Genomic DNA, 54,534 nt, shown 5'->3' with positions numbered 1-54,534 from the left:
CCAGCCAGGACCTGACGACCACTCCGCGCCAGCGGATCGTGTTGCGCCGGGAGATGATGCGCCAGTCCGACGGCTCCCCCGTCGAGGCCCGGCTCCTCGCGTCGTACGGGTACGACGCCGTCGACACCTGCGCCGGCGACTCCACCTGCAAGCTGGCCTGCCCCGTCGGGATCGACACCGGGGCGCTCATGAAGGAGTTCCGGCACGAGCGGCACTCGCCGCGCGAGGAGCGCGTCGCCGCCCTGGCCGCCCGGAACTTCCGCGCGGTGGAGGCCTCCGCGCGGCTCGCGGTCGGCGCCGCGGACCGGATCGGCGACCGGGTCCTGGAATCGGTGACGGGTCTCGCCCGCCGGGCCGTGCGCCCCGACCTCGTCCCGGCCTGGCTGCCGGAGATCCCGGGCGCCGCGGCCCGCCGGCTCCCCCGCACCCACCGTCCCGCGGCGGTCGCCGTGTACTACCCGGCCTGTGTGAACCGGATCTTCGGAGACCCGGACGGGCACGCGGGACCCTCGCTCCCGGAGGCCGTCGTGGCGGTGTCCGCGCGAGCCGGGCGCCCGGTGTGGATCCCCGACGACGTCGCCGGGACGTGCTGCGCGACGATCTGGCACTCCAAGGGGTACGAGCGGGGCGACGAGGTGATGGCGAACCGGATCGTCGAGGCCGCCTGGGGCTGGACGGCCGGCGGGAAGCTCCCGCTCGTGGTCGACGCCTCGTCGTGCACCCTCGGGATCGCGCACGAGGTGGTGCCGTACCTCACCCGGGACAACCGCGAGCTGCACGCCGAACTGACCGTCCTCGACTCGCTGGTGTGGGCGGCCGACGAGCTGCTCCCCCGACTGGACGTGCGGCGCCGCGTCGCCTCGGCCGTGGTCCATCCGACCTGCTCCATGCGGCACCTGGGCGACGAGGACCGGCTCACCGAGCTGGCCGGCGCCTGCGCGGAGGAGGTCGTCGTGCCCGCCGACGCGGGCTGCTGCGCCTTCGCCGGCGACCGGGGCATGCTGCACCCGGAGCTGACGGCCTCGGCGACGGCCCGGGAGGCGGCCGAGGTCACGGCCCGGCCCTTCGACGCGCACCTCTCGGCCAACCGCATGTGCGAGATCGGGATGGACCGGGCGACGGGCCGGAGCTACGGATCGGTGCTCCTCGCCCTGGAGCGCGCCACCCGCCCCTGACGGTCCCGGGCGGGACGCGCGCCCCCCGCCCTGCCGGTCCCCCGAGCGGAATCACGCCATCCGCCCCTGACTATCCGTCAATCCGGCGCACCCCCCGCTGCGGACAGGCCTCCTCACCCCTACGGTGAGGAGGCCTTCGTATGTTCGGGTGATCATCCGCCGCCGGTGCGGCCGGCCGGGCGAACCGGAACAGTACAGTCCAACCACCCGTCAGCAGGGAGGTTCCATGGACGACCAGACACCGCGCCCGCCGAGCCGCCGCACGGTCCTCAGGACCGGCGCGGGAGCGGCCGGTGCCGGGCTCGGCATCGCCGCCACGAGCGGAGGGACCGCCCGGGCCGCCGAGGAATCCGCCCCCGCGCGGGCACCTCGGGAGACGGCCGTGCCGAAGCGCCGGGGCGCCACCATGGCGGGGGTTCCCTTCGAGCGGCGCACCACGGTCCGGATCGCCCTGGTCGGGCTCGGCAACCGCGGCGCCGGCATGATCGGCAACTTCCTCGCCCTCCCCTGGGTCCGGGTGGTCGCCGTCTGCGACCCGGTGCGGACGAAGGCCGAGCGGGCCTCCGCGGCGGTCGTCGCCGCCGGACAGCCCGCCCCCGCCCTGTACACCCACGGCGAGGACGACTACGAGAACCTCTGCACCCGCACCGACGTCGACTTCGTGTACGTGGCGACCCCCTGGGACACCCACTTCGCGATCGCCCGGACCGCGATGCTGAACGGCAAGCACGTCGGCGTGGAGTGCCCGGCCGCCATGGAGCTCGCCGAGCTGTGGGAGCTGGTCGACCTGTCGGAGCAGACCCGCCGCCACTGCATGCAGCTGGAGAACTGCTGCTACGGGCGGAACGAGATGCGGGTGCTGCGGATGGCGCACGCCGGGAAGTTCGGGGAGCTGCTGCACGGCGCGGGGGCGTACAACCACGACCTGCGCGGCCTGCTGTTCGACCCGAAGTACTACGAGGGACCCTGGCGCCGCCTGTGGCACACGCGGTTGCGCGGTGACCTCTACCCGAACCACGGCTTCGGTCCGGTCGCGAACTACATGGACGTCAACCGGGGCGACCGGGTGGTCAGCATCAGCAGCTTCGGGACTCCGGCGCTCGGGCTCGCCGAGTACCGCGCGGCGCACATGCCGGCCGGCGACCCGAGCTGGAAGGAGACGTACGTCGAGAGCGACCGGACGATCAGCATGGTCCGGACCGCCAGGGGCCGGCTGATCCGCCTGGAGCACGACGTCTCCACCCCGCACCCGTACAGCAGGATCAACAGCCTGGGCGGGACGCGCGGGGTCTTCGAGGACTACCCGGCGCGGATCTATCTGGAGCCGGACCACAAGGACGACGTGTGGGGCGACTTCTCGGCGTACGCGGCCGAGTTCGACCACTGGCTGTGGAAGGACCACGCGAACCCGCCGGGCGCCCACGGCGGCATGGACTACATCATGGTCTACCGCCTGATGCAGTGTCTCCAGCTCGGTCTGCCGCCGGACTTCGACGTGTACGACGCCGCCACCTGGACGGCCCCGGTTCCGCTCAGCCACGCCTCGATCAAGGCGGACGGCGCGGCACAGGAGATCCCCGACTTCACGCGCGGCGAGTGGCAGCGGGCCCGCTCGGGCGTGGACTCGGCGAAGCCCGCCTGACCTCGGTCCCCGGGTGCCCGGCCCCCGCGCAGGCGCGGGGGCCGGGCACCCGGGCCGTTCAGCAGCGCCGCAGGTCCTTCGTGAGCGTGCCCTGGACGGTCGTCAGGCTCCGGTCGTAGCAGCCGCCGGAACCGTACAGCCGGTGGCGCGTGTGCGTGGTGCCGACCGCGTGCCGCTGCTCGCGGGGTACGCCGGTGGTGTACGTGGCGTCCCCGGTGTACGTGTCGTCGAGGCGCGACCAGGAGAGCCGCCGTCCGTCGCGCAGGGCGACGGTGTCGGCGCGGTCCCCGAGGGTGAGGACCGTCCGCAGCCGGTCCCCGGCGCCGATCGTGGTCTCGCCGTCCATGGTGTACGAGCGGTCGGTGCGGGTGACGTCCCGGCCGCTGGTCACGGTCTCGCGGTCGGTCCAGCGGGCGGTGAGCGCGTCCGGGTTCTCGTCCTGGCCCCAGCGGTGGACGAGGTCGGCGGTGACGGTCCGGCTCACGGTGGTGTCGACCCTCCCGTGCGAGGTGTTCAGGTGCCCGGCGACGGTGAGCCGGTGGTGCGCCCGGGTGTCGACCCGGTGCGTCGGACCGGCGGTGTGGACGGAGGAGTCGTACGGGGCGGTCTCCTCGTGGCGGTCGAGCCCGCCGGTGACGACCCGGCTGCCCGCGTCCTGCCAGAGCAGCACGTTGGCGGGGACCGACCAGCCGCCGAGGCCGGACGGGACCCCGGCGACCGAGACCTCCACGCGGTGGGCGTTCCCGTCGTTGAGGAGGGCCGCGAAGGGCGTCAGGTCGTAGACCACCGGCTGGACGTCGAAGGCGCGCGGCCCGGGAGTGACGTACCAGAGGAAGGGGTTGGACCAGCCGCCCGTCCAGACCGTCGGGAAGGGCGCGGCGATGCCCGCGAGCCGGCCGTCGACGGAGATCCTGACCTCGCGGTGGGGCCCGTCGGCGGCCCGGCAGGAGTAGGGCGCGGTGTCCGGGACGGAGAGGTACCAGTACTCCTCGCAGCCGCCGCCCGATCCGGTGGCGTAGACCTCGGCGAGGACGCGTTCGGTGTTGCGCGGGGTGGTGAGGGTGGCGTCGGTGAGCGGCAGGACCCGGTCGGGGGTGCCGGCGGCGGGCTTCACCGGGCCCCGGGCGGTGTGGAAGGTGAGGGTGACGCGGACGTCGATGACTCCGGTGTACGTCTCGTTCACGACGTTGCCGATGAGCATCTCGACGGGCTGCGGGCGGCTGAGGGTGTCGCGGTAGCGGGTGACGTCCTTCTCGACCGACCAGGCGATGCCGTCGGGCGAGGGCTGCGGCGTGGAGGTGCGGAGGATCTCCACACCGCCCACCGCGAGGTGGCCGAGCCGGTCGTACTGACGGCCCTTCACCGTGCCCTCCAGGCGCAGGACGACCTTGTTCCAGCGGGTGCCGCACTCCTTCGGCGGGGCGTAGTCGCCCCGGTAGGGGGTGAAGTCGCGGAACCGCGCGGTGGCGAGGGTGACCTCGCAGCTGGGGGTGCCGGGGGTGGCGACGGGCGGGGCGGCGGTGACCGGGTCGTGCCAGTCGCTGGTGAACTCGGCGGGCGGCGTCGGACCGTTCGGACCGTCGGCGGCGGCCGGGTGGGCGGTGAGGAGCGCTCCGGCGGCGAGCAGCAGAGCACCGATCACGCGCGTGATCGTGAGTGATCCCATGGGGCGGAAGTGAAGCGCGGTCGTCCCTGGCGGTCCAGAGGACGATGAGCGGACATGGCGCGAACTGTTCCCCGGTGGGGAAATTCGATTGCCGCCGCGCGGCGGAATCGCGAACCTTGCACGGTTTCCCCCTCGTCCTCGGGCCCCGTCGTCGCACCCCACCGGCGCGCGGTCCTCCCGACAGACCCGGAGATCCTGGGCAGCCATGCAGATTCGAGATCTTCCCTACGCCGACCCCGGGGTCCCCGATGTCCGTTCGGGCCCCCGGTTCCTCCTCTGGCTCGGCCGTCGACAGCTCGGCGGACAGGTCAGGTCCCTCCTGTGGGGACTGCTGCACCACCTCGGCATCGCCGGACTGCCGCTCGGCGTCGGTCTGGCCGTCCAGGCGGTCGTGGACCGCGACGGCGGGCGGCTCGCGCTCGCCGGGGCCCTGCTCCTGGGCCTCGGTTCCGCCATCGCCGCGGGTGACGTGATGCTGCACCGCACCGCCGTCACCAACTGGATCACCGCCGCCGCGCGGGTGCAGCAGCTCCTGGCCCGCAAGACCGCGGAACTCGGTTCCGTCCTGACCCGGCGGGTCGCGGCGGGCGAGGTCGTCGCCGTCTCGACGGGCGACGTCGAGCGCATCGGATGGTTCGTCGAGGCGCTGTCCCGGTTCGCCGCGGCGGCCGTCACGCTGCTGGTCGTCTGTGTCGGGCTCGTCGTCTACCAGCCGGCCCTGGGGATCGTGGTCGCCGCCGGCGTCCCGGTGCTCGCGCTCGCCGTGCTGCCGCTGCTGCCCCGGGCCACCCGCCGGGCGGACGTCCAGCGCGAGAAGGCCGGCCGGGCCACCGAGCTGGCCTCGGACACGGTCGCCGGGCTCCGGGTGCTGCGCGGCATCGGCGGCGAAGAGCTCTTCCTCGGCCGCTACCGGGCCGCGTCCCAGGAGGTCCGCCGGGCCGCCGTGCACAGCGCGAGGATGTGGGCGCTGATCGCCGCGATCCAGGTCGTGCTGCCGGGCCTGCTGCTCATCGCCGTGGTGGCGTACGGCACGAGGCTCGCCCTCGACGGGCGAATCGAGGTCGGCGAACTGGTCACGGTCTACAGCGCGGTGGCCCTGACCCATCACGCCCTGCGGAACTTCGAGGAGATCGCCCAGGCCTACTCCTTCTCGCGCCCCTCCGCGCAGCGCGCCGCACGGGTCCTGGCCCTGGCCCGCGCCACGGTCCCGGCCCCGGACGCCCCGGAGCGGACGGAGCCCGGGGCGGGCGGCGACCTGTACGACCCGCTGACCGGGCTGAGCGCCCCCGCCGGCGTCCTCACCGCCGTGGTCTGCGGCGATCCCGACGCGGCCGGGCGGCTCGCGGACCGGCTCGGCGGGCACCCGGCCGAGCCGGAGGCCGGCCACATCTCGGTGCTCCTCGGCGGGGTCCCGCTCGACGAGCTGCCGCTGGCGGGCGCCCGGACCGCCGTCCTCGTCCAGGACAAGGAGCCGGTGCTCCTCTCGGGCACGCTCCGCGAGCTGCTCGACGTGCCCGCGTCGGGGGCGGTCCGCGCCGAGGAGGCGCTCGCCGCCGCCCGGTGCGACGACGTCCTCGACGCCCTGGCGCAGGCCTCGGTCGGCACCGGCGGCGACCCGATGCGCACCCGCATCACCGAGCGCGGCCGGTCGCTCTCCGGCGGCCAGCGGCAGCGGCTCGCGCTGGCCCGGTCGCTGGTCGCCGACCCGGAGGTGCTCGTCCTCGACGAGCCGACGTCCGCGGTCGACGCGCACACCGAGGCCGCCGTCGCCGCCGGGCTCGCGGAGCTGCGCCGGGGCAGGACCACCGTGGTCCTCGCCTCCTCGCCGCTGCTCCTGGACCGCGCCGACCGGGTCGTCCTCGTCGACGGGGGCCGGGCCGTCGCCGTCGGCACCCATCGCGAGCTGCTCGCGGGCGAGCCCCGCTACCGCGCGGTGGTCACCCGCGAGACGGACGAGGAGCTCGCCACGGCCGGCGGCGGTGCCGTCGTCGTACGCGAAGCACGGGAAGGGGAATCGGCATGATCGGCCTGGCACCACCGGCGTACGACCCGGCGGCCCCGAAGACGGCGACGACGCTGCCCGTCGCCGGGTCCGCCACCGTCCGCGGCTACGTCCGCGCGCTGCTGCGGCGGCACCGCCGGGCGTTCGCGCTGCTCATCGGGGTGAACGCGGTCGCCGTCATCGCCTCGATGGCCGGCCCGTACCTGCTCGGGTCGGTGGTGGACGGTCTCGCGGACGGGGCCCGCGACCTCCACCTGGAGCGCACGGTCGCGCTGTTCGCGGGCGCGCTGCTCGTCCAGACCGTGTTCACCCGGCTGGTCCGGCTGCGCGGGGCGATGCTCGGCGAGAGATGCTCGCGGACCTGCGCGAGGACTTCCTGGTGCGCGCGGTCGGCCTGCCGCCGGGCGTCCTGGAGCGGGCCGGGACGGGTGATCTGCTCTCCCGGATCACCACGGACGTCGACCGGCTCGCGAACGCGATGCGCGAGGCCGTGCCCCAGCTGGCGGTCGGCGTCGTCTGGGCGGGGCTGCTGCTCGGCGGGCTCGCGCTGACCGCGCCGCCGCTCGCGCTCGCCGCCCTGCTCGCGGCGCCGGTGCTGATCGTGGGCGGCCGGTGGTACTTCAAGCGGGCGCCGTCGGCGTACCGCTCGGAGTCGGCGGGGTACGCGGCGGTGGCCGCGGCGCTCGCCGAGACCGTCGACGCGGGCCGTACGGTCGAGGCGCACCGCCTCGGCGCGCGGCGGATCGCGCTGTCGGACCGGCGGATCTCCGAGTGGGTCGCGTGGGAGCGGTACACGCTCTTCCTGCGGTCGGTGCTCTTCCCCGTCGTCAACCTCACCCATACGACGGTGCTGTGCGCGGTCCTCCTGCTGGGCGGGGTGTTCGTGCTCCGGGGCTGGATCGACGTGGGGCAGCTGACGACGGGCGCGCTGCTGTCGCAGATGCTCGTGGACCCGATCGGGATCGTGCTGCGCTGGTACGACGAGCTCCAGGTCGCGCAGGTGTCGCTGGCCCGCCTCGTCGGCGTCCGTGACATCGAGCCGGACGCGGGAGACCGGGAGGTGCGGCCGGAGGGCCGGGCGGTGCGGGCCGACGAGGTCCGCTTCGGCTACCGGGAGGGCTCCGACGTGCTGCACGAGGTGTCGCTGGACGTGGCGCCGGGCACCCGGCTCGCCCTGGTCGGCCCGTCCGGCGCGGGCAAGTCCACCCTGGGCCGGCTCCTCGCGGGGATCTACGCCCCGAGGACGGGCTCGGTCACCCTGGGCGCCGCCGAGCTGGCCCGGATGCCCGCCGAGCGGGTCCGCGAGCACGTGGCCCTGGTCAACCAGGAGCACCACGTCTTCGTGGGCTCGCTCCGCGACAACCTGCTCCTCGCCAGGAGCGGGGCCACCGACGCCGACCTGTGGGCGGCGCTCGCGGCCGTCGACGCGGAGGACTGGGCCCGGGGGCTCGACGCCGGGCTGGCCACCGAGGTCGGTTCGGGCGGCCGGGCGCTGACCCCGGCGCAGGCCCAGCAGATCGCGCTGGCCCGGCTCGTCCTCGCGGACCCGCACACCCTGGTCCTGGACGAGGCGACGTCCCTGCTCGACCCGCGCGCGGCCCGGCACCTGGAGCGCTCGCTGGGCCGGGTCCTGGAGGGCCGCACGGTCGTGGCCATCGCGCACCGGCTGCACACCGCGCACGACGCCGATCTGATCGCGGTGGTCGAGGCGGGCCGGATCAGCGAGCTCGGCAGCCACGAGGAGCTGGTGGCGGCGGACGGCGCCTACGCGGCCCTGTGGCGCTCCTGGCACGGCTGACGCACGACGCAGGGGCCCGCGGAACCGGTGGCGCACCGGTTCCGCGGGCCCCTCCGGGGCCGGCGGCCTAGGTCTAGAAGAAGCCGAGGGCCGAGGCCCCGCCGACCCCGCCCAGGAGCATGAAGGCGGGCATCAGGACCTTGAGCTCGACCCAGCTGCCGGCCCGGAAGCGCATGCCCTTGGGCGGGCCCACGGGGTACCAGCGCTTGCGGCCGACGGGGAGGGGCCACAGGATCGGGCAGCCCGAGACGGTCAGGGCGTCGCCGATGTCGTGCACGAGGGCGCCGAGGACGATCGGCAGGCCCAGCCACAGGTACTCCTGACCCGGCTCCGTGAAGAACCAGTCGGCGCCGTTGCCGGGCTGATCGAGGACGCCCGCGAGGATCCAGGCGCTGGTGGCGCCGAGGAGCCAGACCAGGATGTCGCTGGACACCCGGGCGGCCCGCCAGAGCAGGCCCTCCACGGCGAGGACCAGATGGACGAAGAGGATCGCGAGGACGGCCCAGCGGCCGCCGGTGACGGCCGCGACGGACGCCCCCGCGCCTATCAGGACGGCCCAGAGCCAGGTGTGGGTGAGGGTGCGGTGCCCGCCGGACCTGCGGGGGTCGGCGGTGGAGCGGGTGGCCTTGTAGACGGCGTACGACAGCTTGTCGACGATCTCGCAGAGGCCCTTGGAGACGGGCCCGAAGGCGCGGGAGATGGTCGCCGACTTGTGGTCGAGGTCGGGCGCCAGGGCCGCGCCCGCGCAGATGAGCGCGCCGACCACGAGAACCGGCCAGGGCATCGGGCGGTCGTAGGCGGCGGCCGCCGCCCCGACGCCCAGCCAGGCCGCCGCTCCGGACAGCGAGTGCGCCGGTCCCATCATGGTTGGCCCGCCCCGTTTCTCCCCTGCCGGCGCCGAGTTGACGACCGGTCGACGGACGAGCCTACCGTCCGTGATCATGACAGGCGACGGCCGGTTCCCTCATCCGAGCGGAATGCGGGCAAGATGGGGGGCGTGACCCTTATCGATCAGCTGCCGCCGACCGCCGACCCCGACGCCCTCTTCGAGGCCTTCTCCGCCTGGGCCGAGGACCGGGGTATCACGCTCTACCCGGCCCAGGAAGAGGCGCTGATCGAGGTCGTCTCCGGGGCGAACGTGATCCTTTCCACGCCCACCGGATCGGGAAAGTCGCTGGTCGCGGCGGGGGCGCACTTCACGGCGCTCGCGAACGACCAGGTCACCTTCTACACCGCGCCGATCAAGGCGCTGGTGTCGGAGAAGTTCTTCGATCTGTGCAAGCTCTTCGGCACCGAGAACGTCGGCATGCTGACCGGCGACGCCTCCGTGAACGCGGACGCCCCGGTGATCTGCTGCACCGCGGAGGTCCTCGCCTCGATCGCGCTGCGGGACGGCAAGTACGCCGACATCGGCCAGGTCGTCATGGACGAGTTCCACTTCTACGCCGAGCAGGACCGCGGCTGGGCCTGGCAGATCCCGCTGCTCGAACTCCCCCAGGCGCAGTTCGTCCTCATGTCGGCGACGCTCGGCGACGTGTCGATGTTCGAGAAGGACCTGACCCGGCGCACGGGCAAGCCCACCTCGGTGGTCCGCTCGGCGACCCGGCCGGTGCCGCTGTCGTACGAGTACCGGCTCACGCCCATCACGGACACCCTGACCGAGCTCCTGGAGACCAAGCAGGCGCCCGTCTACATCGTGCACTTCACGCAGGCGCAGGCCGTCGAGCGCGCGCAGTCGCTGATGAGCATCAACATGTGCACGCGCGAGGAGAAGGACCGGATCGCCGAGCTCATCGGCAACTTCCGCTTCACCACCAAGTTCGGCCAGAACCTCTCGCGGTACGTCCGGCACGGCATCGGCGTGCACCACGCGGGCATGCTGCCGAAGTACCGGCGGCTCGTGGAGAAGCTCGCGCAGGCGGGTCTCCTGAAGGTGATCTGCGGCACGGACACCCTCGGCGTCGGCGTGAACGTGCCGATCCGCACCGTGCTCTTCACCGCCCTGACCAAGTACGACGGCAACCGGGTGCGGACCCTGCGCGCCCGTGAGTTCCACCAGATCGCGGGCCGGGCCGGCCGGGCCGGCTTCGACACGGCCGGCTTCGTGGTGGCGCAGGCCCCCGAGCACGTCATCGAGAACGAGAAGGCGCTCGCGAAGGCCGGCGACGACCCGAAGAAGCGCCGCAAGGTGGTCCGCAAGAAGGCGCCCGAGGGCTTCGTCGCCTGGAGCGACACCACCTTCGAGAGGCTGATCGACGCCGAGCCGGAGCCGCTGACCTCCCGCTTCAAGGTCACCAACATCATGCTGCTGTCGGTGATCGCCCGTCCGGGCAACGCCTTCGAGGCGATGCGCAAGCTCCTGGAGGACAACCACGAGCCGCGCAAGGCGCAGCTGCGGCACATCCGCCGGGCCATCGCGATCTACCGTTCGCTGCTCGACGGCGGTGTGGTGGAGCAGCTGGACGAGCCCGACGCCGAGGGGCGCACGATCCGGCTGACGGTCGACCTCCAGCAGGACTTCGCGCTGAACCAGCCGCTGTCGACGTTCGCGCTCGCCGCCTTCGACCTGCTGGACCCGGAGTCCCCCTCGTACGCCCTGGACATGGTGTCGGTGGTCGAGTCGACGCTGGACGACCCGCGTCAGATCCTCGCCGCCATGCAGAACAAGGCGCGCGGGGAGGCCGTCGGGCAGATGAAGCGCGACGGCGTCGAGTACGAGGAGCGGATGGAGCGGCTCCAGGAGATCTCGTACCCGAAGCCGCTGGAGGAGCTGCTCTGGCACGCGTACGACGTCTACCGGAAGTCGCACCCGTGGGTCGGCGACCACCCGGTCTCGCCGAAGTCGGTCATCCGTGACATGTACGAACGGGCCATGACGTTCACGGAGTTCACCTCCTGGTACGAGCTGGCGCGGACCGAGGGCATCGTCCTGCGCTACCTCGCGAGCGCGTACAAGGCGCTGGACCACACGATCCCGGACGACCTGAAGACCGAGGACCTGGAGGACCTGATCGCCTGGCTGGGCGAGATGGTGCGGCAGGTGGACTCCTCGCTCCTCGACGAGTGGGAGCAGCTGGCGAACCCGGAGGTCCAGACGGCCGAGGAGGCCCAGGAGAAGGCCGACCAGGTCAAGCCGGTCACGGCGAACGCCCGCGCCTTCCGGGTCCTGGTGCGCAACGCGATGTTCCGCCGGGTGGAGCTGGCCGCCCTCGACAACGTCGACGCGCTGGGCGAGCTGGACGCCGAGTCCGGCTGGGACGCGGACGCGTGGGGCGAGGCGATGGACGGGTACTGGGACGAGTACGACGACCTGGGTACGGGTCCGGACGCGCGCGGCCCGAAGCTGCTCCGGATCGAGGAGGACGCCGCGCACGGGGTGTGGCGGGTCCGGCAGACCTTCGCCGACCCGAACGGCGACCATGGCTGGGGCATCAGCGCGGAGGTGGACCTGGCGGCCTCCGACGAGGAGGGCCGGGCGGTGCTCCGTGTGACGTCCGTCGGCGAGCTGTAGAGGAGCTGTGGTGACGAATCCCGCCGAGAGGCTCGTGGATCTGCTCGACCTGGAGCGGATCGAGGTGGACATCTTCCGCGGGCGCAGCCCGCAGGAGTCGCTGCAACGGGTCTTCGGCGGGCAGGTCGCCGGGCAGGCCCTGGTGGCGGCCGGCCGCACCACGGAGGGCGACCGGCCGGTGCACTCGCTGCACGCGTACTTCCTGCGGCCGGGCCGGCCGGGGGTGCCGATCGTGTACCAGGTGGAGCGGGTGCGCGACGGGCGGTCGTTCACGACCCGTCGGGTCACGGCGATCCAGGAGGGCCGGACGATCTTCAATCTGACGGCCTCCTTCCACCGGCCGGAGGAGGGCGCCTTCGAGCACCAGCTGCCGCCCCGGCACCTGACCGACCCGGAGACCCTGCCGAAGCTCGCCGACGAGGTCCGCGAGCACCTGGGCGGCCTGCCGGAGGCGCTGGACCGGATGGCGCGCCGCATGCCCTTCGACATCCGGTACGTGGACCGGCTGCGGTGGACCCCGGAGGAGATCCGGGGCGCGGACCCCAGGAGCGCGGTGTGGATGCGGGCGGTGGGCCCGCTGGGCGACGACCCGCTGGTCCACACCTGCGCCCTGACGTACGCCTCGGACATGACGCTCCTGGACGCGGTGCGGATCCCCGTCGAACCGCTGTGGGGTCCGCGGAGCTTCGACCTGGCCTCGCTGGACCACGCGATGTGGTTCCACCGGCCGTTCCGGGCGGACGAGTGGTTCCTGTACGACCAGGAGTCCCCGATCGCCACGGGCGGCCGGGGACTCGCGCGGGGCCGGATCTACGACCGCGAGGGCCGGATGCTGGTGTCGGTGGTCCAGGAGGGCCTGTTCCGGAAGCTGTGACCGGCGGCGGCCCGCCGGGTCACTCGTACTCGGTGCCGCCCTTGCGGGTGAGGTAGGCGGGGCTGACCGCCTTGGCGATGGCCCGGCCGCCGGTGACCGGGCTGTACCGCTCGGTCACCGGCCGGATGACGACGCCCTCCCGCAGGTGCGCCGAGCGGCCGGAGACGGTCTCCCGGCCACTGGCGTGCGCGAGGACGGTGTCCAGGTCGTACGGCCCGGTGTGGAGCCGTGGGACGAGCGGGACCTCGCCGGCGTCGAGCACGGTCTCCGGGTCGAACCAGCGGACCTGTCCGTCGATCTCGGCCGAGACGTCGAAGAGGGCGTAGCCGACGGTCTCGGAGCGGGCGTCGGCGCCGTAGGCGAGGTCCTGCACGCCGGAGCCGTACACCTCGCCGAAGAGGCCCACCCGGCGGGCGCCGAGCCGCTCGGCGACCCGCGCGGCGACGGCGCCGAGGCCGTGGCCGCGGACGGCGCGCCAGTACAGGTTGCGCGGGTCCTCCCGGAGGGCGAGGCCCTTCGCGCCGAACCCCTTCGAGGAGACCTGCACGCGTCCGTCCTCGGCGTGGAAGGTCAGCAGGCAGGCGGTTCCGTGGAGCTTCTCCGTCAGGACGACCGGCTCTCCGGGCGCGAAGACGTCGGGGTACCGCTGGAGGTTCTCGATGTCGACCCAGGCGAGCAGTTCCGGCGCGGGCTCCACGTCACCGCTCATGGTCGGCGGTATCGGCGGCACCCACTTGGTGATCCCGAGCGTCTGTGCGAAGTCCGTCCGCTCGGCCGCGGCGCGGGCCAGGTCGGTGCCGGCGAGCGCGCCGGGACGGCAGACGATCCCCTGCGACAGCTCGCCGCGCAGCCGCACGGCCTTCACGCGGTCCGCGTTCCCTCCGGCGAGCCGCCCGGTGAGCCCCAGCTCCTCGACCAGCGCGAGGGGCAGCACGGCCTGTTCGGGGATGTAGAGGGCGGCGTCGCCCGTCCGGTAGGCGCCCTTGGCGACGACGGCCCGGTAGAGCCCGATCTGGGCGAGCTCCAGGGCGTCGGCGTTCGGGTGCGGGTGGACGGTGAGGACTTCGGCGGTGACGCGCAGGGTGGACATGGGTCAGGACTCCGGTCGTTCGGGTTTCGGTCGCATCGCGGCCCACTCTGACGTGCCGGGAATCCGATGGGCCAACGGTTTCGGTCGCTGGTAGCGTCGCGAGCTCCGTGCGTGCGGAGGCCCGGTGGTCAACCGTCCAGGCCCGGCAGCGTGTCCTGGGACACCTCGTGGCGGCGCGTGCGGATGTCGGGGGCCGGAGGATGGAGCTTGGCGTCGCAGGTGGGGCCCAGGCCCGTGCGCCGGGAGTCCGCGCCCGTGAGGGGGCGACCGCAGAGCCGGCAGGACACCCGGCGCGGTCCCGGCTCCGGCGTGGAATCGATCGCGATTGCCAGTGGTTCGTCTCCCATGCTGAGATCAAACCCTATTCCGACGAGGAGCAGTCCATGAGCCTGTACGACATCCCCCTGAAGACCCTGACCGGCGAGCCGGTCTCCCTTGCCGACTACCGCGACCGGGCCGTGCTCGTGGTGAACGTGGCCTCGAAGTGCGGCCTCACCCCCCAGTACGCGGGCCTGGAGCGGCTTCAGAAGACGTACGGCGAGCGCGGCTTCACGGTGCTCGGCGTGCCCTGCAACCAGTTCGCCGGCCAGGAGCCGGGCAGCGCGGACGAGATCGCGACCTTCTGCTCGGCCACGTACGGCGTCTCCTTCCCGCTCCTGGAGAAGACGGACGTCAACGGCGACGGCCGCCACCCGCTCTACGCGGAGCTGGTCAAGGTCGCCGACGCCGAGGGCGAGGCCGGTGACGTGCAGTGGAACTTCGAGAAGTTCCTCATCGGGCGCGACGGCGAGGTCACCCGCTTCCGCCCCCGCACCGAGCCCGAGGCCCCCGAGGTCGTCGCCGCGATCGAGGCCCAGCTTGTCTGACCCAGGGGTGGTCGGACGGCTGCGGGCCGCCGGGTGCGTCTTCGCCGAGGAAGAGGCGGAGATGCTCACGGCGACCGCGGCCGGGCCAGCCGAGCTCGACCTGATGGTCGAGCGGCGGGCCTCGGGCCTGCCCCTGGAGCACGTCCTGGGGTGGGCCGACTTCGCCGGGCTGCGCGTCGAGGTCGACGGCGGGGTCTTCGTACCGAGACGGCGTACGGAGTTCCTGGTCGGCCGGGCGGTCGAGCTGGCCCGGCCGGGCGCCGTCTGCGTCGACCTGTGCTGCGGCTCCGGCGCGGCCGGGGCCGTGCTGCTCGCCGAGGTCGAGGGCGTGGAGGTGCACGCCTCGGACATCGAGCCGGCGGCGGTGCGCTGCGCCCGGCGGAACGTGGAGCCCCGGGGCGGCCGGGTGTACGAGGGGGACCTCTTCGCACCGCTGCCCCGGAAGCTGCGGGGGCGGGTCGGGGTCCTGGTCGCGAACGTGCCGTACGTGCCGACCGGGGAGATCGGGCTGCTGCCGCCGGAGGCCCGCGACCACGAACCGCACGTCACGCTCGACGGCGGCACGGACGGGCTCGACGTCATGCGGCGGGTCGCCGCCGAGGCTCCGGAGTGGCTGGCGCCGGGCGGGCACCTGCTGGTGGAGACGAGCGAGCGGCAGGCGGACACGGCCCTCGCGGTGATGTCCGCGGCCGGTCTGACACCGCGCGTCGACAGGTCCGAGGAGTGGTGGGCGACGATCGTCGTCGCGACCGCGCCCTGAGGCGGGTGGAGCGGCCCGGCCCGGGCCGCTCCCCGTCCCTCAGCGCGGCAGCAGACGGCAGCGGGCCGGGCCGGTCGCGTAGAGGGTGATCGCGGAGCCGACGGGCACCTCGGTGTCGACGGCTTCGAGGCCGTGCTTCTGGAGGATCATCGCCAGCGCGATCACCGATTCCAGCATGGAGAAGTGCTGCCCGATGCAGGCGCGCGGGCCGCCGCCGAAGGGGTACCAGGCGTACCGGGGGCGCGCCGCCTCCGCCTCGGGCGTGAAGCGGTCGGGGTCGAAGCGCTCCGGGTCGTCCCAGTAGTCGGGGTGCCGGTGGGTGACCCAGGAGGCGACGACGACGTCCGCGCCGGCCGGGATCGCGACGCCGTCGACCACGGTGTCGGCGACGGCGCGGCGCCCGATGGCCGGGGCGGCGGGGTAGAGCCGCATGGTCTCCTTCAGGACCCGGGTGACGTAGGGCAGCGCGTCCAGGTCCGCCGCGCCGGGGGTGCGGCCGCCGAGGACCCGGTCGACCTCCTCGTGGGCCCGCTTCAGCACCTCCGGGTGCCGTGCCAGCAGGTGGAGGGCGAAGCCCAGGGACGTGGCGGTGGTCTCGTGCCCGGCCAGCAGGAAGATGAGCACCTGCTCGCGCAGCTCGGTGGCGTCGAAGCTGCCGTCCTCGGCGCTGTCGGCCTCGACGAGCAGGGTGAGCAGGTCGTCGCCGTCGGCGGAGGTCCGGCCGGAGGCGCGCCGCTCGGCGATGATGCGGTCGCAGACCTCGTACAGCGCCCGGTGGACGGCGGCGGCCCTGCGGTTGCCGGGCGTGGGCCAGTCGCGCGGGAACTTCAGCGGGGCGTAGCCGCGGCGCAGCACATAGGCGTTGAGCTCGGGGAAGCTGCGCTCGACGATCTCGACGGCCGTGTCGACGTCCGTGCCGAAGAGGATGCGGGCGACGGCCCGCAGGGCGAAGCGGGCCATCTCGTGGAGGACGTCGACGGTCTCGGCGCCGCCGTCCTCCCACTCGCCGAGGAGGGTGGTGATCTCGGCCGCGACGGCCGCCGCGTAGCCGTCGACGCGGCGCTTGGTGAAGAGGGGCTGGACCAGGCGGCGCTGCCGGAGGTAGTCCTCGTCCTGGCTGGTCAGCAGGCCGTTGCCGAAGGACTCGCGGATCTCCTCGTAGAAGGCGTTGTCCTTGCGGAAGTTGGCGGACTCGCCGGCGAGGACCTGCTGGGCGCCCTCGGCGGAGAAGACGCCGTAGAGGGTGGCGCGGATCCCGGGCGGGCCGGCGGTGATCCGCACGACGTTTCCGTGGTCGCGCCGGGCGCGCAGGAAGGTGCCCAGCGAGTCGCTCTTGAGGTCGAGCAGGGAGCCGAGGAGCGGGTTCCCCGCGAGCTGGGGCGCTGTGGTTCCGGTGCTGGTGGCCATGATCGGTTCCCCCTTGGTCGTCACTGGCCCGGTGATTGTCCCTCAGGCGGGCCGTCGGGCGAACCCCTGCTCAGATCCGGCCGGTTGACCGGAATCGTTCGAGGAGTACGGGGCCGTTGTCAGTGGCGTCTGGGAGGCTCGTCCTCATGGAGCGACCCGAGCTGACCCTGCAACTGACCATCGACTGCGCCGACCCCCAGCGCCTGGTGCCCTTCTGGCTGGACGCCCTGCGGTACGTCCCCGACCCGCCGCCGGCCGGGCACGCGACCTGGCGGGCGTACTGGGAGGCGATCGGCGTGCCCGAGGACGAGCTGGGCGAGGACGCCGGGGAGCTCCCGGAGTCCATCGTCGACCCGAAGGGCGTCGGCCCCCGGATCTGGTTCCAGCGCGTCCCGGAGCCCAAGACCGTCAAGAACCGCGTCCACCTGGACCTCAAGGTCGGGGGTGGCCGCGAGGTCCCCCTCGCCGTCCGCCGCGAGCGCGTGGACGGCGAGGTGGCCCGGCTGACGGCCCTCGGCGCGTCCGTGCTCTACGCGATGGACGAGCCGAACGGCATGGACTACTACGCGGTGGTCCTCCAGGACCCCGAGGGCAACGAGTTCTGCCTCGTGTGAGCCGGCGGCTACTTCGCGAGGGCGCGGCTGATCACCATGCGCTGGATCTCGCTCGTGCCTTCGAAGATGGTGTAGATGGCCGCGTCGCGGTGCATGCGCTCCACCGGGTACTCGCGGGTGTAGCCGTTGCCGCCGAGGATCTGGATGGCCTGGGCGGTGACCTTCTTGGCGACCTCGCTCGCGTACAGCTTGGACATGGAGCCCTCGGCCGCGGTGAAGGGCTTGCCGGCGGTGGCCATCCAGGAGGCGCGCCAGACCAGCAGCCGGGCGGCGTCGATCTGGGTCGCCATGTCGGCGAGCTGGAAGGCGACGCCCTGGTTCTCGATGATCGGACGGCCGAACTGGACGCGGGTCTTCGCGTAGTCGAGGGCGACCTCGTACGCGGCGCGGGCGGTGCCGACAGCCATAGCGCCGACGGCGGGGCGGGAGGCCTCGAAGGTGGCCATGGCCGCGTTCTTGACGCGCTCGCCGCCCGACTTCGCCTTCTCCCGGGCACGGGCGAGCCGCTCGTCCAGCTTGTCCTTGCCGCCGAGCAGGCAGGAGCCGGGGACGCGGACGTCCTCCAGGACGACCTCGGCGGTGTGGGAGGCGCGGATGCCGTGCTTCTGGAACTTCTGCCCCTGGGACAGGCCCGGGGTGTTCGGCGGCACGATGAAGGAGGCGTGGCCCTTGGAGCCGAGCTCGGCGTCGACGACGGCCACGACCACGTGGACGTTGGCTATGCCACCGTTGGTCGCCCAGGTCTTGGTGCCGTTGAGGACCCACTCGTCCTTGGCCTCGTCGTACACGGCGCGGGTCCGCATGGAGGCGACGTCCGAGCCGGCGTCGGGCTCGGAGGAGCAGAAGGCGGCGACCTTGACGTCGTTCGCGTCGCCGTACATCTGGGGGACCCAGGTGCCGATCTGCTCCTCGGTGCCGTTGGCGAGGACGCCGACGGCGGCGAGGCCGGTGCCGACGATCGACAGGGCGATGCCGGCGTCGCCCCAGAAGAGCTCCTCCATCGCCATCGGGATGCCGAGACCGGTCGGGTCGAAGAACTGCTGGGCATAGAAATCGAGGGAATAGATGCCGAGCTTGGCCGCTTCCTGGATGATCGGCCAGGGCGTCTCCTCACGCTCGTCCCATTCGGCGGCCGCGGGGCGCATCACATCGGCGGCGAAGCCGTGGAGCCAGTCGCGGACCTGCTTCTGGTCCTCGTTGAGATCGAGCGTGAACTCGCCCATGTTCCCTCCCAGCATGACGTTACTTGCGGTAACAGCAGTCTGTTACCGGCGGGTAGAGGCTGTCAACCTGCGGTGGAGCGGTTCGGGCCGACCGGCACCGGATCCCGGCCGGGTGTTACGTTGCGACAGCCTCACGAATCGCACGGGCGGGGAGACACGTACATGAACATCGCACACCGGGCCACCGAGCAGCAGACGCCCGCCGAGCAGCGGCGCCGCGAGCTGCTGGAGGCGGCGGACCGTGTGGTGCTCCGCGACGGCCCCAAGGCCTCCATGAACGCGATCGCCGCCGAGGCGGGCATCACCAAGCCCATTCTCTACCGCCACTTCGGCGACAAGGGCGGCCTCTACCGCGCCCTGGCCACCCGGCACACGGACGCGCTCCTCTCCTCGCTCCGGGCCTCCCTCGACGCGCCCGCCGACCGGCGCCGCCGCGTCGAGGCCACCCTCGACACGTACCTGGCGTCCATCGAGGCCATGCCCCAGGTCTACCGCTTCCTGATGCACCCCGCGGAGGAGTCCCACCAGACCGAGCAGGGCTTCGACGTCGGCCGCCACTCCGCCCCGCTGCTGCGCCGCATGGGCGAGGAGCTCGGCCAGGTCATCGCCGAGCGCGTCGACCTGGGCCCGGCCGCCGAGGCCCAAGCCCGGATCTGGGGCCACGGCATCGTCGGCATGATGCACGCCGCCGGCGACTGGTGGCTCGGCGAGCGCCCCTGCTCCCGCGCGGAGCTCGTCGAGAGCCTCGCCGACCTCCTGTGGGGCCGCCTCGCCGAGGCCGACGACCGCCCCGGCGGTCCGGGCTTCTAACCGACCTGACGGACCGGGGCCGGCGCCGTCGGCAGCGATCCGGTCCGCAGCCGTCGGGCGATCCGGTCCGGCCGCCGTGGGCCGACGCGACCCGGAACCGTCAGGCGATCCGTCAGCCGACCCGACCTCACCATCGCCGTCAGGCGATCCGGTCCGCTCCGCTCCCCCACGTCTCCTTGCGGATCGCCCGCATCAGACGTGACTTGCGCCACCCCGTGACGTGGTCCGCGTAGACCCCGCCCTCCAGGTGGTCCGTCTCGTGCTGGAGGCAGCGGGCGAAGAAACCGGTGCCCTCGATCCGTATCGGAGTGCCGTCCAGACGGACGCCCTCGACCACCGCGCGGTCGAAGCGGGGCGTCGGCGCCTCCAGGCCCGGCAGCGAGAGACAGCCCTCCGGGCCCCGGATCTCGTCGCCGTCCGCCTCCACCAGACGCGGGTTCACCACGTGCCCCAGGTGACGGTTCTCCTCGTCGTCGGGGCAGTCGTACACGAACACCCGCAGGCCCACCCCGACCTGGTTCGCCGCCAGGCCCACGCCGTGCGCCGCGTACATCGTGGCGAACATGTCCTCGACGAGCCGGGCCAGTTCGGGTCCGAAGTCGGTGACGGGCGCGCAGGGAGCGTGCAGCACGGGGTCGCCGAGGAGCGTCATCGCTCGGACGAGGCCGGAACTGCCGGGGATGGGGCGGTTTCGCATGGCGGTAAGGGTACGGTCCACTGTGACCTCCCTGTTTCGTGCGGCCCGTCGGCGGTGCCGCTGTTCGGGCTGCTGGCCGGATCTCGATAGGCTGAGCCCGGACCGACGCAAGGAGGAACAAGAACGATGTCAGGACACCCCGGTAATCCAGAGCCGCTGTCGCCGCGCGCCAAGCTGGCCGTGACGGCGGGCAGGGCCGCGGCCGCGGTGTCGCGTGCGGCGGGGCGCGGCAGCGGATCGGTGATCGGCGGCAAGGTGGCGCTGAAGCTCGACCCCGACCTGCTCGGACGGCTCGCGCAGCATCTGGACGTCGTCCTGGTGTCGGCGACGAACGGCAAGACGACGACGACCCGGCTGATCGCGGAGGCCCTGCGCGCCGCGGGCCCCGTCGTGTCGAACGCCCTGGGCGCCAACATGCCCGCCGGCATCACCTCGGCGCTGGCCGGTGGCTCGGACTCCAAGTTCGGTGTGATCGAGGTCGACGAGAAGTACCTCGCGGGCGTCGCACGGGACACCACGCCCAAGGCGATCGCGCTGCTCAACCTCTCCCGCGACCAGCTGGACCGCGCGGCCGAGACCCGGATGCTCGCCGAGAAGTGGCGCGAGGGCCTCAACGGCACCAAGGCCGTGGTCATCGCCAACGCCGACGACCCGCTCATCGTGTGGGCCGCCTCCTCCTCCCCGAACGTGGTGTGGGTCGCCGCCGGCCAGGAGTGGAAGGACGACGCCTGGTCGTGCCCCGCCTGCGGCGGTGTGATGCAGCGTCCGGGCGACGACTGGTTCTGCGGCGAGTGCGGCTTCCGCCGTCCCGCGCCGAGCTGGGCGCTGAGCGGCGACCACGTGCTCGACCCGCACGGTTCGGCCTGGCCGATCCGGCTCCAGCTGCCGGGCCGCGCCAACAAGGCGAACGCGACGAGCTCGGCCGCCGTGGCCGCGGTCTTCGGGGTGCCGCCGCAGGTGGCCCTGGAGCGCATGTACCAGGTGCAGGCCGTCGCCGGGCGCTACGACGTGGTGTCCTTCATGAACCGCGACCTGCGCCTGCTGCTGGCGAAGAACCCGGCCGGCTGGCTCGAGACGTTCTCCCTCATCGACGGGCCGCCCGCCCCGGTGATCCTCTCCGTCAACGCGCGGGGCGCCGACGGCACGGACACCTCCTGGCTGTGGGACGTGGACTACGGCCGGCTCGCCGGCCACCCGATCATGGTGATCGGCGACCGGAAGCTGGACCTCGCGGTCCGCCTGGAGGTCGCGGGCGTGGACTTCCGCGTCTGCGAGACGCTGGACGAGGCCGTCACGATGGCCCCGCCCGGGCAGATCGAGCTGATCGCCAACTACACCGCCTTCCAGGACGTCCGCCGCCGCGTCGGCAACTGACCCGTAGAGGACATGCAGCATGACTGACAGCAGCCTGCGCCTGGTCTGGGTCTACCCCGACCTGCTCAGCACCTACGGCGACCAGGGCAACGTCCTCGTCGTCCAGCGCCGCGCCGAACAGCGCCGTCTCCACGTCGAGCGCGTCGACGTCCGCAGCGACCAGCCGGTGCCGACCTCCGGCGACATCTACCTGATCGGCGGCGGCGAGGACCGTCCGCAGCGGCTCGCGGCCGAGCGGCTCCTGCGCGACGGCGGCCTGTCCCGGGCCGCCTCCAACGGCGCGATCATCTTCTCGGTCTGCGCCGGCTACCAGATCCTGGGCCACGAGTTCGTCAACGACGTCGGCGAGCGGCAGCCCGGCCTCGGCCTGCTCGACGTCACCACGACCCGCGGCGAGGGCGCCCGCTGCGTCGGCGACGTCCTCGGGGACATCGACCCGCGCCTGGGCCTGCCCCAGCTGACCGGCTTCGAGAACCACCAGGGCATCACCCACCTCGGCCCGACGGCCCGGCCGTTCGCCCGGACCGTCTTCGGCAAGGGCAACGGGACCGGCGACGGCACCGAGGGCGCGTACAACGACACCGTCTTCGGCACGTACATGCACGGCCCCGTCATGGCGCGCAACCCGCAGATCGCGGACCTGCTCCTGAAGCTGGCCCTCGACGTGAACGCGCTGCCGCCCACCGACGACCGGTGGTACGAGGCGCTGCGCGCCGAGCGCATCGCGGCGGCGACCCAGCCCGCCTGAGCCGGTCCGCGCCCCGCCGGCGGTCACTCGTACGAACGTACGTTGTCCACTGTGCGGACATCCGGTTCGGCCCCGCCACCCTGCGGCGATAGGGTGGCGGGGATCCAGCCGGACGACGTGGTCCGGGAGTCGGCCCACGTTGCAAAGGTTTTTGGGCTATGCGCATTGGCGTGCTCACCTCCGGCGGAGACTGCCCCGGTCTGAACGCTGTCATCCGTTCCGTCGTGCACCGCGCCGTCGTCGACCACGGCGACGAGGTCATCGGCTTCCACGACGGGTGGAAGGGCCTCCTGGAGTGCGACTACCGCAAGCTCGATCTCGACGCGGTCGGCGGCATCCTGGCCCGGGGCGGCACCATCCTCGGCTCCTCGCGGGTCCAGCCCGCGCATCTGGTCGGCGGCGTCGAGCGCGCCAAGGGCCACGTGGCCGACCTCGGCCTCGACGCCATCATCCCGATCGGCGGCGAGGGCACCCTCAAGGCGGCCAACCTGCTCTCCGAGGCGGGGCTCCCGATCGTCGGCGTGCCGAAGACGATCGACAACGACATCGCCTCCACCGACGTCACCTTCGGCTTCGACACGGCCGTGACCGTCGCCACCGAGGCCCTCGACCGGCTGAAGACCACCGCCGAGTCGCACCAGCGCGTCCTCGTCGTCGAGGTCATGGGCCGCCACACCGGCTGGATAGCGCTGCACTCCGGCATGGCCGCCGGCGCCCACGCCGTGGTCGTCCCCGAGCGCCCCTTCGACATCGACGAGCTGACCTCCCGGGTCGGCGAGCGCTTCGAGGCGGGCAAGCGGTTCGCGATCGTGGTCGTCGCCGAGGGCGCGAAGCCGCGTGAGGGTTCGATGGACTTCAAGACCGCCGGCACCGACATCTACGGCCACGAGCGCTTCACCGGCATCGCGAACCAGCTCTCCGCCGAGCTGGAGCGGCGCCTCGGCAAGGAGGCCCGGCCGGTCATCCTCGGTCACGTCCAGCGCGGCGGCACGCCCACCGCGTACGACCGCGTCCTCGCGACCCGCTTCGGCTGGCACGCGGTGGAGGCGGCGCACCGCGGCGAGTTCGGCATGCTGACCGCGCTGCGCGGCACGGAGATCACGATGGTCCCGCTGGCCCAGGCGGTGGAGACCCTCAAGACGGTTCCGGCGGACCGGTACGCCGAGGCCGAGTGCGTGCTCTGACGCGCCCCGCACCTCACAACCGCCCCCGGTCGCAGTCGCGGCCGGGGGCGGTTCTAGTCTGGTGCGGACAACAAGCGCGAATCGGGCTCCAGGAGTGTACGGATGGATCACAGCGGGCACGGCATGACCACGGATCTGCCGCCGTTCACGCTGGGGCGGGGCCTGGAGTTCTCTCCCGACCTCTTCTTCCTGGTCGGCTGCCTGGCGGCGCTCGGTCTGTACGGGTGGGGCGTGGTGCGACTGCGGCGGCGCGGTGACGCGTGGCCGGTGGGCCGGACCGTGCTGTTCACCGTCGGCGTGCTGTCGGTCGCGCTCATGATGTGCACCAAGCTCAACGACTACGGCATGGTCATGTTCAGCGTGCACATGGTGCAGCACATGGTGATCTCCATGCTGTCGCCGATCCTGCTGCTGCTCGGCGCGCCGGTCACCCTGGCGCTGCGGGCCCTGCCGGTCGCGGGCCGGGGCTCGACGGGGCCGCGCGAGCTGCTCCTGAAGCTGCTGCACAGCCGGTACCTGCGGGTGATCACGCACCCGGCGTTCACGATCTCCCTGTTCATCGCGAGCCTCTACGGGCTGTACTTCTCGCCGCTCTTCGACTTCCTGATGGGCTCGAAGGCCGGTCACATCGGCATGATGGTGCACTTCCTGATGGTGGGCCTGGTCTTCTTCTGGCCGATCATGGGCGTGGACCCGGGCCCGCACCGGCCGGGGTACGTGATGCGGATGCTGGAGCTGTTCGCGGGGATGCCGTTCCACGCGTTCTTCGGCATCGCGATGATGATGGCGACGCAGCCGCTGGTGGACGCGTACAAGAACCCGCCGGCGTCGCTCGGGATCGACGCCCTCGCCGACCAGAACGCGGCGGGCGGCATCGCCTGGGCGTTCAGCGAGATCCCGTCGGTCCTCGTCCTGATCGCCCTGGTCTATCAGTGGTACCACTCCGAGCAGCGGCAGGCGGTCCGCAAGGACCGGGCCGCCGACCGGGACGGCGACAAGGAGCTGGAGGCGTACAACGCGTATCTGGCCTCGCTCCGGGCCCGGAGCCGCTGACGCCCGCTCCCCCACGGACCGCCCCGGGTCCGGTGCCGCTCGCGGCGCCGGACCCGGTTCGCGTCTCCGCCCCGACGACGCCGCACGCGGTGCACGCCCCCCGGGGCGGACATCCGGCGCACGCCGGAGCGTCCGGGGAGTAGCGCGCGCCCCTCTCCCGGGGTCACGATGGGCTGGACGGCTTCCGCGGCCCCGGTCGCCCCGGTCGGGAGGAGGCGGGCTGATGTCCGGTCCCACGAAGACGATGACGGTGCTCACCTGCGCCGCGCTGCTGCTGACGACGGGCTACACGGTGGCGCTCGGCAGCAGCGGCTGGCTCTGGTTCGGCCTGGTGGTGCTGGTCGTGGCGACGATCGGGATGGCGGCGGCGGACAGCGCCGTACCGCAGTCCCCTCCGCGCCCCCGGCCGCCGGGACGCACGGGCCCCTGATCCGCTCCGGTCGGCCCGATCGGGCCGGACTGCGCGAGCCCGGCCCGGTCGACGGGGAACGCCCTAGGAGCGCGGGGCCAGGACGATCCAGACCTGGCCCGTGGCGAACGGGAGGGGAGCCCCGTCCGGGGTGGTGAACGTGGTGCCCGACGAGACCGAGGGCCGCGTCCAGCGGGCCTCGTACGCGCGGCCGTCCCGCAGGACGAGCGCGGTGCCCCGGCCCACGGTCTCGCTGTACGGGGAGACCGAGCCCAGCCGGTCGTGGAACCGGGAGGGCCGGACCGTGACGCGCTGGACGACGACCGTCTCCGGGGTGAGCGGGCCGGTGTCCGTGGCGCGGGCCGGGCGGCCGTCCATGGCGACCCTCCAGGCACGGTCGGCGGCGGACCAGGTGAAGGTGTAGCGGGCGGCCGGGAAGCGGACGGTCGAGGTGGTGACGGCGGTGCCGCCGGACGGGGCCGGCCCGAAGCGGAAGCCGATGTCCCGGGCGTCGTCGGCCCCGGGGGCGGCGGCGAGCGCCCGGCCGGGACGCACGTAGAGGTTGTGCGGGGCGGGCCGGTCGGCCGAGCGCAGGAAGGCCCCGGGGGTGGTGCCCTCGCTGACGAGGTCGAGGGGCGCGGCCCGGAGCAGCGGGTTCAGGGCGGACTGGGCTCCGGAGTAGGCGAGGGCCGGGCGGCCGAAGTTGCCGAGCAGCGCGATGTCGGACTCGCGGGCGCTGCGGACGGGTCCGGTGAGGGCGGGGAGGTGCGAGGAGTAGACGGCGAGCAGCCGGGTCACACCGCCCTCGACCTGCTCGACGTAGACGAGGTCGGCCGCCCCGAGGCCGGTGTGCGGCCGGGCCGCCGCGACGTTGTCGATCTTGACGGCCAGGACGGGGGCGGGCCGCGCGGGGAGACCCGTGAAGGGCGAGAGGCCCGCGGGCGTGGTGGGCGCCGCGGGGCTCGTGGAGGGGGGCGGCGTGGCGGGCGTGGTCGTCGGCGTGGGGCTCGGCTCCTGCGAGCCGGTGCCGGAGCAGCCGTACAGCCCGGCCGCCGCCACCGCGCACACCAGCGCGGTGAGGACGCGGCCGGGGCGTCTGGCCCCGCGCTCGCCCGTCATGTGACGCTCCCCCACCAGTGGACCACGGGCCCGCGGGGGGATACAACGGGCGTGACGGATGTCGAACGGGGGTCACGCGTGTTCTACCAGCTGATGAAGCACGTCCTGCTCGGACCGCTCCTCAGGCTGCTGTTCCGGCCGCGGATCGAAGGGCTCGAACACATCCCGGAGGACGGGGCCGCGATCGTGGCGGGCAACCACCTCTCCTTCTCGGACCACTTCCTGATGCCGGTGGTGCTCGACCGGCGGATCACCTTCCTCGCGAAGCAGGAGTACTTCACGGGGCCGGGTCTCAAGGGCCGGCTGACGGCCGCCTTCTTCCGGGCCGCCGGGCAGATCCCGGTGGACCGGTCGGGGAAGGAGGCCGGGAAGGCCGCGATCCGGGAGGGGCTCGGCGTCCTCGGGCGGGGCGAGCTGCTCGGGATCTACCCCGAGGGGACGCGCTCGCCCGACGGGCGGATGTACAAGGGCAAGGTGGGCGTCGCGGTGATGGCGCTGACCGCCGGGGTCCCGGTGGTGCCCTGCGCGATGGTGGGGACCTTCGAGATCCAGCCGCCGGGGAAGAAGGTGCCGAAGATCCGCAGGGTGACGATCCGGTTCGGGGAGCCGCTGGACTTCTCCCGCTTCGCGGGGTCGGCCGGGGAGAAGACCGTGGTCCGCGCGGTGACCGACGAAATCATGTACGAGATCCTGCGCCTGTCGGGCCAGGAGTACGTGGACGAGTACGCGGCGGTGGTGAAGGCCGCGGAGCCCGACGGGACGGCCGGGGCGGAATAGTTCCCGGGCGGGTGACGCCCAGGGCGGATCCGCGCACGGCGCAATCCTCTGGGCCACCGCCCCGCGCACCTCTAGCGTCGCCTGCATGACCAAGGGAAACGCGTTCGTGCTGGGTGCGACGGGACAGGTGGGGCGGGCGGCCGTGCGGGCGCTCGTCGCGGACGGCTGGGAGGTGACGGCCGCCTCCCGGGGCGGCGCCGGGGACGGTGGCTGGCCCGAGGAGGTGCGGCCGGTCCGCCTCGACCGGGACGAGGAGGGCGCGCTGGCGCGGGCCCTCGGCGAGGGCACCGACGTGCTGGTGGACATGGTGGCGTACGACGCCGGGCACGCCGCCCAGCTGACCGGGCTCGCCGACCGGATCGGCTCCGCGGTGGTGATCTCCAGCGGGGCCGTGTACGAGGACGAGGAGGGGCGCAGCTTCGACACCCAGGACCGGCCGGACGGCTTTCCGCGCTATCCGGTGCCGATCTCCGAGTCGCTGGCGACGGTGGCCCCGGGCGACGGCACGTACGGCACCCGGAAGATCGCCCTGGAGCGGGGGCTGACGGAGGCCGGTGAGCGGCTGCCGACGACGCTGCTGCGGGCGGGGGCGATCCACGGGCCGCACTGCCGGTCGCCGCGCGAGCTGTTCTTCGTGAAGCGGTCCCTCGACCGCCGTCCGGTGCGGGTGCTCGCGTACGGCGGGGCGTCGCGGTTCCATCCGGCGCACGTGGACAACCTGGCCGAGCTGATCCGGCTCGCGGCGGCCCGGCCCGGCACCCGGGTGCTGAACGCGGCGGACGGGGAGGCGCCGACCGTCGCGGAGATCGCCGCCGCCGTCGACGCGGTCGTGGGGGTGGAGAGCGAGCTGGTGCTCGTGGACGGGCCGCCGCCCGTGGGCATCGTGGGTCAGACGCCGTGGGGCCTGGACGCGCCGATCGTGTACGACATGACGGCCGCGGAGCGGGAGTTGGGCTACCGACCGGTGGTGGGGTACGCCGAGTCGCTGCCGGCGACGGTGGAGTGGCTGGCGGAGCGGCTCTCGGGGCGGGACTGGCTGGAGGCGTTCCCGAAGCTCGCCGGGTACGGGCAGGACTGGTTCGACTACGCGGCCGAGGACGCCTGGCTGGCCTCCCGCTGACGGCGGAAGCGGACAGCGAAGCTGACGGCGAGAGCTGACGGCGAGAGCTGACGGCGAGAGCTGACGGCGAGAGCTGACGGCGAGAGGGGCGGGCCGTCGGACGGCCCGCCCCTCCCTCACCCGGTCACGGGAGGTGTCACGGCTTCGGAGTGGCGTGCGGGGCGCACACCTGGTCCGTCGCGTCGACCTTGCCCGTCAGCAGGTACGTCTCGACCTTCGGGTTGATGCAGGGGTTCACCAGACCGGTGACGCCGTGCGAACCCGCACCCTTCTCGGTGATGAGACGCGAGCCCTTGAAGCGCTTGTGCAGCTCGACCGCGCCGACGTACGGCGTGGCCGCGTCCCGCTCGGACTGGACGATGAGCACGGGCGGCAGGCCCTTGCCGGTCTTGACCTGGGTCGGCTTCTGCGAAGGAGCGGACCAGGTGGCGCACGGCAGGTTCATCCAGGCGTTCGCCCAGGTCATGAACGGGTACTGGGCGTGGAGGCGGGAGTTGTCCCGGTCCCACTTCTTCCAGCTCGTCGGCCAGGGCGCGTCGGCGCACTCGACGGCGGTGTAGACGGCGTTGCCGTTCTCCGACGCGATGTTGCCCGCGGTGTCGGTGAGGTCGGCGGCGGCGCCGTCGATGAGCGGCTGCGGGTCACCGGCGGCGTACGCGCTCCAGGCCTGGGCGACGGGGGCCCACGAGGAGTCGTAGTACGGGGCGCTCTGGAAGAAGCCGATGAGCTCGGCCGGTCCGACCTTGCCGCCCAGGGGCGCCTTCTTGGCGGCGGCGCGCAGGGTCACCCACTGCTGCTGGACCTTCGCCAGGGTGTCGCCGAGGTGGTAGGTGGCGTCGTTCTGGGCGACCCAGTTCATCCAGTCCTTGAGGCGACCCTCGAAGGCGATGTCCTGCTCCAGGTTGGCCTGGTACCAGATGTTGCTCTTCGCCGGGTTGACCACGCTGTCGACGATCATGCGACGGACGTGGTCCGGGTACAGCGTGCCGTAGACGGCGCCCAGGTAGGTGCCGTAGGAGACGCCGATGAAGTTGAGCTTCTTCTCGCCGAGCGCGGCCCGGATGACGTCGAGGTCACGCGCGGTGTTGCGGGTCGTCATGTGCGGCAGCATGTCGCCGCTCTTCTCCGCGCAGCCCTTGGCGTACGCGGCGGCCAGCTTGCGCTGGGCCAGCTTGTCCGCCGTGCTGTCCGGGACCGGGTCGGCCTTCGGGCCCTTGACGAACTCGGTCGGGTCGACGCAGGAGATGGGCGCCGAGTGGCCGACGCCGCGCGGGTCGAAGCCCACGAAGTCGTACGCCTTCGCCGTGTTCACCCAGAGCGCGCTCTTGGTGGTGACCCGGCGCGGGAAGCGCAGGCCGGAGCCGCCGGGGCCGCCCGGGTTGTAGAGCAGCGCGCCCTGGCGCTCGGCCGGGGTGCCGGTGGACGTGGCCCGGTCCACCGCGAGCTTGATCTTCTTGCCGTTGGGCTTGGCGTAGTCGACCGGGACCGTGACCCAGCCGCACTGGATCGGCTTCTCCAGGCCCCAGTCGGCCGGACAGTCCTGCCAGTCGATGCCGGCCTGGGCGGCCCGGGCGGCGGCCACGGCCGCGCCGCGCGCCTCGTCGTCCCGGTCGTGGCTGGTGGCGGCACCGGCCGTGGGCGCCGCGAGCGCGGTCGCCATGAGCGTGCCCGCTATCAGAGTGCCGGCCGAGCCGAGCACTGCTGTGCGTCTCAATGGTCCTCCCCCAGAAGGAGTCTGTGTGTCCGGGGGATCCTTTCGCTCTTGGGGCTCGCGATGAAAGGGCGAACACCTGTTTCTTTGCCGAACCAATAACCGGTGAGCGGTGTACCGCTGAGCGGTGAACGCGCGGAGCAGGTCAGAACGGGACGAGTCCGGCGAGCGCCTCGTCGAGGACGCGGCGCAGCGCGAGCGCGTCCGGGGCGACGGCGGTGACGAGGGCGGCGGGGCCGGCGAGCGGCGCGACCACCGCGTTCTCCCCGTACAGCCGCGTCTCCACCGGCTTCTCGGTGAACGCGGGGTCGACGACGAGGAGTTGGCCGGTGGCCCCGTGCCCGCCGAGGACCGCTCCGCCGTCCCAGCCGTCCGGGGCGCCGGGTCCGAAGGCCAGCTCCTGGTCGAGCAGCGGGCGGCCGGCCCGGCGGACGGTGAGGCGGCTGGTGAGGGTGCCGGAGAGCTCTCCGTGCCGGCCGAGGACCAGCTCCTCGCGGAGGACCAGCCGCGCCGTGGCCGCGAGGTCGACGGTGGTGCGCATCCGCAGGTGCGAGCCGGCGGCGGAGACGAGCTGCTCCGGCAGCCAGCGCAGCACCGCTCCCTCGCCGACCCGGACGCGGACGTCGTACGCGGCGGGGTCGGTGGTCCGGCCGGGCAGGGCGAGGGTGGCGGCGGCCGAGTCGACCTGGAGCCGGGCCCCGTCCCGTACCTCGGTCTCGATCGCGAGCCGGTCGCCGCCGAGCGGGGCGCTCATCGCCCCGACGACGGTGACCCGGGTGTACGGTCCGGCGGCCCGGGTGCGACGCAGGGCGAGGGGCCCGTCGCTCACCAGGAGGGGCAGTCCGCCGTCGGCGTCGGCGGCGATCCGGGCGGTGGCGCGCAGGCTCACGCGGTCCACGCTGCGAGCTGTGCGCGGACCCAGTCGGCGACGGGCGCGACGCCGTTCTCGCCCCGCAGGGAGGTGAAGGCGACGGGCAGGTCGCCGCGCTGCGCCCTGGCGTCGTGGGCCATCCGCTCCAGGTCGGAGCCGACGTGCGGGGCGAGATCGGTCTTATTGATGACGAGGAGGTCGGCGGTGGTGACGCCGGGGCCGCCCTTGCGCGGGATGTCGTCGCCGCCGGCCACGTCGATGACGAAGATCTGGGCGTCGACGAGCCCCCGGGAGAAGGTGGCGGTGAGGTTGTCGCCGCCGGACTCGACGAGGATGAGGTCGAGCGGCCCGACGGAGTCCTCCAGATCCTCGACGGCCTCCAGGTTGGCGGAGATGTCGTCGCGGATGGCGGTGTGCGGGCAGGCGCCGGTCTCCACGGCCTGGATGCGCTCGGGCGGCAGGACGGCGTTGCGGAGCAGGAACTCCGCGTCCTCCCGGGTGTAGATGTCGTTGGTGACGACGGCGAGGGACAGGGTGTCGCGCAGGTCGCGGCAGAGGGCGGCGACGGTGGCGGTCTTGCCGGAGCCGACCGGTCCGCCGAGCCCGATGCGCAGCGCGCGGCGGATGCCGTCGGGGCGGTGGGCGTCGGCGGAGACGGCGCCGTGGTGGGTGTGGGCGTGGTCGAGGTGCATGGTGGGCTCCAGGAGGTTCGGAGGGCGGTCGGGTGGCCGGTACGCGGGCGCGCGGCTCAGGACGCGAAGAGGCGGACGGGCCAGGCCGCGTGCTGTTCGGCCATGAGGTCGAGCAGCGGCGCCGAGGCGGCGGGCAGGGCGTCGATCCCCTCCCGGGCGGCCGAGGCGGCCCGCTCGGCCACCCGGTCCATCTCGGGTGCGAGACGGGCGAGGACGGCGGTGGCCTGGTAGGGGTCGAGGCCGAGCAGCCGCACGACGGCCGTGGCCGGTCCGCCGACGGTCTCGTACGCGACGCAGTGGGCCGCGTCCTCGGGGGCGAGCCCGGCGGCGCGGGCGGCGGTGCCCAGGACGACGGGCTGGTGCGCGCCGCGCGGGAACGCGGCGGCGAGGGCGTCGAGTTCGGCGCTCGGCCAGGTGGCACGGGCGGCCCGCATCAACTGTCGGCCGAGTCTGCGGGCGGCCGCGCGCAGGGCCGGTGAGGGGGTGCGGGCGTCGGCCGCCGCGTCGAGCTCGTACGGGTCGAGTCCGTGCGCGGCCCCGGCGGCGAGCGCCGCCGAGCTGAGGCCCGTGGTGTGCAGGCGGCCGCGGCAGAAGGACTCCAGGCCGGCGGCGTCCCCGATGCGGCCGGCGCGGACGGCGGCCTCGGCGCCGCCGGAGTGGGCGTGCCCGCCGGCGGGGAAGCGCCCGTCGGCGAGCACGAGGAGGGTGGCGCGCGACATCAGAAGAGGAAGTAACGCTGGGCCATGGGCAGTTCGGCGGCGGGGGCCGGTTCGACCGGCTCGCCGTCGATGCTGACCGAGAAGGTGTCGGCGTCGACCTCGACCCGGGGCAGGGCGTCGTTCTCCCGCATGTCGGCCTTGGTGACCCGCCGGGTGGAGCCGATGGGGGTGAACTCCTTGTGCACGCCCAGCTTCCGGGGCAGGTCGTCCTCGATCGCGGCCTGGGCGACGAAGTTGACCGAGCCGGCCGCCGCGGCGCGGCCGAGGGCGCCGAACATCGGGCGGGGCAGCACCGGTTGCGGGGTGGGGATGGAGGCGTTGGCGTCGCCCATCTGCGCGTACGCGATCTGGCCGCCCTTGACGACGACGAGCGGCTTCACGCCGAAGAAGGCGGGCTCCCAGAGGACCAGGTCCGCCAGCTTGCCGGGTTCGACCGAGCCGACGAGGTGGCCCATGCCCTGGGCGACGGCCGGGTTGATCGTGTACTTGGCGACGTAGCGGCGGGCCCGGTGGTTGTCGGCGGCGCCGTCGCCGGGCAGGGCGCCGCGGCGCTTCTTCATGACGTGGGCGGTCTGCCAGGTCCGCATGATCACCTCGCCGATGCGGCCCATGGCCTGCGAGTCGGAGGAGATGATCGAGATGGCCCCCAGGTCGTGGAGGACGTCCTCGGCGGCGATGGTGGAGGGCCGGATGCGGGACTCGGCGAAGGCGAGGTCCTCGGGGACGGCCGGGTTGAGGTGGTGGCAGACCATCAGCATGTCGAGGTGTTCCTCGATGGTGTTGACGGTGTGCGGCCGGGTCGGGTTGGTCGAGCTGGGCAGCACGTGCGGCTCGGAGACGACGGTGATGATGTCGGGGGCGTGCCCGCCGCCGGCGCCCTCGGTGTGGTACGCGTGGATGGTGCGTCCGGCGATGGCGGCGAGGGTGTCGCCGACGAAGCCCGCCTCGTTCAGGGTGTCGGTGTGGATGGCGAGCTGGGCGCCCGTCTCCTCGCAGACGCTCAGGCAGGCGTCGATCACGGCGGGGGTGGCGCCCCAGTCCTCGTGGATCTTGAAGCCGAGCGCGCCGCCGCGCAGCTGGGAGTGCATCGCCTCCCGGGACATCGTGTTGCCCTTGCCGAGCAGGCCGATGTTGACGGGGAAGGTGTCCAGGGCCTCGAACATCCGGGCCATGTGCCAGGGTCCGGGCGTGATCGTGGTCGCCTTGGTGCCCTCGGCCGGTCCGGTGCCGCCGCCGACCAGGGTGGTCACACCGGTGGCGAGGGCCTGCTCGACGACGGTCGGCGAGATGAAGTGGACGTGGGTGTCGACGGCTCCGGCGGTGACGATGCGGCCGTTGCCGACGATGATCTCGGTCTCGGGGCCGATGACGAGGTCGGGGTGGACCCCGTCCATGGTGTCGGGGTTGCCGGCCTTACCGAGCGCGGTGATCCGGCCGTCCCGTATGCCGATGTCCGCCTTGACGACGCCCCAGTGGTCGATGACCACGGCGCCGGTGATGACGGTGTCGGGGGCGCCCTCGGCGCGGGTGGTGCGGGCCTGGCCCATGGACTCGCGGACGACCTTGCCGCCGCCGAAGACGGCTTCCTCGCCGGCGCGGCCGGGACCGCCGCAGCGGTCCTCCTCGATCTCGACGAGGAGGTCGGTGTCGGCGAGCCGGACGCGGTCGCCGGTGGTGGGGCCGAACAGGTCGGCGTAGACGGCGCGGTGGAGGTCAGGCACGGTCGCCGTCCTTGTCCTGCTCGGTGGTGTCGGTGGTGGCGGAGGACGCGGGCGCGTGGGCGGCTCCGGGGGCGTCGAGGGGGCCGGCGGTCTCGCCGCGCAGTCCGGGGACGATCCGGCGGCCGGCGATCGGCACCAGTTCGACCTCGACGGGGATGCCGGGCTCGAAGCGGACGGCGGTGCCGGCGGCGATGTGCAGCCGCAGCCCGCGGGCGGTGGCGCGGTCGAACTCCAGGCCGGGGTTGACCTCGGCGAAGTGGTAGTGGGAGCCGACCTGGACGGGCCGGTCGGCGGCGTTGAGCACGGTCAGGCGGGTGACGGGGCGGCCCTCGTTGAGGGCGACGGGGCCGTCCGCGTACAGGATCTCTCCGGGGATCATCGGCGGGCGCCCGTTCAGACGATGGGGTCGTGGACGGTGACGAGCTTGGTGCCGTCCGGGAACGTCGCCTCGACCTGGACGTCGTGGATCATCTCCGGGATGCCGTCCATGACCTCGTCGCGGGTGAGCACCTTGCGGCCGGAGGCCATCAGCTCGGCGACGGTGCGCCCGTCCCGGGCGCCTTCCAGGATGTGGGACGTGAGGAGCGCGACGGCCTCGGGGTGGTTGAGCCGCACACCGCGGGCCCGGCGCTTCTCGGCCACGTCGGCCGCCACATGGATGAGCAGGCGCTCCTGCTCGTGCGGGCTCAGTTGCACTCTTCCACCTCACAGTCGTCGACCGGGACGGCACCCGGACAGCTGCGGACCCTACCGACCGTCAACACTTTGTTGAACTGCGAAGATGCGGTACGCGGCCAGACATTGCACGTTAGGGCGGAAGTTTTTCCGGCTGGTTAACTCCGGCTTTGCGATCTCATGATCGTGCTACCGGAAGGGGGTCCTCCGGTCCGGACATCGACATCAGGCCACGCAGTCCGTCCTCCAGGACCTCGACGGCCACGTCGCCGAAGAGCGCCTGCTGGGCGATGAAGCCCTGGGCGGTGGCGATGAGGGTCCGTGCCACATGGTCGGAAGGGACGTCGGCCCGCAGCAGGCCGCTCTCCCGATAGACGGTCACGAGCCGCGTCCACGCGGCCCGCATGCCCTCGTACCCCTCGACGAGGGTCACGGCCAGCTCCTCGTTGCGCAGGGTCTCGGTCCACACCTGGATGATCAGGCGGGCGAAGGCCTGCCGGTCGGCGCCCTCGACCCGCTCCTCCAGGACGAGCCGGAGGACCGCGCCGAGGAGGACGTCGGGGGTGGGCGGCGGCGTGGCGCGGGAGGCCTCCTCGAAGGCGCTCCGGATCGAGGTGAAGGCCTCGGTCGCGATGGCCCCGATCAGCTCCTCCTTGCCGCGGAAGTAGCGGTAGACCGCACCCGCGGACAGCCCCACCTCCGCGAGCACGTCCTGCATGGACGTGGCGTGGAAGCCGTTGCGCGCGAAGCAGCGCGCGGCGCCGTCGAGGATCTGGCGCCGCCGGGCGTCGAGGTGTTCCTGGGAGACACGTGCCATGGGGCCGAATCTAAAACGAATGTTCATTCTTGACAACTTCCGGAGAGCGGCGCACCCTGGGGCCGTTGCAAAACGAACGATCCTTCTCTTTGAATCGAGGCCGTCATGTCCGCCGCCACCGCCCCCTCGGCCGCCCCGGGGCGCAGAGCCCTCGCGGTCCTCGTGCTGATACCGGTCGTCGCGGCCCTGGTCCTCGCGGTCTTCGCCTGGCCCGCCGCGCGCATCGCCCCCCGCGACCTGCCGATCGGCGTGGCCGGACCCGCGTCCGCGGCCGACGCGGTGGAGCGGAAGCTCGGGGAGCACGACGGCGCCTTCGAGATCCACCGTTACGCGGACGCCGCCGCCGCCCGGGCCGCGATCGAGGACCGCGACGTATACGGAGCGGTGGTCGTCACCCCGGGCGGTACGGAGCTCCTGACGGCCTCGGCGGGCAGCCCCGTCGTGGCGGGGCTGCTGCGGGACGCCGTGGCCGGACAGGCCCCGCCCGGGGCGCCGGTGACGGTGACGGACGTGGTCGCGGCCCCGGCGGGCGACCCGCGCGGCGCCGTGCTCGGCGCCAGCCTGCTGCCGCTGGCCCTCGTCGGGGCGGCCACGGGCGTCGTCACCGTCCTGCTCGGCCTCGGTGGCGGGCGCGCCGCCGCGGCCCTGGTGGGGGCGTCGGCCCTCGCGGGACTGGTGGGCGCGGCACTCGCCGACAGCTGGCTCGGCGCGCTGACCGGCGCCTGGTGGGCCGAGGCCGGCGTCCTCGGACTGACCGTCCTGGCGATCGGCTCGGTCTTCGCGGGGCTCGCCACGCTGCTGGGGAAGCCCGGCTTCGGACTCGGCGCCGCCCTGACGATCCTGCTCGGCAACGCGTTCTCGGGGATGACGAGCGCGCCGGAGCTGCTGCCCACCGGCGTGGGCGCGCTCGGCCAGTTGCTGCCCCCGGGCGCCGCGGGCTCGGCCCTGCGGTCGGTGTCCGCCTTCGACGGCGCGGCTGCGGGCCGCCCCGTCCTGGTCCTCGCGCTGTGGGCGGCGGCGGGTCTGGCCGCGACGGCGCTGGGCGCCCGGCGGCGCCGCCCGGACGCGGCTCCCGCGCCGGAGCGGGTCCCCGCACCGGCCACGGCGGGCTGAGCCCCGCGCCCGAAGGCGTGGCCCCGCCGGTCCGACGCGACCGGCGGACGCCCTCAGGACGGCCGCGTACCCCCGCTGTAGCGGACGGGGGTGCGCGGCTTCTTCATGCCCCGGACCGAAACCGGGGACCGGTGACAGTGCTTCGGGACCGGTCAGGAGCCTCCTGGACCCGTCAGGAACATCCGGGACCCGCCGGGGGGGCTCCGGGTGCGATGCGCCGAACAGGGACCGGTCAGGAGGCCCCGGGGTCGCGATGGTGGGCGGCGATGCCGAAGCGGTGCTGTTCGCCCGGAGCGGAGTCGACCGGGCGGAACGTGGAGAGCGATCGGACCACCTGCTCGTCGGTCGGTTTCTCGGCCGCCTCCAGTTCCTCCAGGTCAGCGGCGGACACCAGGGCGACGAGCGGCTTCCCGTGGCGGGTGACGACGACGCGTTCCCCTCCGTAGACGACGCGGTTGATGAGGTCCGCGAGCTCTGCCCGCGCTTGCGTCACCGGGATCTCGTAGGTCATGCTCCTCATCTTACGGCCTGTACGTCCTGTACATTTTTTACAGAGAGCTGGAGGTGCTCAGCCATGCACGCCCGCTACGTCCTGCCCGAGTTCACGGAGCGGACCTCCTACGGAACCCGCACCCTCGACCCGTACTCGAAGCTCCTCGAAGGCCGGATCGTCTTCCTCGGCACGCCGATCAACGAGGCCTCGGCGAACGACGTGATCGCCCAGTTCCTGTACCTCGACCACGCGGCCCCCGGCCAGGACATCGCGTTCTACATCAACTCCCCCGGCGGCTCGATCAGCTCCATGACCGCCGTCCACGACACGATGCGGACGCTCTCCTGCGACGTGGCGACCACCTGTCTGGGCCAGGCCGCGTCCACGGCCGCCGTCCTGCTCGCCGCCGGCACCCCCGGCAAGCGGCTCGCCCTCCCCGGCGCCCGTGTCACGCTCCGTCAGCCGGCCATGGACGAACCCCTCCAGGGGCAGCCGAGCGACCTGGACATCCACGCGCGCGAGTTGCTGCGGCAGCGCGCACTGGTGGCCGGGATGCTCACCGAGTACACCGGGCGGAGCCGGGAGCGGATCGACGCCGACATCGACCGCCTCACCGTCCTGGACGCCCCGGCGGCCGTCGCGTACGGCCTGGTGGACCAGGTGATCACGAGCCGGCGCGACGCCGGCGCGGCGTGGTGAGCCGGCCGTGGTGCCCGAGCCGCCGCCGCTGCCCGCACTGACCCGGGCCGAGGGCGAGTTGGTCGACGCCTACCTCGAAGTCGTCGACCTCCTGGGGAAGATCAACCCGTCCAGGAGCACCCACACCTACGGGGCGCTGAGGGCGGCTCAGGCCCTGGTGGGACGCGCGGTGGCGCTGCGCGAGGCCCTGACGCTCATGCACGCGCGGGGCGAGAGCGAGGTGCACGCGGACACCCTGGCGCGCGCCCTACGGGTCTTGGACGGAGAGCGCCGGACCGGTCGCGTCACCGTCCCGGACCCGCGTGCGAGTTGACATTCCGGCATGTCGTGTCGAGGTCCGGACGGCCGACAGAGGGAGCGGAATCGCTCCCCCGTTCGGCGTAGTCGACGAGTCGACAAATGTGCGGGGTGAGTTGCACAACAGGTGTACGCATCTGGCGGAACCAGTCATTCCGTTGCTGGTGCGGGGCTCGTCGGCGACCCCTCCGACGATCACGAAAGCTGCCTGTCCACCTGAATGGATCAGTCGTGAGGAGCCTCACATATCGCCGTTTCAGCTCGGATTTCACCCTCGTTGTGGGTCAAGATCCCTGTCGACGACAAGCCCCCGCCATCCGAGGCGGGGCGGTCCGGGCGGACGCCGAGTCCTGCCGCTGTCCCGGATGTCTGGTCGACAGGAGTGGATCGGCAGGAGTGGAGGACCCGAGCAGTACGGGACGTACGCGCTGTTTCCGCAGCGAGGACGTCCCTTGGGGTGAAGCCGCAGCCGCGGCCGGGCATCTTCGCCAGCCCGAACCCGACAGGTCATCCTTCGCAGGCGGCTGACGAAGGGTTGCGCATGACTGCGCAGATGCACGTCCCGTCCCTGCTGTCCCGGGCCGGAGCCGTCTCGGCTCTCACCCTCGCCGCCGTCGGCGGCACGATGCTCGCACCGGGTGCGGCGTCGGAGGCCCAGGCAGCCACGACATACGCGAACAAGGCACTGAGCGTCGCCGCGTCCAAGAAGGGGGCTCCGTACCGGTACGGAAGCTCCGGACCCACGAGGTTCGACTGCTCCGGTCTGACGCTCTACGCGTACAAGAAGGCGGGCAAGTCGCTGCCCCGCACCGCGCAGCAGCAGTACAACAAGACCCGGCACATCTCCGCGTCCGGCAGACAGAAGGGGGACCTGGTCTTCTTCCACTCGGGCGGGAGCGTCTACCACGTGGGCATCTACGCCGGAAGCGGCAAGATCTGGCACTCGCCCAAGACGGGATCCTGGGTGAAGCTCGACAAGATCTGGACGTCGAAGGTCTCCTACGGCCGCGTCCGATGAGGCCCGCCGGGCACTGAGCGGTCCCGGGGTGCGGTGGCGCCGCCGCACCCCGGGACCGGGGCGTCAGGCGTACGAGGCGGCCGCCCGGATCCACGGGAGGGTGACCCAGACCGTCTTGCCGCCCTCCTCGGTCGGAGTGACCGAGAGCCGGCCGCCCGCCTCGGCGGCCAGGGACCGGATGATGACCATGCCCCGCCCGTTGTCCTGCTGGACCGCCGCCGGGAGCCGGCGGGGCCACCGGGGGTGGCTGTCCGTGACCCCGATGTGCAGCCGCTCCTCGCGCTCCAGGCGGACGTCGACCGTGAAGGTCGGCGACTGGCCGAAGGTGTGCACGACCGCGTTCGTCGCCAGCTCCGAGACCATCAGACGGATCGCGTCCACCAGGTCGTCGGCATCGTCGAGGCCCCACCCGTCGAGGACCTCGGCGACATAGCGCCGGGCCGTGGACACCGACGCCGGGTCGCTCGGCAGCGTGACGGATGCTTCCTGATGGTCTGCCATGGCGACGCTGTCCCTTTCCCGCCGGGGCTTCGGCCCCGGATCGCGCTTCGCGTCAGAGTCCCACCGATCCTGCCGCTCCGGCGGGCGTTCCACCAAGATATGTCCCATCTGTCGCCCGATGCGGTGAACTCTGCTGCCGATGAACGAGCTTGGGAATCCCGACGGGATGTCAGACGGTCGGCGCGGTCCGCAGGATCGTCTCCACCGCGCGCCCGATCTCCGCGTCCGACAGATCGGCCCGCGCCGTGAGGCGCAGCCGCGAGATGCCGTCCGGGACGGACGGGGGCCGGAAGCAGCCCACCGCGAGGCCCTGTTCGCGGCAGTCCGCAGCCCAGCGCAGCGCCGCCTCCGGGGAGGGCGCGTGGACCGAGACGACGGCAGCGTCGGGCCGCGCGGCGGTGAGCCCGGCCCCCGTGAGCAGCCGGTGCAGGGTGGTGGCGACCGCACGTGCCCGCCCGGCGAGGTCCGGCTCGGCGGCGATGAGACGCAGGCTGGCGAGCGCGCCGCCCGCGGCGGCCGGGGCGAGCCCGGTGTCGAAGATGAAGGTGCGCGCCGCGTTGACCAGGTGTTCGATCACCCGGGCCGGGCCGAGGACGGCGCCGCCCTGGCTGCCGAGGGACTTCGACAGGGTCAGGGTGGCGACGACGTCCGCGTCGCCCGCGAGCCCGGCCTCGTGCGGGGCCCCGCGCCCGCCGTCGCCCAGGACGCCGAAGCCGTGCGCGTCGTCGACGACCAGTCCGGCGCCGTGCGCGCGGCAGGCGTCGGCGAGCTCACGCAGCGGGGCCCTGTCGCCGTCGACGGAGAAGACGGAGTCGCTGACGACCAGCGCCCGGCGCCCCGGGTGGGCGTCCAGGGTCTTGGCGACGGCCTCCGGGTCGGTGTGCGGGACGACGGCGGTCTCGGCGCGCGCGAGGCGGCAGCCGTCGACGATCGAGGCGTGGTTGGAGGCGTCGGAGACGATCAGGGCGTCCCGGCCCCCGAGCGCGGTGAGCGCGGCGAGGTTCGCGGTGTAGCCGGAGGAGAAGACGAGGGCCGCCTCGAAGCCGCAGAAGTCGGCGAGTTCGCGCTCCAGACGGGTGTGCAGCCGGGTGGTGCCGGTGACGAGCCGCGAGCCGGTGGCCCCGGCGCCCCAGCGCCTCGCCGCCTCGGCCGCCGCCTCGGTGACCTCGGGCCGGCGGGTGAGGCCGAGGTAGTCGTTGCCCGCCAGGTCCAGGAGGTCCGACTCGGCCGCGCGGGGCCGCAGCGTCCGCACGAGCCCGGCCTCGGTCCGGCGGCGCGCCTCGGCGTCGGTCCAGTCGAAGGCGGTGCGGCGCGGGCCCGCGGCCCGCGCGTCGTCGTCCCGTGGCATGCGGCGATCCTTTTGTAGGCAGCGCACAGACCCTAACCGCAGGTGGCCGAGGTCGGGATGTGGTCATCCACACACCTCGATCGGGGGCGTTTGTTCAGATCCTCCTTGGCCCGGGGGCGGGCGGTAGGCAAGGATCTCGGGTTATGGACCTCCTGAACACACTGGTGGAGAAGGGGCTGCGGCGCGAGCTGCCGACCCGTGAAGAAGCGCTCGCCGTCCTGGCGACCTCCGACGACGAACTGCTCGATGTGGTGGCGGCGGCCGGGAAGGTGCGCCGTCAGTGGTTCGGGCGCCGGGTCAAGCTCAACTACCTGGTCAACCTGAAGTCCGGTCTCTGTCCCGAGGACTGCTCGTACTGCTCGCAGCGGCTCGGTTCGAAGGCCGAGATCCTCAAGTACACGTGGCTGAAGCCGGACGAGGCCTCGCAGGCCGCGGCGGCGGGTGTCGCGGGCGGCGCGAAGCGGGTCTGCCTGGTGGCCAGCGGCCGCGGTCCGACGGACCGGGACGTGGATCGTGTCGGGAAGACGATCGCGGCGATCAAGGAGCAGAACGAGGGCGTCGAGGTGTGCGCCTGCCTCGGTCTGCTCTCGGACGGCCAGGCGGAGCGGCTTCGGGAGGCCGGCGCCGACGCGTACAACCACAACCTGAACACCTCCGAGGCGACGTACGAGGGCATCACCAAGACCCACACGTACGCCGACCGGGTGGACACGGTGCAGAAGGCGCACGCCGCCGGTCTGTCGGCCTGCTCGGGTCTGATCGCGGGCATGGGCGAGACCGACGAGGACCTGGTCGACGTCGTCTACGCGCTGCGCGAGCTCGACTCCGACTCGGTGCCGGTCAACTTCCTGATCCCCTTCGAGGGCACCCCGCTCGCCAAGGAGTGGAACCTCACCCCGCAGCGCTGCCTGCGGATCCTCGCGATGGTCCGGTTCGTCTGCCCCGACGTCGAGGTGCGGATCGCGGGCGGCCGTGAGGTGCACCTGCGCTCGATGCAGCCGCTGGCGCTGAACATCGCGAACTCGATCTTCCTCGGCGACTACCTGACCAGCGAGGGCCAGGCCGGCCAGGCCGACCTGGACATGATCGCGGACGCGGGCTTCGAGGTGGAGGGCGCGGGCACGACCACGCTGCCGAAGCACCGCGCGGACGCCCTCGCGGCGGCCGGCGCGGCGGGCGGCTGCGGCTCCGAGGCCTCGGCCGGCTGCGGCGGGCACGGCGAGGAGGGCGGCGGCTGCGGCCCGTGCGGCGGCCACGCCGCTCCGGCGGCGCCCGCCGCGAGCGAGGCCCGCACCGACCTGGTGGCCGTGCGCCGCCGGGGCGCCGGCACGGATCTCGCGCCGAATGCCTGACGGCGGCCCCCTCGGCACCGGCGAACTCCTCGCCCTGGACCGGGCGCACGTCTGGCATCCGTACGGCCCCATGCCGGGCCGGTCGGAGCCGCTGGTCGTCGCGTCCGCGTCCGGGGTGCGGCTCCGGCTCGCCGAACCCGCCGAGGGCCGGACCGAGTTGATCGACGGCATGTCCTCGTGGTGGTCGGCCGTCCACGGCTACAACCACCCCGTGCTCAACGACGCGGTGAGCGGCCAGCTGGAGCGGATGAGCCACGTCATGTTCGGCGGACTCACCCACGAGCCCGCCGTCCGGCTCGCCGCCCGGCTCGTGGAGATCACCCCGGAGCCGCTGCGGCACGTCTTCCTCAGCGACTCGGGTTCGGTCTCCGTCGAGGTCGCGGCCAAGATGTGCCTTCAGTACTGGCGGTCCCTGGGCCGCCCAGGGAAGCAGCGGCTCCTCACCTGGCGCGGCGGCTACCACGGGGACACCTGGCAGCCGATGTCCGTGTGCGACCCGGAGGGCGGGATGCACGAGCTGTGGACGGGGGTGCTCCAGCGGCAGGTCTTCGTGGACGCGCCGCCCGCCGCGTACGAGGAGTCGTACGCGGAGCTGCTGCGGGCCCGGATCGCCGAGCACGCGCACGAGCTGGCCGCGGTGATCGTGGAGCCGGTCGTGCAGGGCGCGGGCGGGATGCGCTTCCACGACCCGGCGTACCTGCGGGTGCTGCGCGAGGCCTGCGACGCGCACGACGTGCTGCTGGTCTTCGACGAGATCGCGACCGGTTTCGGCCGGACGGGCACGCTCTTCGCGGCCGACCAGGCCGGGGTCTCCCCCGACGTGATGTGCGTGGGGAAGGCGCTGACCGGCGGATACCTGTCGATGGCGGCGACGCTCTGCACCGGCCGGGTGGCCGACGGGATCTCGCGCGGCGAGGTCCCCGTCCTGGCGCACGGGCCGACGTTCATGGGCAATCCGCTGGCGTCGTCGGTCGCCCTCGCCTCGATCGACCTGCTGCTCTCCCAGGACTGGCAGGTCGAGGTCAAGCGGATCGAGACCGGTCTGCGGGACGGGCTCGCCCCGGCGGCCGGTCTCCCGGGCGTCCGCGAGGTGCGGGTGCTCGGCGCGATCGGCGTCGTCCAGCTCGACCACGAGGTCGACATGGCGGCGGCGACGCGCGCGGCGGTCCGGGAGGGCGTGTGGCTGCGTCCCTTCCGCGACCTGATCTACACGATGCCGCCGTACGTGACCGGCGACGAGGACCTGGCCCGGATCTGCGCCGCGGTGCGGGCGGCCGCGGCGGAGGGCTGACCCCGGACGGGACCGCGCCTACGGGACCGCGCCCCCGTCGGCGCGGTCCCGCCCGGGCGCCCCGTGCTTCCGTGAGAGCCGCCCCGTACCTTCCGTGAGAGAGGAACCTTCATGAGCGTCATCGTCGTCAGCGGCACCGGCACCGAGATCGGCAAGACCGTCGTCACCGCGGCCGTCGCCGCCGTCGCCACGGCCGCCGGGAAGTCCGTCGCCGTCCTGAAGCCCGCCCAGACCGGCGTCGGGCCGGACGAGCGGGGCGACGCGGACGAGGTCGTGCGGCTCTCGGGCGCCGCGGCCTCCGCCGAACTGGGCCGCTTCCCCGAGCCGCTGGCCCCCGGGACCGCCGCCCGCCGGGCGGGGCTCGCGCCGGTCGGTCCCCGGGAGGTCGCCGAGGCCGCCCGGAAGCTGGCCGAGGGCCACGACCTGGTCCTCGTGGAGGGGGCGGGCGGGCTGCTCGTCCGCTTCGACGAGGAGGGCGGCACGCTCGCCGACGCCGCCGCGCTGCTCGGGGCCCCGGTCCTGGTGGTGGCCCCGGCCGGGCTGGGGACCCTGAACGGGGTGAGCCTGACGGCCGAGGCGCTGCGGGCGCGCGGGATCGCGCAGCTCGGCGTGGTCGTCGGCAGCTGGCCGGACGCCCCGGACCTCGCGGCGCGCTGCAACCTCGGGGACCTGCCGGAGGCGGCGGACGCTCCGCTGCTCGGGGCCGTACCGCAGGGGTCCGGGGCGCTGGACCCGGCGGAGTTCCGGGCGGCGGCGGGCGGCTGGCTGGCACCGGCGCTCGGCGGCACCTGGGACGCGGCGGCGTTCGCGGAGGCGCAGGCGGCTCCGGTCTTCGTAGGCTGAGGGCATGCGCGCACACGTTCAGGAGATCGTCTTCGACTGCGCGGCCCCGGCGGCGCTCGTCCGCTTCTGGGCCGGGCTCCTGGGCGGCGAGCCCGTCGACCGGAGCGGCGACTGGTCGTACGTGGAACCCCCGGACTTCGTACGGATCGCCTTCCAGCGGGTGCCGGAGGGCAAGGCCGCGAAGAACCGGCTCCACCTCGATCTGGAGGTGCCGGACCCGGTACGGGCCGCCGAGGAGGCGCTGCCGCTCGGGGCGGTCGCGGTCGGCGGGCTCGTCGCCGACGAGCACGGCTCCTTCCAGGTCATGCGGGACCCGGAGGGCAACGAGTTCTGCTTCGTGACGGGCTGAGGCGGCCGACGGTGACACGACACGCCCCCCGGCCCGCGGTCCACCACCCGTGGTTCGCCCGCTTCTACGCCCGGTTCAGCGTCTCCGCCGACGCGCGGGGCGGGCTCGCCGCCCTGCGGGCCGAGCTGCTCTCCGGGCTCTCCGGCCGGGTCGTGGAGATCGGCGCCGGGAACGGCCTGAACTTCTCGTACTACCCGGCCGGGGTCACCGAGGTCCTCGCCGTGGAGCCGGAGGCCCGTCTGCGCGCCCTCGCCGAGGAGGCCGCGCGCCGGGCCCCGGTGCCGGTGACCGTGGTGCCGGGCACGGCCGAGGCGCTGCCCGGTCCTGACGGCGCCTTCGACGCGGCGGTGGCCTCCCTGGTGCTGTGCACCGTACGGGACGTGCCGGCGGCCCTCGCCGAGCTGCGGCGGGTCCTGCGCCCCGGCGGCGAGCTGCGGTTCTTCGAGCACGGGGCGGCGGAGACGCCCGGCCTGGCGCGGGTGCAGCGGGGCCTGGACCGGACGGTCTGGCCGCTGCTCTTCGGCGGTTGCCACACCTCCCGCGCGCCGCTCGCGGCGATCGGGGCGGCCGGCTTCGACCTCGTCGCGCACCGCTCCTTCGACGTGCCGGAGCAGGGTCCCCGGCTGCCGTCCTCGCCCTGTGTCCTGGGCAGGGCCGTACGGTAATCCCTGGCAGCGGCGCCGTACCGCGTGATGGGATCGCGCCATGATCGATGTGAAGATTCGCGCCGCCCTGACCGACGAGGCCGAGGCCGTCCTGGAGTTCTGGCGGGAGTCCGCCGAGGGGACGTCCATCACGGACGACGTGCGCGGGGTGACCCGTCTGCTGGAGCGCGATCCCGAGGCGCTGATCCTGGCCACGCTGCCCGACGGCCGGATCGTGGGGTCCGTGATCGCCGGCTGGGACGGCTGGCGGGCCTCGCTGTACCGGCTGGCCGTGCTGCCCTCGCACCGTCGGCAGGGCATCTCGACGGCGCTGCTGCGCGCGGCGGAGGACCGTTTCGCCGCGCTCGGCGGGCGGCGGGCGGACGCGATGGTCCTCGTGGCGAACGAGACGGCACACATGGCCTGGGGGGCCGCGGGGTACGAGCGGCAGGAGCAGTGGCGCCGGTGGGTGAAGCCGTTCCCCGCGTGAGCGGGCGGCCCGCCACCACGCCGCTTTGCCGATCCTTTACCATGGTGTCCCCTCCCGACGACCGAAAGGTGTGAGCGTCCGCCCATGGGCGAGCCTCCCAGTAGCACTGGTTCCCACCCTCGACATCGAGCGATCCCCCTCCCTCTGACTGATCATGGGACGGAGGTGAACCGATGACCGAAGTGCTTCTGCTCGTGGTGGCGCTCCTGCTCGCTCTCGCGTGCGGTGCGTTCGTCGCGGCCGAGTTCTCCCTGACCACGGTCGAGCGCGGCGAGCTCGAAGGCGCCGTGGAGCGCGGCGAGCGGGGGGCCGCGAGCGCCCTCAAGGCCGTGCGCTCCCTCACCTTCCAGCTCTCCGGCGCGCAGCTCGGCATCACCGTGACCAACCTGGTCGTCGGCATGCTGTCCGAGCCCTCGATCGCCGCGCTGCTCCGCGGGCCCGTGGAGGCGCTCGGCCTCTCGCCCTCGGTGGCGTCCTCGGTCGCCCTCGTCCTGGGCACCGCCCTGTCGACCGTCGTCCTGATGGTCGTCGGCGAGCTGGTCCCCAAGAACTGGGCGATCTCCTCACCGCTCGCCGTGGCGAAGGTGGTGGCCACGCCGCAGCGCGTGTTCACCGCCGCGTTCAAGCCGCTGATCAGCCACCTCAACAACACCGCGAACCGGATCCTGCGCCGTCTCGGCATGGAGCCGACCGAGGAGCTCGCCTCCGCGCGCTCCCCGCAGGAGCTGGTGGCGCTCGCCCGGCACTCCGCGAAGGAGGGCGCGCTGGAGGCGGACACGGCCGAGCTCTTCGTCCGCACGCTCAACCTCGCCGAGCTCACCGCGGAGAACGTGATGACGCCCCGCGTGCAGGTCACCGCCCTGGAGGTGCAGGCCACCGCCGAGGACGTCGCCAACGCGACCCGAGCGACCGGCCTCTCCCGCTTCCCCGTCTACCGGGGCAGTCTCGACGCCGTCGTCGGCATCGCCCACATCAAGGACGTCCTCTCGATACCGGCCGAGGAGCGGCCCCGCCGCCGGATCGGGGAGATGCTCCGCGAGCCGCTGCTCGTCCCCGAGACGCTGACCGTGGACCGGCTGCTCGACCGGCTGTCGGGCAGGCAGACGATGGCCGTCGTCATCGACGAGTACGGCGGGACCGCCGGGGTCGTCACCCTGGAGGACATCGTCGAGGAGGTCGTCGGCGAGGTCCGCGACGAGCACGACCCGCACGAGACGCCGGACCTGGCGCGGGCGGGCGAGGACGCCGACGGGCGCGAGCTGTGGTCCGCCGACGGCGCCGCCCGTACGGACCAGCTGGCCACGATCGGTCTGCGGGCGCCGGACGGTCCGTACGAGACCCTCGCGGGTGTCGTCGCCCGCGAGCTGGGCCGGATCCCCGCCGTCGGGGACAGCGTGGAGCTCGCCGGCTGGCGGCTCGACGTCGTCGACGCCCAGGGCCGCCGCGCCGCGCGCGTGCTGCTGCACGCCCCCGCCGGGAACACCGGGGACGAGTCCGGGGAGGCCGGCCGATGATCGCGATCCAGCTGTTGATCGGTCTGCTCACGCTGGTCGTCAACGCCTTCTTCGTCGGCGCCGAGTTCGCCCTGATCTCGGTCCGCCGCAGTCAGATCGAGCCCCTGGCCGAGTCCGGGAACCGGCGGGCGCGCAGCGTCATCTGGGGTCTGGAGCACGTCTCCGCGATGCTCGCTGCGGCGCAGCTGGGCATCACGCTCTGCACCCTGGTCCTCGGCATCGTCGCCGAGCCGGCCATCGCGCACCTGCTCGAACCGGTCTTCGACGCGGTCGGCGTCCCGCACGGTCTGGTGCACCCGATCTCGTTCGTGATCGCGCTGTCGGTCGCCACGTACCTGCACATGCTGCTCGGCGAGATGGTGCCGAAGAACATCGCGCTGGCCGAGCCGACGCGCTCCGCGCTGCTGCTGGGGCCGCCGCTGGTGACGCTCGCGCGGGCGCTGCGACCGGTGATCTTCGCGATCAACGCCTTCGCCAACGCGCTGCTCGCGCTGTTGCGGGTGGACGTCAAGGACGAGGTCTCGGCGACCTTCTCGGACGACGAGCTGGCCCGCATGGTCACCGACGCGAGCGACGCGGGGCTCCTGGACGACCGGGCCACCGAGCGTCTGCACGACGCCCTGGAGCTGGGCCGCCGGCCCGTGCGGGACGTCGTGATGCCGGCGGAGAAGGTGGTGTACGCCCAGGTCGGCACCACTCCCGAGGAGCTGGAGTCGCTGGCGGCGCGGACCGGGTTCTCCCGCTTCCCGGTGCTCGACTCCGAGCGGCGCATCCTGGGCTACCTGCACGTCAAGGACGCCCTGGACATCACCCCGCGCGACCTGCCGTTCCCGGTGTCGGCGCTGCGGCCGATCGCCCGGGTGCGGGCGGCGACGCCGCTGGACGACGTCCTCACCGCGATGCGCCGCAGCCGGACCCATCTGGCGGCCGTGCTCGACGAGGACGGCAAGCCGGCCGGCCTGGTGGCGATGGAGGACGTGCTGCGCGAGCTGGTGGGGCGTCCGGCGGCGCCGTGACGCTCTGAACGGAAGGGCCCCGGGACACGCGTCCCGGGGCCCTTCCGGCGTCTCAGAGCGCGGTGGCCGCGAGCCAGTCGTCGAGCGGACCCCGGTCGCCGGTGTGCGTGAAGCGCGGGTCGTCGGCCGCGTACCGGCGGTGCAGCAGGAGCAGCAGCGCGCCGGAGTCCGCCGCGACGACACCGGCGGTGGGCTCGGGGCCCCCGCTCCCCCGGGTCCACCCGAAGCCGCCGCCGCCGAGGGCGAGGGTCCAGACGGTTCCGGTGTCGCGGGCGGTGAGGCGCAGGACGGCGCCGTCGCGGCCCAGGTGGGCGAGCGGCTCGGCGATCCAGGGGACGTACGGGGCGTCGGTGAGGAAGTGGTCGATCGCGTCGGCGGCGGTGCGGGGGTCGATCGGCGGCGCGTCGCCCCGGAGGGCGAGCCCGGCGTCGGCGAGGTGGACGACCGCCTCGGCGAGCAGCCGCCGGGCGTGGTGGCGGACGTGCGGGTCGGCCCCCGGCGACCAGACCGGGGTGTCCGGGTCGGCGGCGCCCAGGACCGCGAGCACGCGGTCGGCTCCGGCGGTCAGCCAGTCGGCGTACCCGGCGGGGTCCGCGGGCAGGTCGAGCGGGACGTCCTCCGCCGGGACGCGGACGGTGGCCCGGCCGCGCACCAGGTGCTCGGTCCAGCGGTGGACCGCGCCGAGGTGCCGGGTCAGGTCCGCGAGCGTCCAGCCGGGACAGGTGGGCAGCGGTGTCGTCGGCTCGGCGTCGCGCACGAGCGCGGCGAAGCGCCGTACATGGGTGGCGACGGCCGCGCAGGTGGCCGCGTGGGCGTCGGCGGCGGAAGGGGCGCCGGGCAGCACGGACGACAGGGCGGTGAGCGCGGCCGGTGCGGCTCCTCGGGAGCCGCCGGGGCCGCCGGGGTGCGCGGGGACGCGGGTCGGCGCGGCCCGCCGGGGCGCGGGTGCCTGCCGCCGCGCGGCCTCGCGGAGGAGGTCGTCGAGGGTGCGGCGGTCGGCGGCCCCGAGTCGGGACAGGGTGCGCCCGGTGCTCGCCAGCCACGTCGCGGCCGTGTCCGGATCGAGGTCCTCGTCGTCGGAGGTCTCGACCGCCGTCACCAGCTCGGCCAGTGCCTCGGCCAGCGTGCTCAGGAGCGCGTCGCTCATCGGGTTTCCCCTCCCGGGTTCTCCACGGCGTCCGTGCATACCGCACGGTATGATCGCTCCGTCATGGAGATCAATGCCACGTACAACAGTCTCGTCGCCGTCGGGGACAGCTTCACCGAGGGTATGTCGGACCTGAACGCCGACGGTTCCTACCGGGGCTGGGCCGACATCCTCGCGGGCCGGCTCGCCGCCCGCTCGCCCGGCTTCCGCTACGCCAATCTCGCCGTCCGCGGCAAGCTCATCGGCCAGATCGTCGAGGAGCAAGTCGGCCTGGCCGCAGGCATGAAGGCCGATGTGGTGACCCTGGTCGGCGGGCTCAACGACACCCTGCGCCCCAAGGTCGACATGGTCCGCGTCCGGGACCTGCTCACCGAGGCAGTGGAACGCCTCACACCCTCCTGCGGACAGCTGGTCCTGATGCGCAGCCCCGGCCGCGAGGGGCCCGTCATGCAGCGCTTCCGGCCGCGCATGGAGGAGCTCTTCGCGCACATCGACGCGCTGGCCGCCGAGCACGGCGCCCTGGTCGTCGACCTGTACGGGGCGCCGTCGCTCGGCGACCCCCGGCTGTGGGACGTGGACCGGCTCCATCTGACGGCCGACGGGCACCGGCGGGTCGCCGAGGCCGTGTGGCAGGCGCTGGGCCTGGCGCCCGAGGAGGACTGGCGCACGCCGCTGCCCCCGGGTGCGCGGGCGGGCTGGGCGGACCGCCGGATCGCGGACGCCCGCTTCGCGCGGGAGCATCTGGGACCCTGGATCGGACGGCGTCTGACCGGCCGCTCCTCGGGGGACGGCCGCGTGCCCAAGCGCCCGGAGCTGCTGCCGTACGAGCGCCCCGCCGGCCCGTAGCGGGGCGCCCCCGGCGCGCGCGTGACCTGCGTCTCGTAGCAAGCTCCACACGGGGCCGTGGCGCTGGCCTGCAGAAACCACCAGTAAACTCTGTGCACGTGACTGCTGTGACTGCGAAGCCCCGCATCCCCAACGTTCTGGCCGGCCGCTACGCCTCCGCGGAGCTCGCCGTCCTCTGGTCCCCCGAGCAGAAGGTGAAGCTGGAGCGTCAGTTGTGGCTCGCCGTGCTCCGTGCGCAGAAGGACCTCGGGATCGAGGTTCCGGACGCCGCCCTCGCCGACTACGAGCGCGTGCTCGACCAGGTCGACCTCGGCTCCATCGCCCAGCGCGAGAAGGTCACCCGGCACGACGTGAAGGCCCGCATCGAGGAGTTCAACGCCCTCGCCGGCCACGAGCACGTCCACAAGGGCATGACCTCGCGCGACCTCACCGAGAACGTCGAGCAGCTGCAGATCCGGCTCTCCCTGGAGCTGATGCGGGACCGTACGGTCGCCGTCCTCGCCCGCCTCGGCAAGCTCTCCGGGGAGTACGCGGAGCTGGTCATGGCCGGCCGCTCGCACAACGTCGCCGCCCAGGCGACCACCCTCGGCAAGCGCTTCGCGACGGCGGCGGACGAGCTGCTCGTGGCGTACGCCCGCCTGGAGGAGCTGCTCGGCCGTTACCCGCTGCGCGGCATCAAGGGCCCCGTCGGCACCGCCCAGGACATGCTGGACCTGCTCGGCGGCGACGCGGGCAAGCTCGCCGACCTGGAGCAGCGGATCGCCGGTCACCTCGGCTTCGCGCACGCCTTCACCTCGGTCGGCCAGGTCTACCCGCGCTCGCTCGACTACGACGTGGTCACCTCGCTGGTGCAGCTGGCCGCCGCGCCGTCCTCGATCGCCAAGACGATCCGGCTGATGGCGGGCCACGAGCTGGTGACCGAGGGCTTCAAGCCCGGCCAGGTCGGCTCCTCGGCGATGCCGCACAAGATGAACACCCGCTCCTGCGAGCGCGTCAACGGCCTCATGGTCATCCTGCGCGGCTACGCCTCGATGACCGGCGAGCTGGCGGGCGACCAGTGGAACGAGGGCGACGTGTCCTGCTCCGTGGTCCGCCGCGTCGCGCTGCCGGACGCCTTCTTCGCGCTGGACGGCCTCCTGGAGACCTTCCTGACCGTGCTGGACGAGTTCGGCGCGTTCCCGGCCGTCGTCGCGCGCGAGCTCGACCGCTACCTGCCCTTCCTGGCGACCACGAAGGTCCTCATGGGCGCCGTGCGCGCCGGCGTCGGCCGCGAGGTCGCCCACGAGGCCATCAAGGAGAACGCGGTCGCCTCCGCGCTCGCCATGCGCGAGCAGGGCACCGTGCGGAACGAGCTCCTCGACAAGCTGGCCGCCGACGACCGGATCCCGCTGGACCGGGCGCAGCTCGACGAGCTGATGGCCGACAAGCTGTCCTTCACGGGCGCCGCCGCCGACCAGGTCGCGTCCGTGGTCTCCCGCGTCGAGGAGATCCTCAAGCAGCACCCGGAGGCCGCCGTCTACACCCCCGGGGCGATCCTCTGACCCGGACTCCCCGGTTCACCCAGGAGGAGCTGGAGGCCGCCCGCGACCGCGTCGTTCCCGACGTGGTCGCGGGCGGCCTCTCCGTCCTCTTCTGCGGGATCAACCCGGGTCTGACGACGGCGGCGACGGGCCACCACTTCGCCCGGCCGGGCAACCGCTTCTGGCCGGTGCTGCACCGGTCCGGGTTCACTCCGAGGCTGCTGCGGCCGGACGAGCAGGAGGAGCTCCTGACGTACGGTCTCGGGATCACGAACGTGGTGGCGCGGGCCACGGCGCGGGCCGACGAGCTGAGCCGCGAGGAGTACCGCGAGGGCGGACGGCTGCTCGTGGCGAAGGTGGAACGGCTCGCGCCGCGCTGGCTCGCCGTGGTCGGCGTCACCGCGTACCGCACGGCCTTCGGCGAGCCGAAGGCGGCGATCGGGCCGCAGGACCGGACGATCGGATCGACCCGGATCTGGGCGCTGCCCAACCCGAGCGGTCTCAACGCGCACTGGACGGCGGCGACGATGGCGGAGGAGTACGCCCGGCTGCGGGAAGCGGCGGAGGCTGCTTCCTAGGCTTCCTGGGAAGCGGCGGAGGCTTCTTCCCGGGCTTCCCGGACGGGGCGTCCTCCGGGCCCGTTCAGGGCGGGTCGACCTCGGTGACGACCACGAGGAGCTGGAACGGCAGTTCCTTGTCCCACTGGGAGACGCCGAGGCCCGTCCAGCGGCCGTCGGCCCGCCACAGCCGCAGCTCCGGGGTGTGGCAGCTGAGCGTGGGCCACGGCTCCGCCATCTCCTCGCCGTCCATGCTCCGCTCCAGGACCGGCCACAGACTCAGCTCCTCGGGCGGCCCCCAGCGGGCGGTGAGCAGGGCGGCGAGCCCGTCCCGCTCCGCCTCGTACTGCTCCTCGACGAGCGCCCGGCGGCTGCCGTCGTCCTCCCAGAAGTCCTCGCTCGTCGCGAGCTCCCCGAGGTGGAAGCCGGGCCCGCTGTCGACGGACCCCGCCCGCTCCGGTCGCGCCGGGAAGGCGCGGGCGCGGAGTAAGTCGATCGTCGCCAGGTGCTGTGCCGTGGTCATGGGTCCAGTAAAGCGGCCCCCACCGACAGTTGGCGTTCCGTCAGGAATCGGGCCGCGGGCGCTCACGTTCCGCCCCGGGGGCGGCACTCGCCGCGACCGGGTGCATTGAGTACCATCCGCCGGAGAGGCGCACGAGCTGGGAGGAAACACTGTGGGGCGGCTGACCGGCGGGGATCCGTCTCTGCTGCGGCGGATCAACTCCGCGGTGGTACTCCATGCGCTGCGGGGCGCCGACGCGCCCACGCTCACGGATCTGACCCGGATCACCGGCCTGTCGCGGCCCACGGTCGAAGGCGTCGTCGAGGGCCTCATGGAGGGCGGACTCGTCGTCGAGTCGGCGCCCGAGGAGGGCGAGGCCCGTCGGCAGGGACGCCCGGCCCGGAGGTTCCGCTTCCGGGCGGAGGCCGGTCATCTGCTCGGCATCGAGATCGGCCCGCACCGGGTCGCCGCCCTGCTCTCCGGTCTGGACGGGCGCATCATCGGCGCCGGGTCCCGCGAGGTGTCGGAGGCGGCGCCCGAGGACGAGCGCCTGGACCGGGTCCGTACGGTCGTGGCCGACGTGCTGCGCAGGGCCGGCGTCGCCCGCTCGAACCTGCGGGCCGTCGGTGTCGGCACGCCCGGCATCGTGGAGGCCGACGGCACGGTGCGCCTCGGCACGGCGCTGCCCGGCTGGACGGGCCTGGCGCTCGGCGAGCGGCTGAGGCGCTCCTTCCGCTGCCCGGTGATCGTGGAGAACGACGCCAACGCGGCGGCCGTCGCCGAGCACTGGAAGGGTGCCGCGACCGACTCCGACGACATCGTCTTCGTCCTGGCCGGGCTGAGCCCCGGCGCCGGATCGCTGATCGGCGGGCGGCTGCACCGGGGATTCGGCGGCGCGGCCGGGGAGATCGGCGCCCTGCACCTGCTCGGCCGGGACGTCACCCCGGAGCACCTGCTGTCCACGACGGACGAGCCGCTGCACCCGCTCGACGAGCAGGCGGTGGCGAAGGTCTTCGCGCTGGCCCGCGAGGGGGACACGCGGGCGCAGGCCGCGGTGGAGCGGTTCATCCAGCGGCTCGTGCACGACGTGGCGGCCCTGGTGCTCGCGATCGACCCGGAGTTGGTGGTCGTGGGCGGCTGGGCGGCGGGGTTGGACGGGGTGCTCCAGCCGCTGCGCGAGGAGCTGGCGCGGTTCTGTCTGCGCCCGCCCCGGGTGGTGCTGTCCCTGCTCGGCGAGGCCGCCGTGGGCACGGGCGCGCTGCGGCTCGCCCTGGACCACGTCGAGGAGCAGCTCTTCGCCGTCGACGGCACGGTGGCCCGACGGTAGGGGCTCGCCGGGTTCGACCGTATGACGTCGGCCCGCCGCCCGGGAGTGCTTCCGGGCGGCGGGCCGACGTCGTGGACGAGTCTAGGAGGCCATCACCAGGTCGACCGAGTCGCCGAAGGTGAGGCGGCAGGTGTCGGCGCGGTAGGTGGCCACGGAGACGGCGGCGGTACGGCCGCCGGAGAGGTAGCGGGTCGTCACGACGAGCACGGGCGCGCCCGGCAGCCGGTCGAGCTCCTTGGCGTCGTCGGCGCGGGCGGAGCCGAGCTCGACGGAGCGGTCCTGGCCGTCGAGGGCCAGGTGCTGGAGCTCCCGGAGCACCGCACGGGCGCGGGCGGGACCGGCGGGGGCGTCGATGGCGCTGAGGCCCGGGACGGAGCCGGCGGGCACGTAGAGCAGCTCCGCGGCGACCGGCTGGCCCTGGCTGATGCGGAGCCGGCGGACGACGTGGACCTGCTCGTCGGCGGCGCTCTCCAGGACGCGCGCGACGGCCGCCGGGGCGACGTCGGCCGCCGAGTCCTGCGGCTGCCAGGCGTCGTCGCCGA

The 54,534-nt window shown here is 73.5% G+C and carries 54 protein-coding genes, 1 pseudogene and 1 riboswitch (2 of these 56 cut by a window edge); of the genes and pseudogenes, 33 read left to right on the top strand and 22 right to left on the bottom strand.

All coding sequences use genetic code 11. The features are described from left to right. Both ACFYXU_RS13420 and ACFYXU_RS13415 read left to right on the top strand, forming a co-directional pair. On the top strand, positions 1 to 1,175 hold the 3' end of the coding sequence (locus ACFYXU_RS13420; protein WP_376509592.1) for an FAD-binding and (Fe-S)-binding domain-containing protein. It extends 1,750 nt beyond the left edge of the window; 1,175 of the gene's 2,925 nt are visible here — the last part of the coding sequence; its start codon lies beyond the left edge, outside the window; it ends in the stop codon at positions 1,173 to 1,175. 226 nt (positions 1,176 to 1,401) lie between these two features. Beyond that, on the top strand, positions 1,402 to 2,817 hold the full coding sequence (locus ACFYXU_RS13415; RefSeq protein ID WP_376509590.1) for a Gfo/Idh/MocA family protein: 1,416 nt from the start codon (positions 1,402 to 1,404) through the stop codon (positions 2,815 to 2,817). A gap of 58 nt (positions 2,818 to 2,875) precedes the next feature. Here the strand turns inward: ACFYXU_RS13415 and ACFYXU_RS13410 are convergent, their stop codons facing one another. After that, positions 2,876 to 4,483, bottom strand: coding sequence for a peptide-N4-asparagine amidase (locus ACFYXU_RS13410; protein ID WP_389408988.1), 1,608 nt, complete (start codon positions 4,481 to 4,483; stop codon positions 2,876 to 2,878). Positions 4,484 to 4,688: 205 nt separating this feature from the next. Between ACFYXU_RS13410 and ACFYXU_RS13405 the strand changes: the two genes are divergently transcribed. Together ACFYXU_RS13405 and ACFYXU_RS13400 are read left to right on the top strand one after the other, a co-directional pair. Further along, positions 4,689 to 6,506 carry an ABC transporter transmembrane domain-containing protein gene (locus tag ACFYXU_RS13405; RefSeq protein ID WP_389408987.1) on the top strand — a complete coding sequence of 606 codons (1,818 nt, stop codon included), beginning with the start codon at positions 4,689 to 4,691 and terminating at the stop codon, positions 6,504 to 6,506. Next, positions 6,503 to 8,283 (top strand): annotated as a pseudogene (locus ACFYXU_RS13400) (ABC transporter ATP-binding protein). Before ACFYXU_RS13405 ends, ACFYXU_RS13400 begins: the two are co-directional and overlap by 4 nt. Before the next feature lie 73 nt (positions 8,284 to 8,356). On the opposite strand, the gene ACFYXU_RS13395 reads toward ACFYXU_RS13400, so the two are convergent. Further along, on the bottom strand, positions 8,357 to 9,148 hold the full coding sequence (locus ACFYXU_RS13395) for a metal-dependent hydrolase (protein ID WP_376509582.1): 792 nt from the start codon (positions 9,146 to 9,148) through the stop codon (positions 8,357 to 8,359). Positions 9,149 to 9,280: 132 nt separating this feature from the next. Between ACFYXU_RS13395 and ACFYXU_RS13390 the strand changes: the two genes are divergently transcribed. After that, complete coding sequence (locus ACFYXU_RS13390) at positions 9,281 to 11,794, top strand: DEAD/DEAH box helicase (RefSeq protein WP_376509580.1); 2,514 nt, start codon at positions 9,281 to 9,283, stop codon at positions 11,792 to 11,794. 10 nt (positions 11,795 to 11,804) lie between these two features. Next, positions 11,805 to 12,668, top strand: a complete 864-nt coding sequence (locus tag ACFYXU_RS13385) for an acyl-CoA thioesterase II (RefSeq protein WP_329852360.1) — start codon at positions 11,805 to 11,807, stop codon at positions 12,666 to 12,668. 19 nt (positions 12,669 to 12,687) lie between these two features. Here the strand turns inward: ACFYXU_RS13385 and ACFYXU_RS13380 are convergent, their stop codons facing one another. Both ACFYXU_RS13380 and ACFYXU_RS13375 read right to left on the bottom strand, forming a co-directional pair. Beyond that, a complete protein-coding gene (locus tag ACFYXU_RS13380) occupies positions 12,688 to 13,758 on the bottom strand; it encodes an RNA ligase (ATP) (RefSeq protein WP_376509578.1) in 1,071 nt (356 codons plus the stop codon). 128 nt (positions 13,759 to 13,886) lie between these two features. Continuing rightward, positions 13,887 to 14,105: a DUF6011 domain-containing protein gene (locus ACFYXU_RS13375; RefSeq protein WP_361401163.1), complete on the bottom strand. Its 219-nt coding sequence runs from the start codon at positions 14,103 to 14,105 to the stop codon at positions 13,887 to 13,889. Positions 14,106 to 14,141: 36 nt separating this feature from the next. On the opposite strand from ACFYXU_RS13375, the gene ACFYXU_RS13370 reads away from it, so the two are divergent. Together ACFYXU_RS13370 and ACFYXU_RS13365 are read left to right on the top strand one after the other, a co-directional pair. Next, on the top strand, positions 14,142 to 14,624 hold the full coding sequence (locus ACFYXU_RS13370; protein ID WP_329852356.1) for a glutathione peroxidase: 483 nt from the start codon (positions 14,142 to 14,144) through the stop codon (positions 14,622 to 14,624). Continuing rightward, positions 14,617 to 15,384 (top strand): putative protein N(5)-glutamine methyltransferase, encoded by a 768-nt coding sequence (locus ACFYXU_RS13365; RefSeq protein WP_376509569.1) that lies wholly within the window; start codon positions 14,617 to 14,619, stop codon positions 15,382 to 15,384. The genes ACFYXU_RS13370 and ACFYXU_RS13365 overlap by 8 nt, the downstream gene beginning before the upstream one ends. A gap of 39 nt (positions 15,385 to 15,423) precedes the next feature. On the opposite strand, the gene ACFYXU_RS13360 is transcribed toward ACFYXU_RS13365, so the two are convergent. Then, the gene (locus ACFYXU_RS13360) at positions 15,424 to 16,791 is read right to left on the bottom strand and encodes a cytochrome P450 (protein WP_376509568.1); all 1,368 of its coding nucleotides are present in this window, start codon (positions 16,789 to 16,791) and stop codon (positions 15,424 to 15,426) included. Between the two features lie 146 nt (positions 16,792 to 16,937). On the opposite strand from ACFYXU_RS13360, the gene ACFYXU_RS13355 reads away from it, so the two are divergent. After that, a complete protein-coding gene (locus ACFYXU_RS13355; protein WP_376509566.1) occupies positions 16,938 to 17,405 on the top strand; it encodes a VOC family protein in 468 nt (155 codons plus the stop codon). Between the two features lie 8 nt (positions 17,406 to 17,413). Here ACFYXU_RS13355 and ACFYXU_RS13350 read toward each other — a convergent pair whose 3' ends face one another. After that, positions 17,414 to 18,628, bottom strand: a complete 1,215-nt coding sequence (locus ACFYXU_RS13350) for an acyl-CoA dehydrogenase family protein (protein ID WP_389408982.1) — start codon at positions 18,626 to 18,628, stop codon at positions 17,414 to 17,416. A gap of 162 nt (positions 18,629 to 18,790) precedes the next feature. On the opposite strand from ACFYXU_RS13350, the gene ACFYXU_RS13345 reads away from it, so the two are divergent. After that, positions 18,791 to 19,438 carry a TetR family transcriptional regulator gene (locus ACFYXU_RS13345; RefSeq protein WP_329852348.1) on the top strand — a complete coding sequence of 216 codons (648 nt, stop codon included), beginning with the start codon at positions 18,791 to 18,793 and terminating at the stop codon, positions 19,436 to 19,438. Between the two features lie 139 nt (positions 19,439 to 19,577). Here ACFYXU_RS13345 and def read toward each other — a convergent pair whose 3' ends face one another. Then, complete coding sequence (def, locus tag ACFYXU_RS13340) at positions 19,578 to 20,135, bottom strand: peptide deformylase (RefSeq protein ID WP_329852347.1); 558 nt, start codon at positions 20,133 to 20,135, stop codon at positions 19,578 to 19,580. Positions 20,136 to 20,261: 126 nt separating this feature from the next. Between def and ACFYXU_RS13335 the strand changes: the two genes are divergently transcribed. The 5 genes from ACFYXU_RS13335 (at position 20,262) to ACFYXU_RS13315 (ending at position 24,924) form a co-directional block, all read left to right on the top strand. After that, positions 20,262 to 21,509: a MurT ligase domain-containing protein gene (locus ACFYXU_RS13335; protein WP_361401149.1), complete on the top strand. Its 1,248-nt coding sequence runs from the start codon at positions 20,262 to 20,264 to the stop codon at positions 21,507 to 21,509. A 19-nt stretch (positions 21,510 to 21,528) separates the two neighbouring features. Continuing rightward, the gene (locus tag ACFYXU_RS13330) at positions 21,529 to 22,257 is read left to right on the top strand and encodes a glutamine amidotransferase (RefSeq protein WP_329852344.1); all 729 of its coding nucleotides are present in this window, start codon (positions 21,529 to 21,531) and stop codon (positions 22,255 to 22,257) included. A gap of 158 nt (positions 22,258 to 22,415) precedes the next feature. After that, on the top strand, positions 22,416 to 23,441 hold the full coding sequence (locus ACFYXU_RS13325; protein ID WP_189803858.1) for a 6-phosphofructokinase: 1,026 nt from the start codon (positions 22,416 to 22,418) through the stop codon (positions 23,439 to 23,441). Positions 23,442 to 23,543: 102 nt separating this feature from the next. Further along, entirely contained in the window at positions 23,544 to 24,494 is a 951-nt protein-coding gene (locus ACFYXU_RS13320) for a cytochrome c oxidase assembly protein (protein ID WP_329852341.1), read from the top strand. Between the two features lie 223 nt (positions 24,495 to 24,717). Next, entirely contained in the window at positions 24,718 to 24,924 is a 207-nt protein-coding gene (locus ACFYXU_RS13315; protein WP_329852431.1) for a hypothetical protein, read from the top strand. Between the two features lie 63 nt (positions 24,925 to 24,987). On the opposite strand, the gene ACFYXU_RS13310 is transcribed toward ACFYXU_RS13315, so the two are convergent. Further along, complete coding sequence (locus ACFYXU_RS13310) at positions 24,988 to 26,022, bottom strand: DUF3048 domain-containing protein (protein WP_389457716.1); 1,035 nt, start codon at positions 26,020 to 26,022, stop codon at positions 24,988 to 24,990. Between the two features lie 78 nt (positions 26,023 to 26,100). On the opposite strand from ACFYXU_RS13310, the gene ACFYXU_RS13305 reads away from it, so the two are divergent. Both ACFYXU_RS13305 and ACFYXU_RS13300 read left to right on the top strand, forming a co-directional pair. Beyond that, positions 26,101 to 26,799 (top strand): lysophospholipid acyltransferase family protein, encoded by a 699-nt coding sequence (locus ACFYXU_RS13305; RefSeq protein ID WP_376509668.1) that lies wholly within the window; start codon positions 26,101 to 26,103, stop codon positions 26,797 to 26,799. Between the two features lie 85 nt (positions 26,800 to 26,884). Continuing rightward, positions 26,885 to 27,919 (top strand): NAD-dependent epimerase/dehydratase family protein, encoded by a 1,035-nt coding sequence (locus ACFYXU_RS13300; RefSeq protein ID WP_389408980.1) that lies wholly within the window; start codon positions 26,885 to 26,887, stop codon positions 27,917 to 27,919. Between the two features lie 136 nt (positions 27,920 to 28,055). Here the strand turns inward: ACFYXU_RS13300 and ACFYXU_RS13295 are convergent, their stop codons facing one another. The 8 genes from ACFYXU_RS13295 to ACFYXU_RS13260 form a co-directional block, all read right to left on the bottom strand. Then, a complete protein-coding gene (locus tag ACFYXU_RS13295; protein ID WP_376509558.1) occupies positions 28,056 to 29,633 on the bottom strand; it encodes an alpha/beta hydrolase in 1,578 nt (525 codons plus the stop codon). Positions 29,634 to 29,775: 142 nt separating this feature from the next. Continuing rightward, a complete protein-coding gene (locus tag ACFYXU_RS13290) occupies positions 29,776 to 30,519 on the bottom strand; it encodes an urease accessory protein UreD (RefSeq protein ID WP_389457714.1) in 744 nt (247 codons plus the stop codon). Further along, positions 30,516 to 31,193, bottom strand: coding sequence for an urease accessory protein UreG (gene ureG, locus ACFYXU_RS13285; RefSeq protein WP_389457712.1), 678 nt, complete (start codon positions 31,191 to 31,193; stop codon positions 30,516 to 30,518). The genes ACFYXU_RS13290 and ureG overlap by 4 nt, the downstream gene beginning before the upstream one ends. 56 nt (positions 31,194 to 31,249) lie before the next feature. After that, positions 31,250 to 31,912 carry an urease accessory protein UreF gene (locus tag ACFYXU_RS13280; RefSeq protein WP_376509556.1) on the bottom strand — a complete coding sequence of 221 codons (663 nt, stop codon included), beginning with the start codon at positions 31,910 to 31,912 and terminating at the stop codon, positions 31,250 to 31,252. Next, on the bottom strand, positions 31,912 to 33,633 hold the full coding sequence (locus ACFYXU_RS13275; protein ID WP_361401131.1) for an urease subunit alpha: 1,722 nt from the start codon (positions 33,631 to 33,633) through the stop codon (positions 31,912 to 31,914). The genes ACFYXU_RS13280 and ACFYXU_RS13275 overlap by 1 nt, the downstream gene beginning before the upstream one ends. Further along, positions 33,626 to 34,012 (bottom strand): urease subunit beta, encoded by a 387-nt coding sequence (locus ACFYXU_RS13270; protein WP_384569223.1) that lies wholly within the window; start codon positions 34,010 to 34,012, stop codon positions 33,626 to 33,628. Before ACFYXU_RS13270 ends, ACFYXU_RS13275 begins: the two co-directional genes overlap by 8 nt. Before the next feature lie 14 nt (positions 34,013 to 34,026). Then, entirely contained in the window at positions 34,027 to 34,329 is a 303-nt protein-coding gene (locus ACFYXU_RS13265; protein ID WP_033201785.1) for an urease subunit gamma, read from the bottom strand. Positions 34,330 to 34,486: 157 nt separating this feature from the next. Then, positions 34,487 to 35,125 (bottom strand): TetR/AcrR family transcriptional regulator, encoded by a 639-nt coding sequence (locus tag ACFYXU_RS13260; protein WP_376509551.1) that lies wholly within the window; start codon positions 35,123 to 35,125, stop codon positions 34,487 to 34,489. Positions 35,126 to 35,230: 105 nt separating this feature from the next. On the opposite strand from ACFYXU_RS13260, the gene ACFYXU_RS13255 reads away from it, so the two are divergent. Then, positions 35,231 to 36,238 (top strand): ABC transporter permease, encoded by a 1,008-nt coding sequence (locus ACFYXU_RS13255; protein WP_389457709.1) that lies wholly within the window; start codon positions 35,231 to 35,233, stop codon positions 36,236 to 36,238. Between the two features lie 232 nt (positions 36,239 to 36,470). Here the strand turns inward: ACFYXU_RS13255 and ACFYXU_RS13250 are convergent, their stop codons facing one another. Next, positions 36,471 to 36,749 carry a type II toxin-antitoxin system Phd/YefM family antitoxin gene (locus tag ACFYXU_RS13250; RefSeq protein ID WP_376509547.1) on the bottom strand — a complete coding sequence of 93 codons (279 nt, stop codon included), beginning with the start codon at positions 36,747 to 36,749 and terminating at the stop codon, positions 36,471 to 36,473. Between the two features lie 63 nt (positions 36,750 to 36,812). On the opposite strand from ACFYXU_RS13250, the gene ACFYXU_RS13245 reads away from it, so the two are divergent. The 3 genes from ACFYXU_RS13245 (at position 36,813) to ACFYXU_RS13235 (ending at position 38,745) form a co-directional block, all read left to right on the top strand. Then, positions 36,813 to 37,430, top strand: coding sequence for an ATP-dependent Clp protease proteolytic subunit (locus tag ACFYXU_RS13245; protein ID WP_389457707.1), 618 nt, complete (start codon positions 36,813 to 36,815; stop codon positions 37,428 to 37,430). A 7-nt stretch (positions 37,431 to 37,437) separates the two neighbouring features. After that, the gene (locus tag ACFYXU_RS13240) at positions 37,438 to 37,743 is read left to right on the top strand and encodes a hypothetical protein (RefSeq protein ID WP_361401114.1); all 306 of its coding nucleotides are present in this window, start codon (positions 37,438 to 37,440) and stop codon (positions 37,741 to 37,743) included. A gap of 315 nt (positions 37,744 to 38,058) precedes the next feature. Next, positions 38,059 to 38,265: riboswitch (cyclic di-AMP (ydaO/yuaA leader) on the top strand. A gap of 3 nt (positions 38,266 to 38,268) precedes the next feature. After that, positions 38,269 to 38,745, top strand: coding sequence for a C40 family peptidase (locus tag ACFYXU_RS13235; protein WP_329852323.1), 477 nt, complete (start codon positions 38,269 to 38,271; stop codon positions 38,743 to 38,745). A 63-nt stretch (positions 38,746 to 38,808) separates the two neighbouring features. Here ACFYXU_RS13235 and ACFYXU_RS13230 read toward each other — a convergent pair whose 3' ends face one another. Together ACFYXU_RS13230 and ACFYXU_RS13225 are read right to left on the bottom strand one after the other, a co-directional pair. Then, the gene (locus ACFYXU_RS13230; RefSeq protein ID WP_389457705.1) at positions 38,809 to 39,246 is read right to left on the bottom strand and encodes an ATP-binding protein; all 438 of its coding nucleotides are present in this window, start codon (positions 39,244 to 39,246) and stop codon (positions 38,809 to 38,811) included. Between the two features lie 169 nt (positions 39,247 to 39,415). Continuing rightward, entirely contained in the window at positions 39,416 to 40,594 is a 1,179-nt protein-coding gene (locus ACFYXU_RS13225) for an 8-amino-7-oxononanoate synthase (protein ID WP_389457703.1), read from the bottom strand. 143 nt (positions 40,595 to 40,737) lie between these two features. On the opposite strand from ACFYXU_RS13225, the gene bioB reads away from it, so the two are divergent. From bioB to ACFYXU_RS13185, 8 genes are all read left to right on the top strand, one after another. Beyond that, positions 40,738 to 41,946: a biotin synthase BioB gene (gene bioB / locus ACFYXU_RS13220; protein ID WP_389457701.1), complete on the top strand. Its 1,209-nt coding sequence runs from the start codon at positions 40,738 to 40,740 to the stop codon at positions 41,944 to 41,946. After that, complete coding sequence (locus ACFYXU_RS13215) at positions 41,939 to 43,237, top strand: adenosylmethionine--8-amino-7-oxononanoate transaminase (RefSeq protein WP_389457699.1); 1,299 nt, start codon at positions 41,939 to 41,941, stop codon at positions 43,235 to 43,237. The genes bioB and ACFYXU_RS13215 overlap by 8 nt, the downstream gene beginning before the upstream one ends. A gap of 111 nt (positions 43,238 to 43,348) precedes the next feature. After that, entirely contained in the window at positions 43,349 to 44,080 is a 732-nt protein-coding gene (gene bioD, locus ACFYXU_RS13210) for a dethiobiotin synthase (RefSeq protein ID WP_389457697.1), read from the top strand. A gap of 4 nt (positions 44,081 to 44,084) precedes the next feature. Beyond that, entirely contained in the window at positions 44,085 to 44,429 is a 345-nt protein-coding gene (locus tag ACFYXU_RS13205) for a VOC family protein (protein WP_376509533.1), read from the top strand. Between the two features lie 11 nt (positions 44,430 to 44,440). Beyond that, complete coding sequence (locus ACFYXU_RS13200) at positions 44,441 to 45,094, top strand: class I SAM-dependent methyltransferase (RefSeq protein WP_376509531.1); 654 nt, start codon at positions 44,441 to 44,443, stop codon at positions 45,092 to 45,094. A gap of 40 nt (positions 45,095 to 45,134) precedes the next feature. Beyond that, positions 45,135 to 45,563 carry a GNAT family N-acetyltransferase gene (locus ACFYXU_RS13195; RefSeq protein WP_329852313.1) on the top strand — a complete coding sequence of 143 codons (429 nt, stop codon included), beginning with the start codon at positions 45,135 to 45,137 and terminating at the stop codon, positions 45,561 to 45,563. A gap of 173 nt (positions 45,564 to 45,736) precedes the next feature. Next, a complete protein-coding gene (locus ACFYXU_RS13190) occupies positions 45,737 to 47,077 on the top strand; it encodes a hemolysin family protein (RefSeq protein WP_389408968.1) in 1,341 nt (446 codons plus the stop codon). Beyond that, positions 47,074 to 48,093 (top strand): hemolysin family protein, encoded by a 1,020-nt coding sequence (locus ACFYXU_RS13185; protein ID WP_376509527.1) that lies wholly within the window; start codon positions 47,074 to 47,076, stop codon positions 48,091 to 48,093. The genes ACFYXU_RS13190 and ACFYXU_RS13185 overlap by 4 nt, the downstream gene beginning before the upstream one ends. A gap of 52 nt (positions 48,094 to 48,145) precedes the next feature. Here the strand turns inward: ACFYXU_RS13185 and ACFYXU_RS13180 are convergent, their stop codons facing one another. Beyond that, positions 48,146 to 49,240 (bottom strand): maleylpyruvate isomerase N-terminal domain-containing protein, encoded by a 1,095-nt coding sequence (locus tag ACFYXU_RS13180; protein WP_389457695.1) that lies wholly within the window; start codon positions 49,238 to 49,240, stop codon positions 48,146 to 48,148. Positions 49,241 to 49,303: 63 nt separating this feature from the next. On the opposite strand from ACFYXU_RS13180, the gene ACFYXU_RS13175 reads away from it, so the two are divergent. The 3 genes from ACFYXU_RS13175 to mug all read left to right on the top strand — a co-directional run bounded on the left by ACFYXU_RS13175 (position 49,304) and on the right by mug (position 52,184). Beyond that, positions 49,304 to 50,086 (top strand): SGNH/GDSL hydrolase family protein, encoded by a 783-nt coding sequence (locus tag ACFYXU_RS13175; RefSeq protein WP_389457693.1) that lies wholly within the window; start codon positions 49,304 to 49,306, stop codon positions 50,084 to 50,086. A gap of 98 nt (positions 50,087 to 50,184) precedes the next feature. After that, a complete protein-coding gene (gene purB / locus ACFYXU_RS13170; protein ID WP_389457691.1) occupies positions 50,185 to 51,627 on the top strand; it encodes an adenylosuccinate lyase in 1,443 nt (480 codons plus the stop codon). Between the two features lie 62 nt (positions 51,628 to 51,689). Further along, positions 51,690 to 52,184 (top strand): G/U mismatch-specific DNA glycosylase, encoded by a 495-nt coding sequence (gene mug, locus ACFYXU_RS13165; RefSeq protein WP_376638908.1) that lies wholly within the window; start codon positions 51,690 to 51,692, stop codon positions 52,182 to 52,184. 64 nt (positions 52,185 to 52,248) lie between these two features. Here mug and ACFYXU_RS13160 read toward each other — a convergent pair whose 3' ends face one another. Further along, complete coding sequence (locus ACFYXU_RS13160; protein WP_329852303.1) at positions 52,249 to 52,686, bottom strand: hypothetical protein; 438 nt, start codon at positions 52,684 to 52,686, stop codon at positions 52,249 to 52,251. A 151-nt stretch (positions 52,687 to 52,837) separates the two neighbouring features. Between ACFYXU_RS13160 and ACFYXU_RS13155 the strand changes: the two genes are divergently transcribed. Continuing rightward, positions 52,838 to 53,992, top strand: a complete 1,155-nt coding sequence (locus ACFYXU_RS13155; protein WP_329852302.1) for an ROK family transcriptional regulator — start codon at positions 52,838 to 52,840, stop codon at positions 53,990 to 53,992. A gap of 81 nt (positions 53,993 to 54,073) precedes the next feature. Here the strand turns inward: ACFYXU_RS13155 and ACFYXU_RS13150 are convergent, their stop codons facing one another. Beyond that, positions 54,074 to 54,534, bottom strand: the 3' portion of a protein-coding gene (locus tag ACFYXU_RS13150; protein ID WP_376516152.1) for a GntR family transcriptional regulator. 280 nt of this gene lie beyond the right edge of the window; 461 of the gene's 741 nt are visible here — the last part of the coding sequence; its start codon lies off the right edge, out of view — the gene reads right to left on this strand; its stop codon occupies positions 54,074 to 54,076.

It is taken from the genome of Streptomyces sp. NPDC002232 (genome assembly GCF_042890295.1).
Lineage (GTDB): Bacteria > Actinomycetota > Actinomycetes > Streptomycetales > Streptomycetaceae > Streptomyces.
This window is presented reverse-complemented; position numbering and strand designations above follow the sequence as displayed.

Bases quoted from the DNA above. Each gene is read 5' to 3' on its own strand.
- ACFYXU_RS13235 (WP_329852323.1), top strand. From the start codon at position 38,269: ATGACTGCGCAGATGCACGTCCCGTCCCTGCTGTCCCGGGCCGGAGCC.
- ACFYXU_RS13375 (WP_361401163.1), bottom strand. From the start codon at position 14,105: ATGGGAGACGAACCACTGGCAATCGCGATCGATTCCACGCCGGAGCCG.
- ACFYXU_RS13415 (WP_376509590.1), top strand. From the start codon at position 1,402: ATGGACGACCAGACACCGCGCCCGCCGAGCCGCCGCACGGTCCTCAGG.
- ACFYXU_RS13195 (WP_329852313.1), top strand. From the start codon at position 45,135: ATGATCGATGTGAAGATTCGCGCCGCCCTGACCGACGAGGCCGAGGCC.
- ACFYXU_RS13310 (WP_389457716.1), bottom strand. From the start codon at position 26,022: ATGACGGGCGAGCGCGGGGCCAGACGCCCCGGCCGCGTCCTCACCGCG.
- ACFYXU_RS13215 (WP_389457699.1), top strand. From the start codon at position 41,939: ATGCCTGACGGCGGCCCCCTCGGCACCGGCGAACTCCTCGCCCTGGAC.
- ACFYXU_RS13205 (WP_376509533.1), top strand. From the start codon at position 44,085: ATGCGCGCACACGTTCAGGAGATCGTCTTCGACTGCGCGGCCCCGGCG.
- ACFYXU_RS13410 (WP_389408988.1), bottom strand. From the start codon at position 4,483: ATGGGATCACTCACGATCACGCGCGTGATCGGTGCTCTGCTGCTCGCC.
- ACFYXU_RS13395 (WP_376509582.1), bottom strand. From the start codon at position 9,148: ATGATGGGACCGGCGCACTCGCTGTCCGGAGCGGCGGCCTGGCTGGGC.
- ACFYXU_RS13405 (WP_389408987.1), top strand. From the start codon at position 4,689: ATGCAGATTCGAGATCTTCCCTACGCCGACCCCGGGGTCCCCGATGTC.
- ACFYXU_RS13315 (WP_329852431.1), top strand. From the start codon at position 24,718: ATGTCCGGTCCCACGAAGACGATGACGGTGCTCACCTGCGCCGCGCTG.
- ACFYXU_RS13250 (WP_376509547.1), bottom strand. From the start codon at position 36,749: ATGACCTACGAGATCCCGGTGACGCAAGCGCGGGCAGAGCTCGCGGAC.
- ACFYXU_RS13335 (WP_361401149.1), top strand. From the start codon at position 20,262: ATGTCAGGACACCCCGGTAATCCAGAGCCGCTGTCGCCGCGCGCCAAG.
- ACFYXU_RS13380 (WP_376509578.1), bottom strand. From the start codon at position 13,758: ATGTCCACCCTGCGCGTCACCGCCGAAGTCCTCACCGTCCACCCGCAC.
- ACFYXU_RS13190 (WP_389408968.1), top strand. From the start codon at position 45,737: ATGACCGAAGTGCTTCTGCTCGTGGTGGCGCTCCTGCTCGCTCTCGCG.
- ACFYXU_RS13225 (WP_389457703.1), bottom strand. From the start codon at position 40,594: ATGCCACGGGACGACGACGCGCGGGCCGCGGGCCCGCGCCGCACCGCC.
- ACFYXU_RS13350 (WP_389408982.1), bottom strand. From the start codon at position 18,628: ATGGGCGAGTTCACGCTCGATCTCAACGAGGACCAGAAGCAGGTCCGC.
- ACFYXU_RS13230 (WP_389457705.1), bottom strand. From the start codon at position 39,246: ATGGCAGACCATCAGGAAGCATCCGTCACGCTGCCGAGCGACCCGGCG.
- ACFYXU_RS13300 (WP_389408980.1), top strand. From the start codon at position 26,885: ATGACCAAGGGAAACGCGTTCGTGCTGGGTGCGACGGGACAGGTGGGG.
- ACFYXU_RS13325 (WP_189803858.1), top strand. From the start codon at position 22,416: ATGCGCATTGGCGTGCTCACCTCCGGCGGAGACTGCCCCGGTCTGAAC.
- ACFYXU_RS13330 (WP_329852344.1), top strand. From the start codon at position 21,529: ATGACTGACAGCAGCCTGCGCCTGGTCTGGGTCTACCCCGACCTGCTC.
- ACFYXU_RS13345 (WP_329852348.1), top strand. From the start codon at position 18,791: ATGAACATCGCACACCGGGCCACCGAGCAGCAGACGCCCGCCGAGCAG.
- ureG (WP_389457712.1), bottom strand. From the start codon at position 31,193: ATGCACCTCGACCACGCCCACACCCACCACGGCGCCGTCTCCGCCGAC.
- bioD (WP_389457697.1), top strand. From the start codon at position 43,349: ATGAGCGTCATCGTCGTCAGCGGCACCGGCACCGAGATCGGCAAGACC.
- ACFYXU_RS13160 (WP_329852303.1), bottom strand. From the start codon at position 52,686: ATGACCACGGCACAGCACCTGGCGACGATCGACTTACTCCGCGCCCGC.
- ACFYXU_RS13180 (WP_389457695.1), bottom strand. From the start codon at position 49,240: ATGAGCGACGCGCTCCTGAGCACGCTGGCCGAGGCACTGGCCGAGCTG.
- ACFYXU_RS13320 (WP_329852341.1), top strand. From the start codon at position 23,544: ATGGATCACAGCGGGCACGGCATGACCACGGATCTGCCGCCGTTCACG.
- ACFYXU_RS13255 (WP_389457709.1), top strand. From the start codon at position 35,231: ATGTCCGCCGCCACCGCCCCCTCGGCCGCCCCGGGGCGCAGAGCCCTC.
- ACFYXU_RS13245 (WP_389457707.1), top strand. From the start codon at position 36,813: ATGCACGCCCGCTACGTCCTGCCCGAGTTCACGGAGCGGACCTCCTAC.
- ACFYXU_RS13270 (WP_384569223.1), bottom strand. From the start codon at position 34,012: ATGATCCCCGGAGAGATCCTGTACGCGGACGGCCCCGTCGCCCTCAAC.
- def (WP_329852347.1), bottom strand. From the start codon at position 20,135: ATGCGAAACCGCCCCATCCCCGGCAGTTCCGGCCTCGTCCGAGCGATG.
- ACFYXU_RS13280 (WP_376509556.1), bottom strand. From the start codon at position 31,912: ATGTCGCGCGCCACCCTCCTCGTGCTCGCCGACGGGCGCTTCCCCGCC.
- ACFYXU_RS13360 (WP_376509568.1), bottom strand. From the start codon at position 16,791: ATGGCCACCAGCACCGGAACCACAGCGCCCCAGCTCGCGGGGAACCCG.
- bioB (WP_389457701.1), top strand. From the start codon at position 40,738: ATGGACCTCCTGAACACACTGGTGGAGAAGGGGCTGCGGCGCGAGCTG.
- ACFYXU_RS13260 (WP_376509551.1), bottom strand. From the start codon at position 35,125: ATGGCACGTGTCTCCCAGGAACACCTCGACGCCCGGCGGCGCCAGATC.
- ACFYXU_RS13355 (WP_376509566.1), top strand. From the start codon at position 16,938: ATGGAGCGACCCGAGCTGACCCTGCAACTGACCATCGACTGCGCCGAC.
- ACFYXU_RS13175 (WP_389457693.1), top strand. From the start codon at position 49,304: ATGGAGATCAATGCCACGTACAACAGTCTCGTCGCCGTCGGGGACAGC.
- ACFYXU_RS13370 (WP_329852356.1), top strand. From the start codon at position 14,142: ATGAGCCTGTACGACATCCCCCTGAAGACCCTGACCGGCGAGCCGGTC.
- ACFYXU_RS13185 (WP_376509527.1), top strand. From the start codon at position 47,074: ATGATCGCGATCCAGCTGTTGATCGGTCTGCTCACGCTGGTCGTCAAC.